Raw genomic sequence first — 57,671 nt, 5'->3', positions numbered from 1 at the left:
TCGATACGGTGTAGACATACCATTCTTTAAAGGGCTGAATATTATTCAGGCTGAGAATACTTTCGGCAAGTCAACGTGTATACAAAGTATTATTTATGCTTTGGGGCTGGAGGGGACTCTAGGGCCTTCTAGAAAGACTCCGTTAAAGTCTGCTTTAACGACCAGATTGAAAAAGGCAGATGGTAGCTATGCTTTGATTTCGGAAACAAAGATTTTCCTCGAAATTGAAAACTCGTCTGGTGCTGTGGTTACATTAGTTAGAAGTAGCATAGAAAGTAAAAACAGGTTAATTTCTGTTTCTCAAGGTGCGCCCGGCGATGTTGAGAACCTTCCTAGTAGCGCTTTGACAGATTATTTTGTACGAGATCCTGGGGCGGCTGTGAGAGACAGAGGATTTCATCAGTTTCTAGAGAAATTCTTAGGGGTAGACGAACCGCAGGTAATTAAGTATGACGGTTCTTTTTCAAACTTATACCTTGAATCAATTTTCGCCGTAAACTATGTAGAGCAAACGCGCGGGTGGGGCGGAATTTTGAATGTGCTCCCGACTTATTTGCAGATTAAAGAACTTTCCAGCAAAATCATTGAGTACAACTTAGATCTTGATATTCAAGAGAATAGCAAGAAGCGGCAACAGCTTTTGGTCAGGCAGTCCGATTTAGAGTCTGTTTGGACTGTTAATGTTGAAAGGCTTGTTTCGTTGGCGAAGCAAGTTCAAGCGTTTGTATCAGGTAATATTTCGGATGATATAAGTAAGCAGGCGGCAATAAACAGCGCATCTGATATTTATTTTCTTGACACCGATTCCAAAGAGGTTAGCCTCGGTCAATATGTTAAAAATCTGAAAACGGATTTAGAAAAAATTAGGTCTGAGTCAAAAGCTATTGAAATTGATAGTCAAAAAATTCCTGGACTTGAGCTTGAGCTAACGTTGCTGACAGAAAAGCTTACTGCGGAGGAGGCTGCGTTTTCTATTCTTATCTCAGATCTGGATGTCAGCGATGAGTACATAAAATCTATTGATAAAAGAACTGCCTCTGTTAGAGAGAGTTTGCGTAAATATAACGATGTTAAAAAACTTCAAGATTATGGCTCAGAAGAGAAGTTTAATTTTTTAGAGGGTATTTGCCCAACATGCAATCAGCCGGTTGAAGACTCTTTGCTACCTCATATGCATAACCAATCTGCACTCGGGGTAGATGACAATATAAAGTACCTGGAAAAGCAAAAAATTGTTTTTGACTCGATGAAAGAAGGTGAGTCTAAAAAGCTACTAACAAAAAAGTCACTAATTTCTCAGGCCCAGCATAAAATCAATGCAACTCGTGCGGAGATAAGATCTGTTAAAGAAAGTTTGACGGATGTCAAGGGGGCGCCCTCTCGTGTTCAGCTTAGAAAAGAGATTTTGCTAGAGGAAAGAATTTCTAGTGTAGAAAAGGCGGCAGCCTTGGAAACCGAGATCAAGCAGAAACTAGTTTCTGTAATGTTGGATTGGTCGACAATCACGGGAGCATTGAAAAAGCTACCTTGGGATGGGTTTAGTCGAAATGACAATATAAAGCTCAATGAGCTTCTTAATTTTTTCAAAGAAAATCTTAAAGATTTTGATTACAAAAGTACACCTATTGAAGATTTTGAAATATCTAAGCGCACGTACAAACCTGCTATCGATGAGGTGGATTTAGGTTCTGAGGCGTCCGCAAGTGATAATATTCGAGTTATATGGGCGTATATGTATACTTTGTTAGTTCTGGACTCTCGCTTGAATGGGTTATCCACAAATCACCTTGGGCTCTTGATGCTCGACGAACCACGCCAGCAAGAAACTAAAGAAGTTAATTTTAAGACTTTCATTGAAAAGGCGGCTCGAACATTTGAGTTGGATAAGCAGGTTATCATCGCGACGAGTGAAAAGTATGATGACCTGCTAAAGATGATTGACGGCTTAGAAGTTAATGTTGTTCGCTTTGAAAGCCCAGTAATATCTCGAATTGGTTTGTAATTATAACAGGCACCTGTAAAAAACAGACATCATGCTTGTGATGCACAAGCATGGCGCTACCCCTCCTCAGACAATGCGGCGGGGTTTACTTCCAATTCGGCAATGATGACTTGGGACATCAGTCGCTGCTTCCCGTTACTAGCGAAGACTACGTGACAGAACCTCCAACATCATATCGTAATCTTCCCTCCGTCTAACGATATGGAGTTTTTCTAACGCGGTTGGGTCGCACTTTAGTAGATTGCACTTACCTATTACATCTTCTGAAGCCAGCAAGAGGTTTGCGGAAATTTTGCTTTCCGAGTTTCTGATGTCTTGATCCGTAGGATAAGGCACTATAAGTGGCCGTCGATCCTTGATTGCTGCTCGGGATGCATGCAGGCTTCCGCCAACTAGGTCTGACTGGATCATCATTACGCCTTGGGAGAGTGCGGACTGAGTTTTATCCCGTATCACAAAATTCGTAGGTATTGGTTTAACATCAAACGCAAACTCTGACACTAACGCCCCACCACTAGATAGAATCGACGACGCTAAATCTTTATTTTGCGACGGTGAAACTGTGTGCAATCCATGGGCCATTACAGCGACTGTTTTTCCAAATGATTTTATCGCCTGCTTATGAGCAATACTATCGCAACCTAACGCCAGCCCACTTACAATCGCCCAGCCTTGCTGAACCATCCAGTGAGTCATGCGCTTTGTTATCTCCTCCCCATGAAGCGTAGGCTGCCTTGTACCTATTACAGCGACCGAAGGACTGTTTAAAAGCTCTACGTTCCCCTTGACATATAAAATCGCAACACGAACACCAGAAATCGCTAGTGCTCTAGGAAATTCAGAATCCAATAGGCTAATTATTTTAGTATCATTCTTGGAGGCCATATCTATTTGAAAGTCTGCATATCTACGAGCCTCATCAAACTGCTCGCTGGTGAACGATTTTTTACGCAGATCAGAGGCATACTCACATAGCTCAACGACCGTCTTCAATGGGTACGATGAAAGCGCCAGCACTTTTTCAATAGTGCTTGGGCCAACACCTTTTAATCCACTCAAGATCAAAGCATTGTAAGCGTCATCGCTCATCATTTTCAGTCCCTGGCCCCTGAAATTGTGTGTGCCAAGCTGATGCAAAAGACCTCTTCAGCGCCGTTCGCCCTGCTGTATTTGTCCATATAGTAAAGAGTAGCGCCAGTTGTTACCACATCATCGATCAGAAAAACCAATTTATTTTCAATCTCTGCATCGTCAGCAATCGACAGGCAATCACGCACATTTTCGTATCTTTGAACCATGGTCAAATGCTCTCCATGATGAGACTTTGCCTCAGGAGAAAATTCAAACATATCATCAATTACCTCCACCGTACTGTTCGACAGCGGAGACTCCTCAAGTATGGATTCTATTTGCTCTAAAAAGTTCTCCATCCGCGGAGGCCGATTTTTCTTAGAGGGTGCCGTGGTGATTACTATTTTATATTTTTTAAACAGGCTCTTTATGCCTCCCTTCTCCCTATGAGTTTTTATTTGCTCATTGACCGTATCACGAACACATTTAGCCCACTCAATGGGAAAATTATCAGTATTCTTAAATCTTACAATCTCATTGGTCAGCTTATGCCATTCCCGCCGAGGTTTTATAGACTTATGTTCTGTGAATAGTCGACCCAACGAGATAACTTGAAGTGGCCGCTTTGTTTCTTCCACAGCGCGTGGAGGAAAGTGACCCGCTCGGCAAACTCTTCCAAAGAACCCGTTATGCGCTTGAACTCCTTCGACCAAGCGCTCCAGAATAGGTAACTTTTGACCTATGTCCAAAATCGCTTCAACCAAAGTCTTCTGTTTGACAACCGACGCATCAGGGATTCGCTTTCTCGCCTCATAATGCGGAGAAGCGCCATGGAGCTCTGCTAACACTACCCGGACTCCTGCATGGTAAGCTGCCTCCACGTCTCCGAGGTCATCACCCACTATAACAATCGCTTCGCGATTCGTTACCTCACAAGCTTTCGCCGCCAAAATGATACCGTCAGGGGCTGGCTTGGTATTCTTAACATCCTCGAATGCAACGATTGATTCCCAGTCAACATCCGAATATACCTCACTCAATACTGTACAGGCGTAGCATCGAGGCGACTTGGTGAAAACCGCCAACTTCAAATTTGGAATAGCTCCTTTAAGTTCTTCAAAAAAATCTGAAGATAGTAGCCGCCTGTTTTTCTTGTTAATTTCAGCGATTAAGCGAGACTTATACTCCTGATCTTTATTTCCCAAATTGGAGGCACCGCGAAAGCCCTCCAAGTCGTCAGTCAGTGCCAACGTATTGTCCAGATCAAATATAACCAACTCAAACATCTCAAAATCCCTTTATCGAGTCAAAGGGCAAGACTGATGGGTAGCCGCCATTAATGTCAATATGACACTAGTCTTATTTCACGTACCTAACCGCTCAAGCCTTCACTATGGATAACTTGTTAAGCTGGATGGTGTAGCGCTTGCTAAGAATGTCACGTCGTGAAGAAAGCTAAAAAAATCCTGATTCGATTCCACCAAAAGCCATAACCAGCTGATTTATTTATAGTTACTAGTTGGGGTACGCCAAATTTTCCACCGAACTCCAGACCCGCAGAAAACCTAGCCCCGCTAACCGCTACCGTTCGTCTGGTGCCGCATCACGTTCCACCGAACGCTACAGAGTCCCACTCCCGTAATCATGCTCGCATTTTCACACATCCTGACTCGGCGGGCTTTTCACTTATACGTTGCGTACTCGCTAACTTAACCGCTCAGCCGCTTTGCGATAAACCTGCTCACGCTCGCGCTTATCGACCGCCACCACGAACACCATGACCTCCTGGTCGATCACTTGATAGACCAGCCGATAGCCGCTGCTGCGCAGCTTGATCTTGTAGCAGTCGGGAAAGGCGTGTAGACGGTTGGCTTCAATGCGCGGATTGACCAGAATCGTGGCCAGCTTCTTCTTGAGTTGCTGGCGCACGGTATCCCCCAATTTGTGCCACTCCTTTAACGCCCGCGCATCGAATTCAAGGCTCTAGGTCATCTAGCGAAACCTTAACCCGCTGGGGATTAGCCAGCCGCTCGCGAACCGTTGCGATCAAGGCTTCATCGTCCTCGGTCATCAGGACGGGCCTGAAGGGTAGCTGACCGCGCTCTGCTACGTATTGCAAGGCTTGGCGCATCAGCTCAGAAGGGGTGACGCCGAGCTTTTCCAGCTCGTGGTAAGCACGCGCTTTGAGGTCGTCGTCGATACGGACATTGATGGACGCCATGGGATGGCCCTCCCTGTAATGACATTGGTCTTTACAGTGAGGTAAAAACTTCATTTGAGCAAGCCTGAAAATGGCTGGTTTTTTTTCCCAACTCACAGGTTACGTGTGTCGCTCGCAACTCTACGTACCAAGCACAGCACATGCTCACAGCTTAATCGTCCCCGATTCGATTCCACTGAAAGCCATAACTAGCTGATTTATTTATAGTTACTAGTTGGGGTACGCCGAGTTTTCCAGCGAAATCCAGACCCGCAGAAAACCTAGCTTCGCCGAAAGCTACCGGTCGTCTGGTGCCGCACCATATAGAACAACGACTTAGGCTCACCACACGGCAACGCAAACCGCCGCAAAAAACCCTCCCATCAACTTTCTCGATTGCTCCCCCGCCCCCACCACGCTACTCTCCCTGCGTCGCTGCCAATTCAGCGATCGGGCCTGAGAACCCGGCAAGATGCAGGCGCACCAAGCGCCCCCAAAACCCGATTTGCAGGCGTTTTTTTTCGCCTCACAATTCGTGCAATGGCGGCTGTGCGTGGGAGACCTTCGGGTCTGCCGGGTTCCTGTATCTCCGGTTTCTCAGCCTGCGCACAGCTGCCACCCATTCGCCTGAGAACGAACGTGGTAGCGCTCACCCGATATGGGAGTTTTACCAATGACCGCTCCAAGTCCATCCGCACTAACCACCCTCGGCGTCACCCCCTTCTCCTTTCACTCCGACCACCCTCTGTTCCGCGTCAACAGCGGTGTTTCCCTGCATGAAGCCTTGCACCACGTTTCCGATCTGCTCCATGTCGCCCAGTTGCTCGCAGAAGACGCAGCAATGACGCGAGACACAGATCGTTATGCCTGGGCATCGCATTATCTGCAGGAGATGAGCAAGGCGGTGATCGATGATGTGGTGAAGGTACTGGAATCACCCTGCAACACCGAGCAATAACGCAGCAACAAAAAAGGCACTTGCCGCTCACCGACAAGTGCCTTTTTTATTCGCCAGCAACCGCGATCAACGCGACAACATAAACGTCTCGTACTCCAGATCCTCCAGCGCCGATGACAAGCGCGCCAGCCCCAGCAGTACACACACCAGCAACGACAGCGTAAACCCGTACCCGAAGAAGCTCGGGCCCAAGTGCATGCTGAGCAGTGTCAGGCCGGCGTTGAGGACGGCGAACAGGACGCACAGTTCCAGCACCACGCGGCGTTTGTCGAGGTAGAAGAACACGTTGAGCAGCGCCATAAAGACAACCTGGATGCTCACGCCGATCAGGTCGATGTAGAACAGTGGCAGGTAGTAACTGGAGATGCCCAGCCAGTCCAGCAGGCGTGGTGCGAAGAGGAACAGCAGCACCACGGTGAGGCCTTGGACTTTGCAGATTTCGAGCAGCCCCTGGCGGATGGACAGGGTCATTTCGGTCTTCAGCGAGCCGATGTGCTGCAGGGTTTCGCCGTCGCGGATGGCCCGGAACAGGCGGTCGTACCATTCGGCAAAGTCGGTTTCGATGCGCACCAGGAACACGGCCATGCCGGGGATGATCGCGAGGTAAGCGATGAAGATCGGCATGTCGTAGAGGATCGAGGCGCGCAGCGGGCCGATGACGGTGTTGGAGGTGGCCGGGTTGAACCAGAACATGATCTTGTCCACCCAGATGCCGAAGTTGTAGAAGAACCCGGTCACCAGCAGGCTGAGGAACACGTTGCGGCGATCGAGGAAGTCGAAGGCGATGAGTTTTTCAGCCCGGTATTCGCGCAGGATGTCGTAGAGGTACAGGAACAGCAGCGTGCTGTGCCCGATCAACAGCGCCAGCAGCAAGCCTGGCATCTCCAGGAAGCTCAGCAGGTAGGCGCTCGCAACCATCAGCGAGTAGCCCACCAGCATCACCAGCAGGATGCGGTTATATTTTTTCATCCCCGACAGGAAAATGATCACCAGCCACAGGTTGCACAGCACCACGAAGTTCGAGAGCACCAGCACGCGGTAGATCAGCGGCTGATCGAACAGCACCGCCAGCAGGATGATGCCGAGTACGCCGGCGCCCACGGTCACCATCAGTAATATGCCCAGCAGGTTGGGCAGGATTTGCTCGTAGTTGCGCTGGAACAGTTGGTCGGACACAAACCGGGTAAAGAACAGTTGCAGGCCGCCCGTCAGGATCAACGAGCTGGCCATCAGGTACGTCACCGTCACCAGAAACTGCCCGACCAGCGAGTTGGGCAACATCAAGCCCAGGCTGATGATGCCCACCAACATCACGCTGATGATCGACAGCACCCACGGCCCGGAGCTGATCAGCCCGGCATAGACGTAGGCATGCAGGGTGGCGGTGTAAGAGTCGCGCGAAAGGATCTTGCGCAGTTCAAAGCCAATACCGGCCATTTAGCTGTTCTCCATGGCTGCCTGGTACAGGTCGCGGTAGCGCTGCAACATCAAGGCTTCGGTGTAATAACGGTTGACCCGCGCCAGGCCGCTGGCCTGTGCGGCTTGCCAGCGTTCCGGACTGCGCAGCAGTTCTAGGATGGCGACGGAGGTGGCCTGTGGGTCGGCGATCGCGACCACCTTGCCCGCAATGCCAAGGTCACGGTCTTCGGCGCTGCCGCCTTCGATCAGTTCGCGGCACGAGCCTACGTCGCTGCTGACCACCGGCGTGCCGGCGGCCCAGGCTTCGAGGATCACCAGGGGTTGCGCCTCACTGATCGAGGTCAACACCATCAAGCCGAGCTGAGGCAGGATGTCCTGAATGCGCTGGAAGCCGAGGAAGTGCACCTTGCCTTCCAGGCCCAGGCTGGCCATCAGGCTGCGGCATTCGCTGACGTACTCCGGGTCTTCCTCTTCCGGCCCGACGATCCAGCCTTCAACCTCAGGCATGGCACTGATCACGCCGCGCATGGCCCGCAGGAAGGTTTTCACGTCCTTGATCGGCACCACACGCCCGATCAGGCCCACCCTCGGGGCAATGCCCGGCGCGCGTGTTTCAAGCACACGATTCCACTGCGCCAGGTCGATACCGTTGGCAATCAATTGCGTGCGCGCAGGCTCGGCGCCGTCCTTGATCTGGCGCTGACGGTTACCGTCATACAAGGCGATGATGTTGTCGGCGCTGTTGTAGGCCAATTGGCCGATCCGCTCGAAGTAGCGCACCCACAGCGTACGGATGTAACCCGAGCCGCCGTCGAGGCTGCGGTTCAGCGCCTGGCCGGAGGTCTCGGCGATCCACGAGGCCTGGGCCAGGTCGATCTTGCGTTCTTTGGTGTAAATGCCGTGCTCGCTGAGCAAGTAGGCGCAGTTCCAGCGCTGCTTGAGAATGCAGCCCAAAAGCCCGGCGTAACCGGTGGAAATCGAATGCAGCACGCGCGCGCGCGGCATTTTGCGCGAGGCTTCGGCCAGCATCAGCAAAGGCGACTGCAGCGAGCGCAGGGTCCAGAAATAATTGACAAAGGACGGGTCGGCGCAATGCAGGCGATAACCCTCGCTGAGCGTCTCCCAACTGGCGCGGCTGCGCAGGACGTCGTCGAGGGTCATGTCGCCGCTGGCGATGCAATCGAGCAGCTTCTCGCCCAGCTCACGTTCAGGTTGGTCCGGGTGATGCAAAAAGCGATACAGGTCGGCCAGGTGCTGCGGGTTGGCTTCGCGCGGTGTGCCGTGCAGATTCGTGGGATGGGTCGCGTCCTCGAGAAACATCTCTTCGATGTGCAGCACGTTGGCCGGCACTTCGTAACGGCGTTTCTCATACGCTGAGCGCTGGCCGCCGATGAACATCACCGAAAAGGTCAACTCCGGCAGGCCGAGGATCATCTGGTGAATCCAGCTCGAAACGCCGCCGCGCACGTAAGGCCAGGTGCCTTCGAGCAGCAGGCAGATGTCTGCAATCGGTGCCTCTTGCTTGTTACTCATTCCAGCTCCTCACCAACTCAGCGAACCGTGGCCGCTGGCGGGTTTTCTCGGGAAGGCTGGCGAGCAACCCGGGAATTTCGTGATAACGACCGGCCTCGAACGCCAGCTCTGCGCGAAACGGCAAGACCTGGGCCGAGCCCATGCCGTTTTCTTCCGCCAGGCGCAGCAGGACTTCGGCGCGCTCGTTCTCGCCGCGCTCCAGGGCGATACGGCCAGCCAGCAGGAACAGTTCACCGCCCTCGCCCGCTGCCAAGCCCTGCTCGGCATGCTCGCTGGCCTGATTGAGTACGTGCTCCAGCACGCTGCCTTGCGCCAGGCCGAGGTAGGCCAGTTCCCAGTACCAGCGCGCCAGCATGCTGTGGACCGGGCCTGCGGTGCGCGAACTGACATCCACCAGTTGCTCAAGGGCCATCTGGATATGCAGGTTGATATCGCTTTCCTGCTTGTCGAGCATCGAGTAGGCGAGCAAGCGAACGTCGTCGCTGGGATCTGCCAGCGCCAACTTGAGAATGGGCACCGCTTCCTTGCCGGGCATCCGTCGTGTGGCCAACAAGGCCGACAAACGCTGGTCCGGATCGGGCGCGTGACGCAGCACATCCTGTAAGCCGCCATCGGCGAACACCGGCTTGTGCAACTGCGCCTGCGCGCGGTACGGCAAGCTTGGAATACCAACGGCCTGCCAGGCTTGTTTGTCGCGCTTGCGCGGCAAGTACAGCGCCGGGAAGATCGCAGCCACCACACCCAGGGTGCCGATGACCGGCACAAAGAACGCCAGGCTGAAAATGAACAGCGGGCTCCAGGGCAACGGCTTGCGGTAGCGCGCCGGCAGCAACAGCCACACGGCCGCGCACAGCATCAGGCAGGCGAAGCCATGGCTGAAGGTGAAGACCAGCAGTTGGTGCGCTTGAGGCGCGTCGAGCCACAAACTTGCCCAACTGCCCGCCTCTAGCACCAAGGCTCCGCTAAACAGCCACTTGCTGATCATTCAAGCCACACTCGTTGTAAAGGAAGTTACGCAGCCCGTTGCGGTCACAGCCAGGCTCCAGGTTGAAAGGCATCACCCGTACGCCCAGGCTCTCGAAGTCGCTGTCGATACCAAAATGCTCATGCAACATCAGGCTGATACGGGCCAGGTAGCCCTCGGTGCCTTGCGGGCTGGTCAACGGCAACAACACCAACAGCAGCGCGTGGTCGCGGTTGTTGCGCACCGGCAAGTGCAGGTCCAGGCCGCGCTGGCTGCGCGCCATCAGGCGCGTCAGCTCGTCGTTGGGGCGTGTCATCTCAAACGCAAACAACCCGGCCGGCAAGGTGTGCTGCTCTATGTCCACCAGCGAGCGCTTGAGTTGCAACGTGAACTGCTGGGCGCCGGCGTCCGGCAGTTGCAGCACTTGCGGGTCGCGACGCAGCAGGTCGGCGATGTGGCCGGCCAGCAGCGACAACAGGCTCAAGGTGCGGTCCTGGAACGCAAAGAACGGCATCTGCCGAACCGCCAGGATGGCCAACAGGTTGCCTTCGGCGTCGATCAGCGGGATGCACGCTTGCAGCGACGAAAACTGCGAGGATTTGCCGGAATCAATCAATTCCTGGCGCACGCTGACCAGTTCACCGCGCTCAAGGCACAGCTTGATCAGGTCATCACCCACGTCCAACGGGCCCATCACACCGATCATCGCCAAGGCTTGAGGCAGTATGTTTTGTTCGCTGTCATCGACGCGGTACAACCCGGCCACGCGCAAGGCGCCGTACTGGCCGAGCATCGCTACGATGGGCTCAGCCAGCGCGATCAGGGCATCGCCTTCGACCGGCATGCCACGCAGCTTTTCCCGCAAGCCCAGCAAGGAACTGCGCAGGCTCTGGTCGCTGCCCGCCACACGCTGCTCGAGCAGGTCATGGGAGACCCGCAGAATCTGGTGGGCGCGGGTGAATTCGTCGAGACGGTACTGACGGTATTCGTTGGCCATCTGCAGACGCTCAAGGCGACGCACCCACAGGTCCCGCACTTCACCGACGAGCATCCCGCACACCAGCACGCCGACGATAAACGACGGATCAATCTGGGTATAACCTTCGTGCCCGCTGCTGCGCAGCGCAAACAGCGCCGCCACCACCAGAACCGCGCTGAACAAGCCGCGCACAAAGCCATAACGTACACCTAACAGCAGCGGTGCCAGGATCGGCCAGGGGAAACCGGCATGCATCTGCAACGGGTCTTCAGGCGTGAGCCAGAAGCCGAGGCCGATCGCCAGGCCCGTCACCAGTATCGTTTCCAGCCAAGACACCGGCCCGCTGGCGCGAGGCGCCAGGCTGTAATCCATGTGTGGAGAATTCATTGCGTTCACTCGAACCGAAGGGCGCCAACAAGTTTGTCGATGACTGTTTGAGCATTGCCCGCCAGGCTTTCACGGGACCAGCCGGCGCGGGCGCCACTTTTGCTCCACAGCACGCGGCCGCTGCTGGCTTCCAGCACGCGCAGGCTGATGCCCACCGCCGGTTCGCCGTCCAGGCCGTTCTTGTACTGCCACTCTTCCACGCTGCCCGCGACCACGTAATCGAGTTTCTGCTCACGGGCCCAATCGAGGGCACCGGCCAGACGCTCATTGTCGTCCATCAAGGCTTGTTCGCCCTGGGTGGTGACAGGGTAAACCCGTGGTTGCAGACCATGGCTGCTGAGCACACTGAGCAGGATCTGCTCGCTGCGCTCACCGGCTTGCGGGGTCTGCGAATAGTTGACCATCGGCACGATGCCCCACTGCGCATTGCGTGGCAGGTTCGGGCTGGTCTCACTGGTGAAGCTTGAGCAGCCGGCAACGAACAGGACTGTCAGCGCCAGGCTCAGGTTACGAATTACTTGCATAGGTTTTCTCCCGTAGAGATTCTGTAATCAGCGCCCGAAACGCACGCCGTAGCTCATGCCCAGTGTTCCGCCGGATTTGCCATCCCCGCCTTGTGGCGCAGATTGGTAACCGACGGTCAGGGCCAGTTCGTCGTCACCCAGCACTTCAAAGCCGATGCCGGTGTTCATGCCGTAGTTGAAGGTTTGGTCCGTCCACTGCCAGCCTGCCGTCACGTCCACCAGCCAGGTGTATTGGGGCTTGGTGCGCACCAGCGCGCCAGGGATGCCGCGACGCCAGGTGGTACCGACGTAGAGTTGGCCGTAGCGGCTTTGCAGCAGGTTGTCGGCGGTGACCGGGTCTACATCAAGAGGATCAGGCAGACCCGTATCGGCATCTATCGACTGAGGCGTAACCTTGACGGCGCCGCCGTTGCGGCTCGACAGATATTCCAGCTCCCGGTCCTTCACGCTGTTCTTCTGATAATCCGCACCGCCGCGCACCGTCCAGTTAGGCCCGGCGAATTCCAGCGTATGGTTAAGCTCAACCTTCAGCGCATGCCCGGTACCCAGCGAGTCGCCGGCACGGGTAGAGAACGAACGCTGCGCCACTTCCCAGCTCAACTGGTCCCGTGCGGTCAGGCCATGACGCCCGCCGACCCAGGCTCGGTCCTGCTGGCCGAAGGCGCGCATCAAGCCGCTGTCGTCACTCTTGCGATGCCAGTCCAGGCCGGTCTCGAGTTGGTGGCTGGAACCCAGCTGCCACAGGCGCGACAGGCCCAGGCCGTTGCGATCGTCGTCCTTGCGCTGGCTGGTGTCAGCGAACACCTTCCAGCTGCCGTTTTCCACCGAACGAATCAAGGTCAGGGCCGCGTTGCTTTCGTCACCGATCCTCGATGAGATGACGTCGTCGCCCTTGTAGTTGCCGTGCTCCATCTCGAGGTCGGCGTACCAGTTGTCACCCAGGTTGTGAGCGATTTCCAAGCGCGGCGCATCAAACGAGAGGCCACCGAAGTCTTGCTTCTGGTAGGACAGCAGCGCGCCTTGCGGAGTGCTTTCGTGGATCTCAACAGCTTGACGGCGCAGTTGCTCGCGCACCGACTCCGGCTGGTCGTCACCCAATGCGGTCAAGCTGACGTCCAGCGCTTCGTTGGTGCGACCCAGGCGGCTGAGTGCCTGCGCACGTTGCGCCGGGTTCAGGTCGCTGCTGGCCAACAGGGTTTCAACCTGGGCCTTGTTGCGACTGCGCAGCGCTTCCTGAATCTGCTCGTAACGGTCGACCTTGAGGCCTTGGCTACGCGCCCATTCCAGCCATTGGTCTTTCTGCGACTCCTGATTGGTCGCGTCCAGCCGTGCCAGCAAGCGCTCGAACCACATCTGCTTCATCGACGGCGAACCGTCTTTCCACTTCAACAGTTCCTGCTGCGCCTTGCGTGGCGAGTAGCTGCTGGACATCAGCCGCAACCAGATCGCGTAGCGCTGGGACGAAGGTTGCAGCCCTTCAGCCTCGGGGTTGCGCAGCAGTTTCAAGCGCAGCCGTTGTGCCGCATCCTGGTAGCCGGCGGTGTCGAGTGCATCGGCGTATGCCGCCTGCACCAGCCAGTCGTTCGGGGTGAGCTTGAGGTACATGCGGTACCAGGCCAAGGCGTCGGTATCACGATTCAACAACTGACTGGCGCTGGCAAATGGCAGCCAGAGCAGACGGTCCTGACGCGCATAGACGCGCCATTTGGCCAGCAATGGCTTGAGTTTCTCGGTGTTGCCCTGGTCGACATACATCCAGATCATGCGTTCGCGGAACAGGTTGTCGTTGGGATAACGCGACAGGCCCAGCAGGTACAAACGCTCGGCTTCGGCGCTGTCGCCCTGCTCAATCGCCAATGCACCCCGCACGGCCAGAACCTGGGCTTGCTCGTAGGCCTCTGGGTACTGTTTAGCGTCTTCGAGCAACGCGACCACTTGGTCCCACTCCTGCAATTCCTGGGCGAGCTGCAAGGCCTCGACCAAGCGTTGCGGGTCTTGGGCGCGTTTCCAACTGGCGACCATCAGGGCCAGGGCGCGCTGTGGGTCTGGGGTGCGATAAAGGGTGATGAGCTGGCTCTCGTCGCCGCTGATCAGCTTGCCGTTGATGGCCAGCAGGCGTTCCAACGAAACGCGCAGGTCTTCATCACGCTCCAGGTCCCACGCCAGGCTAGCGCGGGCGTGCCAATACTCAGGATCCTCGATCGAAGGGTCATCCACCTTCACGACGTCCCATGCCGCTTGCTCGTCAAACAGCTTCATCTCGGTGCCAACCCAGTCCACGCGCTCGGCCGAGGTCAGGGTGAAGCGTTTGGCGTAGTCGTTGTAAACCTTGCTTCTTGCGGCGAACTGCCCGGTGTTGTCCAGGTTTTGCAGCAAACGTGTCCACGCCAGGCGGTGCCCTGGGTATTTGCGCAGATAGGTGCGCAACCAGGCCTCGGCCTCGGCAGGCGTGCCACGCGATTCGTGGCCATAGATCAACGCGTCCAGCTCGATATCGGTGAGCGCGCGCTGTTGCATGATCTCGGCTAGCAGCGGGATCGAGCGGTCGAAATCGAACTGCTGGCTGGCCAGGCGCCAGGCGTGTTCGCGGGTTTGCGGGTCTTCTTTGAGCTTGAGCAAGCGAATCCAATAACCCAAGGCCGCTGCGTTATCACCGCGCCACTCCCCGAGCAACGCCATTTGATTGAGCAGCTCGGTGTCGTCCGGATAATCGACCGTCAATTGCTGACCGGTTTCCCAGGCGCCCGCCAGGTCATTAATGGCCAGACGCACGTGGAATTCTTTCAGCGCAATGTTCGGATTGTTCGGCTGCACTTCGCGCCACTGCTTGAGCACGCGTTGCGCCAGGTCAAATTGCTTGGTTGCCACGGCGACGTCGACGCCCTGCTCCAGCCATGCCACATCGGTCTGGGGGTTAGTCAGCTGGGGCAATTCGTCGGACAGCACCTGCGCAGCCTGTTTGTCGCGACCCGCCGACAGCAAGCTGTTGAACGCCAACTGCGCGTAATCACGACGCTCTGCCGGTAGCTGGGCGTCGCGCCTGAGCTGCAGGTAAATATCGGCAGCACGCTCAGGTTTTTCGCTGGCCATGTACCACTGAGCCGCCGATTTGAGCGCTTCGGCACGCTGTGCGGGATCGCGAGCGGCGATTTCTTCGTACACACCCGCCGCGAATTCAGGCGCCTGCAAGGTCAACGCCCGCGCCGCCAGGTTTTGCAACTGGGGCAATGGCAATTTGTGGTAATCGAAACTACCCAGGCGCTCGACGAGCGCTTGCTGCGCGATCAAGTCGTTGCTGCTGGTGGCGACCAGCGCGTCCAGTTCAAGACGATAGTAAGCCTGGATTTCAGGCTGTGGCTTGGGCCAGGCATCCAAGTGCTGGCGCGCTTTGGTGTAGTCACCGAGGCGAATCAACAAATCGACCAGTTGCAGACGCAGGTGATCGTCGTCCGGGTGAGCCGTCAGCAGCAGCTCGGCATAGTTGGCCGAGACAGCATCCGGCTGGCGACCGTCGGGCTGGAACACTTCTTCGCGCTGGAAGGTCGCCCACAACAGGCCACCTACGGCAACCGCCACCACCGCCAATGCCCAAGGGTTGAGCAGGCGGCTGTTTTTAGTTGCAGAGGAGCTGACCATTACTCACCTGCTTCATAGGTAATTGAAAAGTCCACAGGCCGGCCGAAGCCTTGCCCGCAAATCGTTGGCCATCCACTTCCACGCGGCAGGCAGTGGCCGAACGTACGGAGAAGGTCAGGTCGAATTGGCCGGCGAACGCAAAGCTCACGCGGCGCTCATCCAGGTAACGCCAGTCCAGCAGAGGCAAATTGGCCTCTTCCAGCGCCGGTCTCGGGTCTCGATCCGGGCGCAGCACCAGCAACGCCTTGTCGCTGCTCAGGGCCACGTAGCGCCCTTGCGGCAAATCGCGCACGCCGGCGATGCCTTGCGATTTCAACAGGTCCGGCCAGCCCATTTGCGCGTCCAGGCGCACGGTACGCAGTGCGTCCATCCCGCGAATCTGCCAGGCGCCATCCGCGGTGCGTGCCAGGCTCGCCTGATACAAACCGTGCAGACGGTCGAGGTAGTCGCTCATCCACAACGACATCGGCTGCTGCTCGCGCATGTAGCCATAGATCTCGTGCATGGCCTTGATCGACGCCTGCTTGGTGCTGGAATAGAAGTGGTAATAGAGGTGCAGGCCACGCAGACGGCGAGGGCTGTCGGTGAGCTGGAACGTCTCGATCAACTCGCGGAAACCGTAATACGGGCCCTTCCACAAGTTGGTGTACAAGTTCTCGTTGATGATCGGCGCGTAGTACTGCAAGCCGCCTGCGGTCGGGCGCAGCAGCGGGTTAAGGCCGGTCAGCGACGGATTGGCCTTGGTCATGATGGTTTCGGCACCGTTGACGTTTTTCAGGCCAGCGTCATACGCCAATTTGATGGTGCTCGCCGATGGCAGCGCATCACCTGGCCAGAACACTAATTTCACCGGCTTCTGCGGGGTGGTCAGGTTCTGGTTGATGTAGTCGCGCGAGCCAAAGATTTCGCGGCGAAAATCAATTTTGTCGTAGCCAGGCACCTTCATGTTCATGCCGTATTCCGGATTGAAGTTCTCGCGTTTCTTGGCTTTTTCCGGCTGCATGAAAAATGGGTGGCTGTAGGTATGCGTGGCAACTTCAACCTTAGGGTTGGCAAAGATCTCGCGTGCAATCGGCTCCAGCTCACGGGCCAGGAAGGGGAACGCGCCGCGGGGCGAAATCTCGGCTTCGATGATCGACACCGAAGTCAGAAACGGGTTGGGCTTGATGTAGTCGTCCAGCGTGTGGCGCCCGGCGTAAGGTGTGCCACGCACTTCGGCGCGGGAAGGGAAGCCATCGCCATCGATGTGCACGGTCGCAATGCGCCGGCCATTTTCGGTGGTGCTGTCCGGGCGCGGCTGGCTTGGCAGGTGCAGGCTGGCCTGGAGAAACGCAAAGGGATCGAGGATCCAACGGCTGCGCTCGTTGTTGGTTTCAAGCAGATAGGGCGCAAGTGCCAAGCCACCCCATTTGCCGACCACCACCGGCGTGAACACCTCACCGCCGGCCCCCTTCAACGACAACGCAGCTGTCGGGCCATTGGGCATCACGGAAACGGCGGTGAGGTCACGCGAGCGCGGCACCACCGGCGCTTCAAATGCGCCCACCAGGGCCTTGTCCTGATGAGTAACGGTCAGCACCTGCGTGGCGGGCGGCGCATCACGCTTGAGGCCAAGGCGCTTGAGCAGCAGCTTGTCTTCAACCGGCAACCCACTGAAAAACGCCACGGGCACCTGTTCGTCCAGGCGCGCATTGATGAAGCGCCTAAACGCAGCCGGGTCCTGCGGCGGGCCGCTGGTCATCCAGGTAACAACGCCGGCGTACAGGCCACTGAAGCTGTACAGCGGAAGGTTGCTGTCGGCCGGAAAATAATCGACGCGATAGCCCAGGTATTCCAGCAAGCCGCCGAGGTCGCTATGGCCGGCAGCATCTTCCAGCGCACCTTCGCGCGGGTCGAAAATCAGCGCGATTCGGCGTGGCTGAACCTCGATGCTGCTGATGCCCAGGGTATTGAGGTCAGGCGTGCTGATATACGGGATGTAGCCTTCTTCGCGCAGACGCTTTGCCAGTTTGCGCGCTTCTTCACGGCGCTCAGGCGGCAAGTAATCAATCGCTACCAGCGGGATGCCTTTGGCACGCAGCGGTTTCAAATGCGTTTCAAGCCATTCGCGGTCGGACTCCGAGACCGGGCGATAACGCTTGGCGGAGGCGTCCCAGCCCGCGTGAATCGACTCGACTGCCACGGCGGCGGCGACGCCATCCAGCTCAGGCAATACTTCGAAACCGCGATTGAAGAACAACTTCAATTTTGGCTGACGCTTGTGCATTTCACGCAGCAGGTTGGCCAGGCCCACGCGCTGAGTTTCACGCTGGGCTTGAGGCAGCAACTGGAAACTGTCGAGGGTGTCGAGAAATACACCGCCATAACCTTGGGCTTCCAAGGCTTTGGCGCGAGCAAATAAATGCTCACGCCAGGCTTGCGAAGTGAGGTCCATGACCTGGCTGTCCCAGGCATCGTTACGCACCGGGGACACCGCTTTGCTCAAGCCGGCTTTTTCGAGCGCCGCCTTATTGCCGTCGAATTCGCCCACGGACAAATAAGCAAAGGGTTCGCTGCCCAGCGTGCGCAAGGTTTTGACGTCGGCGGGCGTCATGTGGCCGGGCTCGACCACAGCCCAGTCAAACTGCGACAACTCCGCCAGGGGCGGCTGCTCGGCGTACCAGAAGGCCACGCTGGCCGGCTGCGGCGACGTCGCGGCCTGCGCAATAGACCCGCCAACGAACAACGCAAAAGCGGTCAGTAGCCGCTCAGCTATTGCGCGGACACGCGTCCTGCGAAAAACGATTTCCATAATGCACTCTTGAAATGATTGAAACTGAGACGGCGCTAAGGTCGAACAGGGTGACCGGCGGGTTACAAACTGCGAAGTAGCTGCGTTAAACCCTGGCCCACGGACGTCGGTTCCGAGAGCACGTAGCGTTGCAGCAAGCGCGTGTTGTCCGCGCGGGAATGACGAATATCGCCTTGGCGTTGCGCCTGGTGCGTCACCGTCAGCGCCGTACCGGTCGCACCACCCAGCTCGCTGATCAGGTCGTTCAAACTGGTCGCGCGGCTGAACCCGACATTGACCGCACCAGGGGCAGCCTCGCGGGCCTCCACGGCCTGCACGAGAATGCTCACCAGATCTTGCACGTAGACAAAATCGCGCGTCTGCCCACCGTCACCGAATACGGTAATCGGCTGCTTGGCGATTGCCCGCTGGCTGAAGATACTGATCACACCCGAGTACGGAGAGGACGGGTCCTGGCGTGGGCCAAAGATATTGAAGAAGCGAAAAATCACAGGCTCCAAGCCATGTTCGCGACGATAGAAGTCCAGGTAATACTCACTGGCCAGCTTGTCGCACGCGTAAGGCGTCAGGGGAGACTTGGGGGTGTCTTCTTCAATGGCCGTGCCTTCGCCATTGTTGCCATAGACTGCAGCGCTGGAAGCGAATACCACACGTTTGACACCCGCCTTCAACATGGCTTGGCACACATTGAGCGTGCCGACGAAATTGCTCTGGTGGGTAGCGACAGGATCATCCACCGACGCCTGCACCGATGCCACTGCTGCCAGGTGAACCACAGCATGACAGCCCAGCATGGCTTGCTCGACCACCGCGGTGTCTGCAACATCACCCACGACGACATCCAGATGCGGATTCCCGATAGGCAAATTGCTCGTCTTGCCGGTCGACAGATTATCCAGCACACGAATGCTGTAGCCCTTGCCCAGCAAGGCATCTACCAAATGCGAGCCAATAAAGCCTGCACCACCGGTAATCAAAACTCGCTTAACATCCATGGAGGTTCTTCCTGACGACTCAAGCGGAGATTTCATATAGGCAGTCCGCTAACGGTGGCACGATTAAGGCCCAGCACAGGCTGAAAAATACCTCAGCCCGCTTGGTGCAATGATGTCAGTTTAGTGGCTTGAAGCCATCAAAACGCCGCCGATCATGTTAGATCCGGGAGAAACTGTCAACATATCGTCTTTTATGCCGCCAGACGGTAGGTGACTTTAAATCATCGCCATTTAATTGACTCGTATCGGGTGTTTAAACGCGGTTAACGTCGATTGGATTAGGCGAAATTTTCGCCACTTATCTGTGATCCGTTGTTTCAGAAATCCCGCCTTGTCAGTGCTTTTTAAAAATTTTTTACAGCGCTCCTGAAAAGGGATCTGCGCAACATTTGTGGGCATAAAGCGTGTGCTGAGGCGCAAAAGGACTGCCGGGCGCACATAAAAAACCCCGAACGGGTCGGGGTTTTTTATCGCCTGGCATCAGGCGCGACCCCGGATCAATTAGAAAACGTTGATCGGGTAGTCGGCGAACAGACGGATTTCGTTACCGCCTACGTTGTACTGGTCAGCGTTGTTGGAAACGCGCAGCCACGAGGCGCGAGCACGCAGGCTCAGGTCTTTGGCTGGGCCGCTCTGGACCACGTACTTGAACTGGTTCCAGATTTCGCGCTCGGTGCCATCGCCACGGTTGGTGCCGTCGTCGATGTTGGTACCGCGCACGTAGGCCACGTTGTAGGTCAGGCCCGGTACGCCGAAGGTGGCGAAATCGATGCCGTAGCCAAGTTGCCACGAACGCTCGTCCTTGCCGTTGAAGTCAGACCAGTAGGAGTTGGCCAGCAGGATGGTGTTGCCACCGTCGCCGATGCCGCCAGCGTTGCGGTAGCCGCCATACAGGTAGCCGGTGTCGCCGGTGCTGCGCTGGTGAGCGACGGTGAAGCTGTGCGGGCCAACAGCCCACGTGGCGCCCAGGCTCCAGATTTTGTTGTCACGGGCGTCAGCATCTTTCTGGTTTTCCAGGGCGAAGCTGCGGTCCAGCTTGGTTTTGTAGCCGTTGAAGTCAAACGTCAGCGACTGCTTCTCTGGCAGGGCCAGCACGTAGTTGACGTTGACGTATTGCTTCTTCAGCACGTCCTGCATGTGGGAGGCATACAGCGCGGCCGACAGGCTTTCGGTGAATTTGTAGCTACCACCGATATAGTCGATGCTTTTCAGGCGACCGCTGTCGGTGCCTTCCATGCTCTTGCGCGCTTCTTTGGTGAAGTGACCCGCGTCCAGTTGCAGACCGGCGATCTCTTTGGAAACAATCGAAGTACCGGTGTAGGTTTCCGACAACAGACGGGAGTTGTCGTACTGCAGCACAGGCACAGCCGGGAACTGATCACCGTACTTGAGCACCGTGTTGGAAACGCGGAACTTCACGGCAGCGCCGCCCTTGGCCAGGTCATGGGGTGCCGAGCCAGGGTTGTTCGAGCCATCAGGGTTGGTAGTGCCATTGCCCTGTTTGAAGAAGTCGATGCCGCCCGCGCCAGCGCGACCTTGACCACCGTCCAGACGGATCGCGTACTGGCCGATCACGTCCACACCCACACCCACGGTACCTTGGGTGAAACCGGACTCGAACTTGCCGATGAAGCCTTGGCCCCATTCGGCTTTGTCTTGCTTGCCGTTTTTGTAGTCACGGCTGATGTAGGCGTTACGGGCGGCGATATTCAGGTGGCTGTCTTCAACAAAACCCTTGGATTGGTCCTGGTCGTTGGCCATTGCTGTCGATGCGCTCAAAATCCCCAGAGCGATCAGACTCATCCGTTGCTTCAACATTTTTTTGTATTCCTTGTTTCTGGTTGAGTACGCGCTATGACACCAGGCCCCGTGTCGCTTTTCTGGTGTCGACTGCTTCCGGAAAAAAGAAGGCCCGCGGACGACTTAACAGGCCGCGAGCCTTTTTTATTGGATGAGTCATGGCTATTAGCCAAGGCGTTGGGCGCAATCCTAGTCGCGCGTTGAACTATGTGTCAATTTCGTGAATCGTCTGTATTTAGGCGAAATAATTCTAAACAAGGGCCTATTGCTGTTCTGAAAACGACAAAAAATCCCCTTCAAATGCCTTTGAAACACATCTCGTAACATATTTCGAAGTCGATACGTTTGGTAATAGATAACGCGCGCAAATGCAAAGCATTACCATTAACGCGCAGTTTTCCTCCCACACAATTCGGATACATGCCTTCATGCCTGCCCTTCGCCTGACGCCCATCACCCTTGGGCTTTGCGTTCTGCTGTCTGCCGGTTTTGCCTGTGCGGCCACCACCTTGCCTGAAACCTCGATCAGTGCCGAAGCTGACGAAGACGACCCGCGGGTCAAGGAAACCAGCACGGCCACCCGCACCGCCACACCCGTGCGCTATGTGCCCCAGGCCATCGATTCAGTGAAGACCGAAAGCCTGCGCGCCTACGGCACCAATGACCTTGGCCAGGCGTTAAGCGGCATCCCGAACGTCAGCAGCGGCGCCGACACACGTTTCGACAGTTTGCGCATCCGCGGTTTCGACGCGAGCAATGACTTCTACCTTGATGGCATTCGTGACGACAGCCAATACATTCGCGACCTGCATAACATCGAGCGCATCGAAGTGCTCAAGGGGCCTGCGGCAGTACTTTACGGGCGAGGCGGTCAGGGAGGAATCGTCAACCGTGTGAGCAAGCTGCCTATTGCCGGACACACGTCGAGCATTGAGGCCCAAGGCGCCAGCAATGATTTGCGCAGCCTGTACGCCGACCTCAGCACCGACCCCACCGATAACATCAGCCTGCGCCTGAACATGGGTAACCAGGACAACAACAGCTTTCGCGACGGTGTGAGCGGCAACCGCCAGCTCTTCGCGCCGTCCTTGAGCTGGCAACTGACGCCAGACCTGAACTGGCTGGTGCAATACGAATACAGTCGCTACAACCGCACGCCCGACCGTGGCATTCCTGGAGCGAACGGGCGCCCGGCTGACGTGAGCCGAAGCACCACCTACGGCGACAGCCGGGACTACATCGACGACAAAACCCAGTCGCTGCGCTCCAAGCTGGCCTATGAGCTCAACGCCAACTGGCAACTGCGCCAGACCCTGGGTGTGTTCAAGCTCGACAGCGATTTCGACAATACCTACGTCACCGCCTATACCCCGTCGACCAACCGTGTCACGCGCCAGCGCTGGCAGCAGGACCTGACCACTCTCAACATCTTCAACAACGTCGAGCTGGAAGGCGGCTTCAGCACCTTCGGCCTGGAGCACCGCTTGCTCACCGGCCTTGAACTGGGCAGCCAGCGCCGCGACCCGAAGCTGTATACCGCCACTGCCGTCGCACAAGGCGGCCGCGTCGTGCCGCCCCTGGATCTCAACCAGCCCAATCGCAACCTCAGCCACACCGGGCGGATGAGCCTGCAAAGCAACAACCACACCGAAGTCGACAGTCGCGCCATCTATGTACAGGATCAACTGCGCCTGAATGACCAGTGGCAAATCCTGGCCGGCCTGCGTTACGACCGCTTCGAGGTAGACACCAAGAGCAAGCTGCTCAACACCCAGCAGGCCGTCAAAAGCCACAGCACCAGCCCGCGTTTTGGCCTGGTGTGGACGCCGCTTGAACATCACTCGTTCTATGCCTCATGGAGCAAGACGTTCTCCCCAGCGGGCGGCGGCTTGATCGGCATCACCCCGAACGCCGCCGGCAGCGTCAACGACCTGAGCCCTGAGCTGACCAAGCAGAAGGAAATCGGGGTCAAGAGCGACTGGCTCGACGACCGCCTGAGCACCACCCTCGCCGTGTACGAACTGGAACTCTACAACCGCCGCACCAGCGACCCGCTGGACCGCACCATCACCCTGCTCAGCGGCTTGCAGCGCTCACGCGGCGTGGAGCTGACCGCCACCGGAAAAATCGTCGGAAACTGGTATGTACGCGGTGGTGTGGGCTTGCAGAATGCCACGGTCGAGAAGGACAACAACGGCTTTGAAGGCAAGCGCGTCAGCGATGTGGCCAAGCGTAATGGCAGCCTGTTCATTACCTGGAAACCGGAGATGGGCTGGTACGCGGAAACCGGCCTGACGCTGGTCGGCGACCGTTATGCCGACAGCCTCAACACCGTGGTGTTACCGGGTTATGGCCGCTGGGATGCGTTGGCGGGGTTCCGTCAGAAGGCGTGGGATGTAAGGGCGGCGCTGAACAACATCGCGGATAAAACCTACTACGCGTCGGCGACCAGTGTGGCGCAGATCCAGCCAGGGGAGCCGCGCAGTCTCATCGTGACCGGCACCTATAGCTTTTGAGGAAAACGCGGTCAGTGAGGGAGCTGGCTTGCCTGCTCCCACAGTTGATTTCGGTGGTGCTTTAGCTACTCAACACGTCACAAAACGCATGCACTTCGTCCTCACTGAACAACCCCGCCGGGTAGCGTTCACGCATCACACTGTGCAAGTCAGGCTGTTGCCTGATCTGTCGCGAACCGTTTTCCTTCAACCAGAGCGCCAGCGCATGGATCGCGTCACCATTGACCCGCAAGGGGTGAAACGTGCGCGTGTACATCGGGTTAATATCGGCGTTCATTTCTGCGCTCTCTCCTACTGCGTGAGCGGCTAACTTACTCAAGGTTTATGACAGAACTGCGCAGTCATCGCCCTGGGCCACTGTGACAACAGCGATACAAGAGCTATGCCAATGTCTCGTGTTTATAGGTATGCCGACACAAAAAAGCCCGCAACCTTGCAGGGCTGCGGGCTTGCTGTTGGCGCTGAAACCGGGGAGCACCCGGCTAGCGCCATGACACTGTTACAAGTGCACTCAGTTTTTGTGCGGGGCTGGCTGTTGTTGGGTCAGGCAATGGATATTACCGCCACCCAGTAACAGTTCGCGGCCCGGCACCATCACCACTTCGTGCTGCGCGAACAGGTCCTGCAGGATTGTCTTGGCCACGCTGTCCAGCGGGTCATCGAAGCTCGGCGCAATGATGCCGCCATTGACGATCAAAAAGTTGACGTAGGAACCGGCCAACCGCACGGTCGGATTACGCTCCTGGGTCCCGTCAACCGGATCGACACCGGCGCATTCTTCCTCCGTCGCGTAAAGCGGTCCTGGGATCGGCATTTTATGCACTGTGAACGAGCGACCCTGGGCATCGGTGCTGCTTTGCAGCACGTCCATGGCGGCATGGCAGCGTGCGTAGTTCGGGTCTTGCGGGTCATCGGTCCAGGCCAGCAGCACTTCGCCAGGGCGCACGTAGCAGCAGAAGTTATCCACATGGCCGTCGGTCTCGTCGTTGAACAGGCCGTCTGGTAACCAGATAATTTTATCCACAGCCAGGTTGGCACTCAGCACCGCTTCAATCTCGGCACGGCCCAAGTGCGGGTTGCGATTGCGGTTGAGCAGGCATTCTTCGGTAGTGATCAGGGTGCCTTCGCCGTCAACATGGATCGAACCGCCCTCCAGCACAAAGCCTTCGGTGCGATAGCGCGGGGCCCGTTCGATCTCGAGGATCTTGCCGCCGACCTGCGAATCGCGGTTCCACGGCGAATACAGGCCGCCATCAAAACCGCCCCAGGCGTTGAAGTCCCAGTTCACACCGCGCACTTCGCCGCTGTTGTTGATCACGAAGGTCGGCCCGGTGTCGCGCACCCAGGCGTCATCGCTGGACATCTCCACCACCCGGATATTCGGCACATCCAGGCGCGCGCGGGCATTTTCGTACTGGCCGGCGGAAACCGCTACGGTCACCGGCTCAAACCGTGCGATGGCCTTGGCCACCGCCACGTGAGCGGCCTGCGCTGGCTTAGCGCCCAGGCGCCAGTTGTCCGGGCGCTCTGGCCAGATCATCCAGGTTTGAGTCTGTGGCGCCCATTCGGCAGGCATGTGGAAGCCATCGGCGCGGGGGGTGCTGTGCAGGGTGGTCATGGCGATCAGGACTCCGAATGGGGGTAAAGGCCGACTTTATAACGGATATAAATCGGCTTTAAAAGCAACATAAGATCATAGTAGATGAACATGACAGAAAATAGCCGATAAAAATCGATTATTGCGCGTGTTCCTCCAGCACCTTCGACAGCATGTCGACAAAGAAATCCACGCTGCGTTTGGACGTGACCATCGGCGGCTTGATCTTGAGAATGTTCAAATAATCACCCGTGGGCTGCATGAAGATCCCCAGCTCCCGCAGGCGGTCGCATAGCAAGGCGGTCTCCTCAGTGGCCGGATCCAGGGTGCGCCGGTCGCGCACCAATTCCAGGCCGAGATAAAAACCGGAGCCATGGACAGCGCCCACTAATGGATGACGATCGATCAATTCTTCCAGCCGCGCCTTGAAATGCCCACCGACCACCTGGGCGTTTTCCCACAGCTTTTCTTCCTCCATCACATCCAATACGGCCATGCCGATCCGGCAACTCACCGGGCTCCCCCCGGACGATGAGAAGAAGTACCCCTCAGCCTCCAGCGCCTCGGCGATTTCGCGACGGGTGATCACCGCCCCCAACGGCTGGCCGTTCCCCATTCCCTTGGCCATGGTGATGATATCGGGCACCACGCCCTGCTCTTCAAAGCCCCAGAAAAAATGCCCCATACGGCCGTAACCCACTTGCACTTCATCGGCGATGCACACGCCGCCCCTGGCGCGGACAAGTGCATACACCTGCTGCAAATAGCCCGGCGGCAGGGAGATGCCGCCGGCGTTACCGTACACCGGCTCGCAGATGAACCCTGCCAGTTGGCGTTTGCTCGCGGCGATTTTCGCCAGGTTGTGTTCCACGCTTCGTACGTAATCAGGCGCACTGTCCTGCCCGCGGAACTCACCTCGATAAGTATTGGGTGCGGTCACCGGGTGCACCCAGTCCGGGCGACTGCTCAGCGCCTGGGGGTTGTCGGCAATCGAGGTGGACACCGCATCTGCCGCCACCGACCAGCCGTGGTAAGCCTCGAGCACGCTGAGCATGTCGCGGCCGCCGCTGTAGGCCCAGGCCAGGCGGATCGCCAGGTCATTGGCCTCGGTGCCGCTGTTGACCAGGAACACGCGGTCCATGCCTTGCGGCGCCAGCGCCAGCAAGCGCTCGGAGAACTCGGCAATCGCCGCGTAGTGAAAACGTGAGTTGGTATTGAGCAGCGACCACTGGCGCGCCGCCACTGCCGCCATGCGCGGGTGGCCATGGCCCAGCACTGCCACGTTGTTGAGCATGTCGAGGTACGAACGGCCCTGCATGTCGATGAGGTGGTTGCGCCAGCCGCGTTCGATGCGCGGTGGGTCTACGTAATAGTGCTTTTGCGAACGGGCGAAACTGGCGTCGCGGCGAGCGAGCAGGGCCTCAGGGTCCAACTCGGGCTCTGCGTCGCACGCCAGCCCCAGCAGTGCCGCCGGCGAGGGGCACAGCGCCTGCCACGCCTGCGCCCGGGACGGCGTGCAGAACAGCGGCGCCGGAAAGCCAACACGGCACAGTTGCACGGTCAGCGGGCCTTCGACCTCACCGATCACCTGGCCCTTGAGTACGGCGGTGCCAGGCTGCAACAGCGCGTTGGCACCCCACAACCGCACATTGGCTTCGCTGCAGTGCACACGCAGTTCGCCATTCACGCCAGGGCGGACGATGCCCGCAAACGGCGCCTCGATAGAGGTGCCCTTGGGCACGTGCAGCTCGACGTGCAACGCGAACGTCTCAGGTTCATAAGCGCTGTCGGGCTGCGTGCGCGACAAGCGGTACTGCCCGTATCGACTGGCGGCCAAGCCGTGCACTGCGGCTGCATCCTGCAACAAGCGCTGGTCAATTCCCGCCTGTTCCCAGTTGCCTGCCTCGAAATGCGGGCTGAGCACGCCCAGGTCGATCAACGCAAACTCACGTCCTACCAGGCCCGGTAGCAAGGGCGCGAAGCCTTGGCCGGCAATCGGCGCCAACGCCTGCCCGACACAATCCAGGATCGCCGCCTCCATCAACTCAAACGGCACTGACGTCGCCACGTGGAAAATTTCCCACTCATGTTCGGCGTTTTTCAGCAGGTAGCTGTTATCTGGATCCAGGCGTTGCTGCTGCTCGCTGCTCAACACCAGCACCGCCGCCCGCGCAACGATCAGCGGCCACAGCGCCTGCAATTCTTCGTGTTGCAACGGTGTCACCGCATGACAGGCCTGGATCGCAGGCAAGATGGCAAAGGGATCGCCCTCGGAATGGTGCAGCAACGCGGCGCAGGTCACTGACAGATCGGCGATGCGCCAGGTGTGCACCAGATCGCCGAAATCGATAACGCCCTGAAGTTGCCAGTGACGTTGCGCATCACGCTGCCACACGACGTTGTCATCGGTGATATCCATGTGCACCGCTTGCCACGGTAGATGATCAGCCAGGGGACGGAGGTGGTCTTCGACCTGCCCGACCACATGCTCCAGTGCTTCGCGGTGGGGCAGGTTTTCCAGGGTTGCCAGCAGATGAGCGATCAGCTCCGGGGCATGGCGCGGGTCCCATTGCAGGGTACGTTCCAGGCCCGGGTGTTCGAACGAGGCCAGCACTTGGCTCATCCGCCCACACAGATCACCGAAACGTGCAATGACCTCACGGCCCAAGTGAGGCTGATGGGTCAACGGCTGGCCATCGATATAGCCCAGCACCCGCACGTGCAGGGTTTGGCTGTCGAGGGTCAGGGTCAGCAATTCTTCACCGCTCACGGCTTTGATGACCTTGGGCACGTGCACATCGGCTTGGGCCTGTAGAGCATTGAGCGCCGCGTGCTGGGCCTGCAGCTCAACGGCAGCGTAGTCACCGCGGCAGATTTTCAGAACAAACCGGCCGCGCGGGCTGTCGACTCTGTAGTTGAGGTCCTGCTGGCTCCCCAACGAGTACAGGGAGCCCGTCAGGCCGTAATGCTCCTCGAGCAGCCGAGCCGCCTGATCGGGGCCAACTTGCGGGCAGGGTAGACTGGCGCGATGGATCAGGGTGGCGAGCAACATGGAGGGAAGCCTCGGTTTTTTAGGGGTGTATATCGCCATTGTTCAGGGGGTTAGGCAACCCCCGAAGCATACAGACCTGCCCAGCGTCACGACTCAGGCTATGCTCGCTAATCGTCCGTCTAAGGAAAAGGGGCCCCGACATGCGCATTCTCATTACCGGTGGCGCCGGTTTCATCGGTTCTGCTTTGGTACGTCACTTGATTCAGCACACCGAGCACGAAGTGCTCAACCTGGACAAGCTCACCTACGCTGGCAACCTAGAATCGTTGACCCATATTGCGTCAAACAGCCGCTATGAATTCGTCCAGGCCGATATCAACGTCCAGGCGACAGTCAGCGCTGTGCTGGCACGCTTCGAGCCCCAGGCGATCATGCACCTGGCAGCCGAATCCCATGTTGACCGGTCAATTGATGGTCCGTCGGACTTTATCCAGACCAATATCGTCGGCACCTACAGCCTGCTGGAAGCCGCTCGTGGTTACTGGCAGACGCTCAGCGGTCCGGCAAGAAGCGCGTTCCGATTCCATCATATTTCGACCGACGAAGTGTACGGCGACCTGCATGGTGTAAACGACCTGTTCACCGAGACCACGCCCTATGCGCCCAGTTCGCCGTACTCTGCGAGCAAAGCGGCGTCCGACCATCTGGTCCGCGCCTGGCAGCGTACGTACGGCTTGCCGGTGCTGCTAACCAACTGTTCAAACAATTACGGGCCATTCCATTTCCCCGAAAAACTCATCCCGCTGGTGATCCTCAACGCGCTCGCAGGTAAGCCGTTGCCGGTCTATGGTGATGGTTTGCAGGTGCGCGACTGGCTGTTTGTCGAAGACCACGCCCGGGCATTGCTCAAAGTGGTAACTGAGGGCGTGGTGGGCGAGACCTACAATATTGGCGGCCACAACGAACAAAAGAACATCGACGTGGTGCGCAACATCTGCGCCTTATTGGAAGAGCTGGCACCGCAGCACGCAGCTGGGGTGCAGCAATACACCGACCTGATCACCTTCGTAAAAGACCGGCCTGGCCATGACCTACGCTATGCCATCGACGCCAGCAAGATCGAACGTGAGCTGGGCTGGTTACCCGAGGAAACATTTGAGACTGGTCTACGCAAAACCGTGCAGTGGTACCTGGATAACCTGGAATGGTGCCGCAGGGTCCAGGACGGTAGTTACCAGGGCCAACGATTGGGCAACACCGACATGAGGGATCTGATCACATGAAAGGAATTATATTGGCCGGCGGCTCCGGCACACGTCTTCACCCCATCACTTTGGGCGTGTCCAAGCAATTGTTGCCGGTGTATGACAAACCGATGATCTACTACCCGATTTCGGTGCTGATGCTGGCGGGCATCAAGGAGATTCTAGTGATTTCCACCCCAGCGGACCTACCGCAATACCGCAACCTTATGGGTGACGGTAGCCAATTCGGGGTGACATTCAGCTACGCCGAGCAGCCCTCGCCGGACGGCCTGGCGCAGGCCTTTCTGATTGGCGAGCAGTTCATTGGCAGCGATCCGGTGTGTCTGATTCTCGGCGATAACATTTTCCACGGCCAAAGCTTCAGTGCACAGTTGCACGCAGCGGTAAAACGCGGCAAAGGCGCCACGGTGTTTGGCTACTGGGTCAAAGACCCGGAACGCTTCGGAGTGATCGACTTTGACAGCGAAGGCCGCGCCCTGTCCATCGAAGAAAAACCGGCAGTGCCCAAATCCAGCTACGCCGTCACCGGTCTGTATTTTTACGACAACGATGTGATCAATATCGCCAAAGCGGTGAAGCCTTCCGCCCGTGGCGAATTGGAAATCACCGACGTCAACAACGCCTACTTACAGCGGGGTGACCTGCACGTTGAACGCTTCGGCCGTGGCTTCGCCTGGCTCGACACCGGCACCCACGACAGCCTGCTGGACGCCTCACAATACGTGCAGACCATTGAGCGCCGCCAGGGACTCAAAGTGGCATGCCTTGAAGAAATAGCCTATGGCAACGGTTGGATCGATCGCGACCACCTGCTCGAGCGCGCCAAATGCTTTGGCAAGACCGGTTACGGCCAATACCTCTACTCGCTGGCTGGAGGCAACCAGTGAACATCATTGCAACCTCACTGCCCGGCGTACTGATCATCGAACCCAAAGTGTTCGGTGATGAACGCGGCTATTTCTACGAGAGCTTCAACGCACGGGCGTTTGAAGAGGCGACCGGGCTCAAGCGCAATTTTGTGCAGGACAACCACTCGCGCTCGCAAAAAGGTGTGTTGCGTGGTCTGCATTACCAACTCGAACGTACCCAGGGAAAACTGGTGCGCGTCACGGCCGGTGAAGTGTTGGACGTAGCAGTGGATATCCGCCGCAGCTCGCCGAACTTTGGCCAGTGGGTGAGCGTGCGGTTGTCGGCGCAGAACCATCGCCAACTGTGGGTGCCGGAGGGTTTCGCGCATGGTTTTGTGGTGTTGAGCGATCATGCCGAGTTTCTGTACAAGACCACGGACTACTACCAGCCCAGCGCTGAACGCAGCATGCTGTGGAATGATCCAACGCTGGCCATCAACTGGGAGCTGACCGAGGCGCCGCAGCTGTCCGCCAAGGATCAAAATGGCAAAAGCCTGAAAGATGCCGATCTATTCCCATGAAAATCCTGATCACCGGCCAACACGGCCAAGTCTCCCGCGAACTGCAACTTCGGCTCCAGGACCTCGGCGATCTCATCGTTCTCGGCCGCGACCACCTCGACCTGGCCAACCCAGACCAGATCCGCCAGCAGGTCCGCGCCCATCGCCCTGACCTGATCATCAACGCCGCCGCCCACACGGCTGTCGATCAAGCTGAAAGCGAGCCAGACGTGGCGTTTGCGATCAACGCCATCGCCCCCGGCGTTCTCGCGCAGGAAGCCAAAACCCTGGGCATCCCGTTGATCCACTACTCCACCGACTACGTGTTCGACGGCAGCAAACCCGCCCCCTACACCGAAGCCGACACGCCGAACCCGCTGGGGGTCTATGGCCAGAGCAAACTGGCGGGCGAGCAGGCGATTACGGCCGTTGGCGGCAAATACTTGATCCTGCGCACCAGCTGGGTCTACTCCAGCCACGGCAAGAACTTCCTGCTGACCATGCAGCGCCTGTTACAGGAAAAGCCGCAGATGCGCATCGTCGCCGACCAAATCGGCGCGCCAACCTGGGCCGGCAGCATCGCCCACAGCACGCGTAGGTTGATCGAGCGCTGGCAGGCGGGCGAGCCGGGTGAATGGGGTGTCTATCACTTGACTGCCAGAGGCGAAACGTCGTGGTTCGGGTTTGCCGAGGCGATTGGCGAGCATCTGCGCAAGCAAGGCAACGCCTGCGCTGAACTGGAGCCGATCCCTGCCAGCGCCTACCCGACGCCAGCCAGGCGCCCATTGAACTCGCGTCTCGATTGCAGTCGCCTGCAGCAGCAATGGCACGTCAGCCAACCGCCGTGGCAAGACGCATTGCGCGAGTGTCTTGCAGAGCAGCACTAGGCATAATGCGCCTGTACCCACAGGCGCACGAACCCCATGACTCCACCCCTCCCGCGTAGACCTCGCTGGCGCAGCCTCGCCCTGTTGGCGTTGTGCCTGGCACCGCTGCTGTGGCCGCTGGAGCGCCTGGCCGAGCGTTATTACCGCAGTGAGTTGGCCGGCCAGAATCGCCAAACCCTTGACCTGTACGTGGCCAACCTGCTGGGCACCCTGCACCGCTACGAAGTACTGCCACAAATTCTTGGCGACCTGCCGGCCTTGCGCACCGCACTTGGCGCACCCCAGGTCAGCACCAACCTGGTCAACGCCAACCTGCTGCTCAAGGACGTCGCCGCCCAGGCCGGGGTGGAGGTGATGTACCTGATGGACGCCACCGGCAAGACCCTCGCCGCCTCCAATTGGGATAAGCAAGACAGCTTTGTCGGGCGCAATTTCTCGTTCCGCCCCTACTTCAGCGAAGCCATGGCCGGGCGCCTGGGGCGTTTTTTCGGGTTGGGCACCACGTCGGCCAAGCGCGGCTACTTCTTCGCCGCCGCCGTGCGCGATGGCGATAAAATCACCGGTGTGCTGGTGGTCAAGGTCGACCTGGACCACACCGAAAGCCTGTGGGGCAACACCCCGGAACAACTGCTGGTCACCGACCATAACGGCGTGGTGATTCTCACGTCGCGACCACAGTGGCGATTCCGCGCCACCCGACCGCTGACGGCTGAAGAGCGCCAGGCCATCATCGCCATCCAGCCCTACCCCACACGCGATCCACAGCCTCTGAGCCTGAGCAGCACCGCCTGGCTTCGCCAATCCACAGCCCTCGCCGAGACCGGCTGGAACGTGGAAATCCTCGCGCCACGTTCGTTGATCAACCGCCCGGTACGCACAGTCGTTGCCGTGGGCGGCGCCACGCTGTTGGTGTTGATGCTGTTACTGGGCTTGATGATGCAACGTCGCCGCCATTACCTGGAACGCATCGCCTTTGAAGCCAAGGCCCGGCGCGAGCTGGAAGCGCGGGTGGTCGAACGGACCAGTGACCTTGAAGGCCTCAACCGGCGCCTGAAACAGGAAGTGCTGGAGCGCGAGCACGCTCAGCAGGAGCTGGTGCGTGCCCAGGACGACCTGGTGCAGGCCGGCAAACTGTCGGCGCTGGGCACCATGTCGGCGAGCATCAGCCACGAACTCAACCAGCCTCTGGCAGCGATTCGCAGCTATGCGGAAAATGCCGAAATCTTGCTCGACCACGAGCGCACCAGCGACGCGCGCGGCAACCTCAAGCTGATCAGCGAACTGACCGGGCGCATGGCCTCGATCATCGCCCACTTGCGCGCCTTTGCCCGTCGCGACCGGCATGCGCCCGAAAGCGTGGCCCTGCAACCGGCATTGGACGATGCGCTGGCCTTGCTGGCCAAGCGGCGTCGGTCAATGGAGGTGGAGCTGATCCGCGATTTGCCGGAGGCAACATTGTGGGTACAGGCCGGTGAAACCCGATTACGCCAGGTGCTCGGCAACCTGCTGGCCAATGCCCTCGACGCCCTCACCGAAAAAGGCCCGCCGCGCAAACTCTGGCTGAGTGCCGAAACCACCGAACAGGGCGTCAACCTTTACATTCGCGACAACGGCCCAGGCTTTTGCATGGAGGCCCTGGGCCGCGCCAGCGAGCCGTTCTACACCACCAAGACCCGCACCCAGGGCCTGGGGTTGGGGCTGGCGATCTGTGAAACCCTGATGCGCGCCTTTGGCGGTGAACTGCTGTTTGCCAACCACAAGGAAGGCGGCGCGCTGTTAACCTTGAAATTGCGTGCCGGCTCGCCGGGCGTCAGTCTGCAACCGTCCGAGGACCGCAGTGTATGAGTATCGATAACCAGATTCAGGTGGTGTTGATCGACGACGATCCACACCTGCGTCAGGCCCTGTGCCAGACCCTGGACCTGGCCGGGCTGAAAGTCCTGACCCTGGGCGAAGCCACCGGCCTTACCGCGCGCCTGTCGCGGGATTGGCCGGGCGTGGTGGTCAGCGACATCCGCATGCCCGGCATGGACGGCCTGGAGTTGCTCGCCGAACTGCACGGCCAGGACCCGGACCTGCCGGTGCTGCTGATCACCGGCCACGGCGATGTGCCGCTGGCGGTGCAAGCCATGCGCGCCGGGGCGTATGACTTCCTCGAAAAACCCTTCGCCAGCGATGCCCTGCTCGACAGCGTGCGCCGCGCCCTGGCCTTGCGCCGCCTGGTGCTGGACAACCGCAGTCTGCGCCTGGCCCTCAGCGACCGCCAGCAATTAAGCACACGCCTGGTGGGGCACTCGCCACAAATGCTGCGCCTGCGCGAACAGATCGGTGCACTGGCGGCGACCAGAGCCGATGTGCTGATCCTCGGCGAAACCGGCGCCGGCAAAGAAGTGGTGGCGCGCGCGCTGCATGACCTGTCGAGCCGCCGCAGCGGTCCGTTTGTGGCAATCAACGCAGGCGCTTTGGCCGAGTCCGTGGTGGAAAGCGAACTGTTCGGCCATGAACCCGGCGCGTTTACCGGCGCGCAGAAACGCCGGATCGGTAAATTCGAATTTGCCAACGGCGGTACTTTATTCCTCGATGAAATCGAAAGCATGAGCCTGGATGTACAGGTCAAACTCTTGCGCCTGTTGCAAGAGCGTGTAGTCGAGCGCCTGGGCGGCAATCAGCTGATACCGCTGGATATCCGCATCATCGCCGCGACCAAGGAAGACCTGCGCCAGTCCGCCGACCAGGGCCGTTTCCGTGCCGACTTGTATTACCGCCTCAACGTCGCGCCGCTGCGTATTCCACCGCTGCGTGAGCGCGGTGAAGATGCGCTGATGCTGTTCCAACATTTTGCCGATGAAGCCAGCAGCCGCCACGGCCTGCCGCTGCACGAGCTGCAACCGGGCCAGCGCGCGCTGCTGCTGCGTCATAGCTGGCCGGGCAACGTGCGCGAGCTACAAAACGCTGCCGAACGCTTCGCGCTTGGCCTGGAACTGGCGCTGGATAACACACCGGACAATCCATCAGCCGGTGCCCTGACCTCCACGCCCGGCGGCCTCAGCGAGCAAGTCGAGCAGTTCGAAAAAAGCCTGATTGCCGCCGAACTGACCCGCCCGCACAGCTCCATGCGAAGCCTGGCCGAAGCCTTGGGCGTACCGCGCAAAACCTTGCACGACAAACTGCGCAAGCACGGCCTGAACTTCGCCAACCAAAGTGGCGACGACGAATGAACGCCCCCACCTGCCAAGAGGCCCCCATGAGCCGCGACAGCCGTTACCTGGAATCCATCCTTCACCACGACATCCCCCTCACGCGGGAAATGGGCCTCAAAGTGCTCGATTGGCAGCACGGGCAGTTGGAACTGCACCTGCCCTTGCAAGCCAATATCAACCATAAGAGCACGATGTTCGGCGGCAGCCTGTATTGCGGCGCAGTCCTGGCGGGCTGGGGCTGGCTGCACTTGCAGCTGCGCGAAGAAGGGATTGAAGACGGACATATCGTGATTCAGGAGGGGCAGATCAGTTATCCGCTGCCGGTTACGCGGGATGCGACGGTGGTGTGCCAGGCGCCGGAGGAGAAAGTGTGGAAACGCTTTGTGGCGACGTATAAGCGTTATGGTCGTGCGCGGTTGGCGTTGGAGACGTGGGTTGTGAATGAGGGCAGTGAGCAGCGGGCAGTGGCCTTTACCGGGCAGTACGTCTTGCACCGCTAGCCGCCATCACGCAAAACCACATGTGGGAGCAAGCCCGCTCCCACAGTTTGATCTACTGTAGCCTCATGACCGGGCCAGGGTCAGCAACCGCTCACGCCACGCCGCTTTTGCCGGCAAGGCCAAGAAGAATGGATTCAATAATGATTCCCGCGCCGGATAACTGAACGGCGCGCCGCTCAACTCCAGCACCTCGCCTCCCGCACCTTCCAGCACGCCTTGGGCTGCTGCCGTGTCCCATTGGGAAGTGGGTGCCAAACGCGGATAACAATCGGCGCTGCCTTCGGCCAACAGGCAAAACTTCAACGAACTGCCGATATTCGCCAGTTTCAGCTCACCCAAGCTTTCGCTCAAACCGTCCAGCAAACGTTCCTGCTCAGGACTTGTATGGCGACGGCTGGCGACCACAGTAAATGACTCACCCGCCGCCGGCGCGGCGCGCACCTGAATCTGTTTGGGCGCTTCATTGACGTCCGAACGCCAAGCGCCCAGGCCCGCGCCACCGAAGTAACAACGCCCGTTGGTGGGCATCGACACCACGCCAAACACCACGCGGCCTCGTTCAATCAGGGCGATATTGACGGTGAACTCTTCGGTGCCGGCGATAAACTCCTTGGTACCGTCCAACGGGTCAACCAACCACCAGCGCTGCCAGCCGGCACGCACGCTCTGGTCGATGTCGGCGTCTTCCTCGGACAGCACCGGAATGCTCGGGTCCAGCGCGGTCAGGCCTGCCAGAATCAGATGGTGCGCGGCCAGGTCCGCCGCCGTCACCGGCGAATCGTCGGCCTTGGAAGTCACCGCCACATCAGCGCGCCAGTACGGCATTATCACTTCACCCGCCTGGCGTGCCAGTTCGATCACAGGGGCAATAAACGCGTGGCCTAAAAACAGTTCGCTCATGCAGTAAACGCTCCACGCTGGGTCAACAGGTCTCGTACCAGGTACAGCGCGGCCAGGGCGCGGCCTTCGCTGAATTGTTCGTTTTGCGCAAGCATCGACAGCTCGCGCAGGTTCACCCGGTCCACACGCATCGGCTCAGGTTCATCGCCTTCAAGGCGTTCTTCGTAGAGGTCGGTGGCCAGCACCACCTGGATTTTCTGACTCATGTAACCGGGCGACAACGACAACTCGGTAATGTGTTCCAACTGCCGCGCGCCGTAGCCGGCTTCCTCCTTGAGTTCGCGATCGGCTGCCGCCAGCACATCTTCACCGGGTTCGATCAGGCCCTTGGGCAAGGACAGCTCATACTCGTCGGTGCCACCGCAATACTCTTCAATCAGCAATGCATGATCCTCATCGATCATCGCCACGATCATCACCGCACCGTAGCCGGCACCGCGGCCCACAAGGCGTTCGTAGGTTCGTTCAACGCCATTGGAAAAGCGCAATTGCACTTCCTCCACGCGGAACAAACGGCTACTGGCGACTATTTCGCGGGCGAGGACGGTGGGTTTCTGGCGCATAAGCGGCTCCTTGGCGTGATCGGGTTACTATACCGTGGCTTTTCCGATTGTCTGTGTCGGATATCTTTACTTACATGAGAACGCCCCATGCCCTCTTTGCCCTGGCACGCCATCGACACCGTCCTGCTGGACATGGACGGTACCCTGCTCGACCTGCATTACGACAACCACTTCTGGATGGAGCACCTGCCCCAGCGTTACGCCGAGTTGCACGGCGTAAGCCGTGCCATGGCCGAGATGGAGTTGCAGCCCCTGTTCGAGCATAACGCCGGACAGTTGCAATGGTATTGCCTGGATTTCTGGAGCGCGGAGCTGAAGATCCCGGTGCGCGAACTCAAGCTGGAGACTGCCCACTTGATCGCCCTGCGCCCGGATGCCGACACGTTCCTGGCGGCAATCAAAATGGCCGGCAAGCGTGTGATCCTGATCACCAACGCGCATCGTGATTCACTGTCATTGAAGCTGGAACGCATTGAACTGGCGCCGTATTTCGAACGGTTGATCAGCTCCCACGACTACGGTTTCGCCAAGGAAAACCCGCAATTCTGGGATGCCCTGCAAGCCGACATCAACTTCGACCCCGCCCGCAGCCTGTTTATCGATGACACGTTGCCGATCCTGCGCAGCGCCCAGGCGTTTGGCGTGGGGCATTTGCTGGCGGTGAAAGAGCCGGACAGTAAGAAAGGGCCCAAGGACACCGCTGAATTCGCAGCGGTTGGTGATTACCGAGATCTCATTGCCGGACTCTAACCCAATGTGGGAGCGGGCTTGCTCGCGAAGGCAGTGTGTCAGTCAATATATTGGGTGACTGATCCACCGCTTTCGCGAGCAAGCCCGCTCCCACATTCAGGCCTTCGTATTACTTGGGAATACGCAGCGTCTGGCCTGGATAGATCTTGTCCGGATGGGACAACAGCGGCTTGTTCGCCTCGAAAATCTTGTTATACAAATTGGCGTTACCGTACACCGAGAGAGAAATAGCACTCAGCGTGTCGCCCTTTTTCACTACGACAAAAGTGGCAGCCTCGACAGCCGGCCCCGTGACAGTGATCTGGTCATCCACACTGGCCACACCGGCAATATTGCCCAGCGCCAGCAGAATCTTCTCTTTCTCTTCCTGGGTGGCGACTTCACCGGTCACCGTCACCTTGTCGCCCTCTACCGTGGTCTGCACGTTCGGATTACCCAGACCCACTTTGGACACGTGGTCCTTCAACTGCTCACTGGCGTTTGCATTACCCGGCGTCAACAGGTCCACAATCTTTTCGCCAGCTTCCTTGATAAAGCTAAAAATGCTCATAGTGCGCTCTCCTTGGTTTTTGATTTCCAGATGCCCAAGACTAGACCAGTCCTGTGGATTTGGGTTCCAGCCCGGCCCAAGACCCAAACGCGCTAGAATCCCACCGCCATTGGAATATGCCCTGGAGCGAAGATGGACATCAAACAGCTGAAATTCCTCATCGCCCTCGACGAAACCCGTCACTTCGGCCAGGCGGCGGCGCGCTGCCACATCACCCAACCGACTCTGTCGATGCGCCTGCGCAACCTTGAAGAAGAGCTTGATCTATCGTTGGTCAACCGTGGCCAGCGCTTCGAAGGTTTTACCGCCCCCGGTGAACGGGTGCTGGCCTGGGCTCGCACGGTGCTGGCGGCATATGACGGTTTGCAGGCCGAAGCGGCAGCTTGTCGCGGTAACCTGGTGGGTACGTTGCGCCTGGGCGTAGTGCCGTTGTCGAGCTTCGATCCCTTGGCGTTGATGCAGCAACTGCATAGAGAACATCCGAGCCTGCGCTTCGAGCTGTCGGCGCTCAGCTCCGAACAGATCCTTGAACAATTGGCGAGCAATCGGCTGGACCTGGGCGTGTCTTACCTCGAACGCCTGGACAACGAACGCTTCGACTCGCTGGCGTTGGGCGAAACCCGTATGGGCCTGCTTTACGACCAGCGCTTCTTTAGTTTTGGTGACACGCCGTTGAGCTGGGAAGCGCTGATCGAGCTGCCGCTGGGCATGCTGACCAGTGGCATGCACTTTCGCCAATCCATTGACCACAACTTCCACAGCCGTGGGCTCAACCCGCAACCCTTGCTGCAGACCGATGCCGTCCATCAGTTGTTACAAGCTGTGCACGGCGGCCTCTGCTGCGCGGTGATGCCGCTGGATGGGGGGTTGGATGCGCTCACCGAACATCTGCGCCTGCAGCCGATCGAAGACGCTCATACACTGGCCCGCCTGGGGTTCATCATGCGCCGCAGCGCGCCGCGTTCAGCGTTGGCGGAGGCGTGTTTCGCGCTGTATCAGAAATCGCAAATCTAATCTTGATCGACGTCATCTATCGATAGATCAGTACTGGCAATTAGACGTGACGCTTTGTCGCGCCTAGTCTGAGCACTGATCAATCCGTCGGTGGTACTGCCCCATGAACGCCAAGCGTCCAGTCTGCGCGGCGCCCGCTGTTGAAACGCCCGCGCCCGCCGCCAGCCAGAGCTACCAGTTTTGCAACCTCGAACACACAGAAGTCGCCAGTACTGCATTGGCGGAAGAAGTGGCGTTGGCGATTGCCTACAACGACATCAGCCAGGCGGTCATGCTGGTAACGCCCACCGACCTGGAAGACTTCATCGTCGGCTTCAGCCTAGGAAGCGGCATTATCACCGACGTTAGCGACATATATGATCTTAAACTCAGCGGTTCGGGCTCGACCCAATACGCTCAGGTGCAGATCTCCAGCCGTGCCTTCTGGAACCTCAAGCAGCAGCGCCGCCAGTTGGCCGGCACCAGCGGCTGTGGCCTGTGCGGCGTGGAGGCGGTGGAGCAAGCCTTGCCAGACCTGCAAGTGCTGCGCGGCGCACCCTTGCCGCCTGCCGAATGGCTCGACGGCCTGCGCCAGCGCATCAGCGCGTTCCAGCCCTTGGGCCAATACAGTGGCGCGGTGCATGCGGCGGTATTTATGAACGGCCAGGGAGAATTGCTGCTGGGCCGCGAAGACATCGGCCGGCATAACGCCCTGGACAAGTTGATTGGCGCACTCATCCGTCAAAAGATCCCGACTGACAGCGGCTTGGCGATTGTCACCAGCCGTTGCAGCCTCGAATTGATACAGAAAGTCCTGCGCGCGGGCATCCAGACCCTGGTAAGCCTGTCGTCACCCACCGGCCTGGCCCTGCAATGGGCGCGCCGGCACAACCTCAATCTCATCCACCTGCCGCAGAAAAGCGCGCCGCGGGTCTACAGCCCTGCGATGGAGTACCAGCCATGAGCAATCATCACCAAGCCGACCAAACCCCAACCCCACGCTACAAGCCCTATAAAGGCCCGGCTGGCGGCTGGGGCGCACTGATCAGCGTGGCCCAGGCGTGGCTGACCAGCGACAACGCGCTGAAAAACCTGCGCATGATGCTCAAGACCAACCAGAACGGCGGTTTCGACTGCCCGGGCTGCGCCTGGGGCGACTCGCCGGAAAGCGGCATGGTCAAGTTCTGCGAAAACGGCGCCAAGGCGGTGAACTGGGAAGCCACCAAACGTCGCGTGGATGCTGCGTTCTTCGCCAAGCACAGCGTCAGCGCCTTGATTGAACAGAGCGACTATTGGCTGGAATACCAGGGCCGCCTGACCGAGCCGATGCGCTACGACGCCGAAACCGATCGCTACCTGCCCATCAGTTGGGAAGCGGCCTTCGACTTGGTCGGCAAACACCTCAACGCCCTCCCTAGCCCGGACATGGCCGAGTTTTACACCTCGGGCCGCGCCAGCAATGAAGCGGCGTACCTGTACCAGCTGTTTGTGCGCGCCTACGGCACCAACAACTTTCCGGATTGCTCGAACATGTGCCACGAAGCCAGCGGCGTGGCCCTGGCGCAGAGCGTGGGCGTGGGCAAAGGCACCGTGACCTTTGATGACTTCGAACATGCCGACGCGATTTTTGTCTGGGGCCAGAACCCCGGCACCAACCACCCGCGCATGCTCGAACCGCTGCGCGAAGCGGTTAAACGCGGCGCCCAGGTGGTGTGCATCAACCCGCTGAAAGAGCGCGGCCTGGAACGCTTCCAACACCCGCAACACCCGCTGGAAATGCTCACCAACGGCGACAAACCGACTAATACCGCGTACTTCCGCCCGGCGCTGGGTGGTGACATGGCAATTTTGCGCGGCATGGCCAAGTTCCTGCTGCTGTGGGAACGCCAGGCCCAGGCCGAAGGCAAGGAAGCGGTGTTCGACCACAACTTCCTCAACGAACACACCGCTAATGTGCTGGATTACCTGGGCAAGATCGACGACACCTCTTGGGAAGAAATCGTCGAGCAGTCCGGCCTGACCCTGGTCGAGATTGAGCAAGCGGCGCGCATGTACGCCAAAGGCAAGAACGTGATCATGTGCTGGGCGATGGGCATCACCCAGCACCGCCACTCGGTGCCGACCATCCAGGAAATCGCCAACCTGATGCTGCTGCGCGGCAACATTGGCCGCCCTGGCGCCGGCCTGTGCCCGGTGCGTGGGCACAGTAACGTGCAAGGCGACCGCACCATGGGCATCAACGAACGCCCACCGGTGGCGTTTCTCGATTCCCTGGAGCGACGTTTCCAGTTCCAGGTGCCGCGTGACAACGGCCACAACGTGGTCGAGGCGATTCACGCCATGCTCGAAGGCCGCTCCAAGGTGTTTATCGGCCTGGGCGGCAACTTCGCCCAAGCGACGCCGGACAGCCCACGCACCTTCGAAGCCTTGCGCAATTGCGACCTGACCGTACAGATCAGCACCAAGCTCAACCGCAGCCATCTGATGCACGGCAAAGACGCGCTGATCCTGCCGTGCCTGGGCCGTACCGACATTGATATCCAGGCCGATGGCCCGCAAGCGGTAACGGTAGAGGACTCGTTCAGCATGGTGCACGGTTCCAACGGCCAACTGCAGCCGCTGTCGAAGCTGATGAAATCGGAGCCGGCAATCCTCGCGGGCATTGCGGCCGCCACCTTGGGTAGCAAACCCGTGGATTGGAATTGGCTTGTGGCGGACTACGGGCGTATCCGCGACCTGATCGCCGACACCATTCCTGGCTTCAAGGACTTCAACGAGAAGATCAAAAATCCGGGCGGTTTCTACTTGGGTAATTCCGCAGGTGCGCGCCGCTGGAACACGCCGTCGGGCCGCGCCAACTTCCGCCCGAACATCCTGCCCAAAGACCTGATCCATGAACGCACCCACGCCACCGGCCGCGTGCCGGACCTGATCATGCAGTCGATGCGCTCCCACGATCAGTACAACACCACTATTTACGGCCTGGACGACCGTTATCGCGGGGTCAAGGGCCAGCGTGACGTACTGTTCGTCAACGAAGCCGACATCATCCGCCTGGGCTTCAAACCTGGGCAGAAGGCCGACATCGTGTCGCTGTGGGAAGACGGGCGTGAGCGCCGCGTGAAAGGCTTTACCTTGTTGGCGTTTGATATTCCGGCGGGGCAGGCTGCGGCTTATTACCCGGAAGTTAATCCACTGGTGCCGCTGGAAAGCACCGGGGATGGCAGCCATACGCCGACGTCGAAGTTCGTGGCGATCCGCTTGGAAGCGGCAAGTGACAATGGCTTGATCATGGCCCGCTCGGCGTAAATGCCATGAATTCCGGGCAAAAAAAGGCCGCTTTTGCATAAAAGCGGCCATTCCCAAGTAGCAAAAGACTCACTAATTTGACTTAAGTTCCCCAGCTAAAACAGTAACTTAGCGAATTGTGTACAACTCGTGTTACTGGTCGGATTTCTATTGTCACAATGTCGACACAGCCTCAGGATCGCGCCGTCATCCTCTTGAGGTCTCTCTATGAAGTTCTCCTCGATTCTCTTGTTGTCCCTTGGCCTGGTCAGTGGCGCAGCCATGGCCGGTGGCACCACCGAAGCCGGTGTGGGCGGCGCATTGGGCGGGGTACTCGGTTCGGTTGTCGGCCAGTCGATTGGCGGCAACACGGGCTCGGCCATCGGCGCAGCCCTGGGCGGCGCGGGCGGCAGTGCGGTCGGTGCCGACAAACGCAGCCGTGGCGAAGCCGCCATCGGTGGCGCCTTGGGTGCAGCGGGCGGCAACGTGGTTGGCCGTAGCATGGGCGGCAACACCGGCAGCCTGATCGGCGCAGCCGCCGGCGGCGGTGCGGGTGGTGCACTGGGTAACTACATGGGTAACAAGAGCGATGACGACGACCGTCGTTCGCGTAGCCGTGATAAGCGTCGGTATGACCGCGACGATCACCGTGGACGCGGGCATGCCTATGGGCATCGCAAGAACAAGCATCACTACCGTCACCGGTAAGCTCTAAAGAACACCGCATCCACTGTGGGAGCGGGCTTGCTCGCGAATGCGGAGTGTCAGCCAACGCATTTTAAGCTGACCCACCGCTTTCGCGAGCAAGCCCGCTGACACATTTGGCTCCGTGGTGTTAGTGGGATTGGGCTAGACCAACAACCGCTGCAACGCCTCGCGCAGCGAACCCGGAATCGTCACCGGCCGGTTCGACCCTCGATCTACAAACACATGCACAAAGCGCCCCGCCGCACAGGCCTCTTCCTCGCCTGCCTTGAACACCGCCAATTCGTACTGCACTGAGCTATTACCCAACTTGCCCACCCGCAGACCGATTTCGATGCGCTCCGGAAAGGCGATCGACGCAAAATAATCACACGCCGAACTCACCACAAACCCCACTACTTCACCGTCATGAATATCCAGGCCACCTTGTTCGATCAGGTAGGTATTCACCGCTGTGTCGAAGAAGCTGTAGTAAGTCACGTTGTTTACATGGCCATACACATCGTTGTCGTGCCAGCGCGTGATGATGGGCTGGAAGTGAGCGTAGTCTGCACGTTGTGGCACTGAGTCAGGCATCGGTAAGTCTCGCGAAGGTGGGTTTACAGGTCATTCAAATGGGCCTGCGCCCACTCGCGTACTTCAGCGTAAGGGTAGTCTTCCAACGCAGCGAAACCTGGAATACCCCGCGCCTTCAACTTGGTAAACAACGGCACACTGATCCCGCCGAGGAACCGTGTCAGTCGTTCCGCGCCCGGTAGTTCCCCGGTGTGCTCATGATGCCTGTGGATAAAATCACCGCACAGCCCCATGAAGTTTTTATCCACAAGCGGCGGCAAGCCTGGCGGTGGCGGCAGGTGCGCAACGTGGCCGTGGCACACGGAGCAATGCCCACAACGCTGCGGTGCATTTTCATCGCCAAAGTACTGCGCCAGGCGCTGCCCCAGACAGCGCTCGGTGGCGAACAGATCGAGCATCGCATGAATGCGTGCGACCTCGCCCACCTCATGCTGCTTGAAGCCTGTGTATAACTCCGCGCTCAGCACCTGCGGATCAAAATCGGTATCCAGCAGGCTGTAGACCTCCGTCATCTGCTTGCTTTCCAGCTCGATCAGGCCCTGCTCCTGGAAGTAATCCAGCGCCTTCACCACCCGGCTGCGTTCGGCATTGTGCTGTTGATAAAGCGCGTCGAAATCCACCGTCGCCCAGGTTTTCGCTCGTTTACATACCTGGATGATCGCCGCCACGAACTGCTGCCGCTCGCCGGAGAATCGCGCCAGCAAAGCCTCTGGCTCGATCAGGTACTTGAAGCGGTACTCGGCATAAAACGCGTAGCGCGGCGCAATCACGCCCTTGAGCTCCAGCTGCACCAGCAGGGTCTTCAACGGCAGTTCGCGGATATTGCTGTGGTCCGACAAAGACCTGAGCAAAAACTCCCACTGCCCATCGCCCCGCGCGGCCTGCAACTCTTCCAACACCCGACGGATACCGTCCTGCTCCGGCGTATCGCCGTACACGAAGTTTTCCAGCACGTTGAGGCTGTCACGGTTGGCCAACACCAGGCAGTCAGACGGCTGCCCATCACGCCCCGCGCGACCGATTTCCTGACTGTAGTTCTCGATGGACTTGGGCAGGTCGAAGTGCACCACGTTGCGGATGTCACTCTTGTCGATGCCCATGCCAAACGCGATGGTGGCGACGATGCAATTGGAGCGCCCGCCCATGAAGCGGCGCTGGATGCCCTCGCGCTTATCGTGGGGCAGACCAGCGTGATACGCCTCGGCCTGGATACCGTTGCGGTTCAAGTGCTCGGCAATCTGCTCGGCGGTTTTCTGCAGTGTGACGTAGACGATGCTGGGTTGATTGGCGCGCTCACTCATCCACTGGACCAAACGACGACGCTTGTCCGCACCGCTGACGGGTTCCACCAACAGATTGAGGTTGGGCCGGTAGAAGCCCGTGGTGACCACATCGTCCGGCGCAATGGCGAACTTCGCCTGCATGTCGGCAATCACCTTGGGCGTCGCTGTAGCTGTCAGCAACAGCGCTTGTGGGATATTGAACTGGCGCTGGTAGTCCGGCAGCTTCAGATAATCCGGCCGGAAGTTGTGGCCCCACTCGGAAATACAGTGCGCCTCGTCCACCACCAGCAGCGAGATTTGCACGCTTTGCAGGAAGTTACGGAAGCGCTCGTTCTTCAAGCGCTCCACCGAAACCATCAGGATTTTCAACTCACCCGAGCGCGCACGGGCCATCACGTCATTGGCCTCATCGCGGCTCTGGGCCGAATCGATACTGCCTGCCGAAATACCGTGACGCTGCAAAAAGCCAAGCTGGTCCTGCATCAACGCCAACAGCGGCGACACCACCAGCGTCAGGTGCGGCAGCAACACCGCCGACAGCTGGTAACACAGGGACTTGCCCGACCCGGTAGGAAAAATTGCCGCTGCAGAACGACCGGCCAGTACGGCGTTGACCGTTTGCTCCTGGCCCAAACGAAACTGTGGATAACCAAAGACCTGCTGGAGGGTGTCGTGCATAGGCTGTCACTCCATTGACCGCTGAGTTGGCTTAAAAACATAGCCTGGGAATCTCAGCGAATCGAGAAAGGTCGCAAGGAAAAAAGAGACAGGATGATACACAGGGTGCGGCGATGGCCTTGGGCCAAATCAGACAGATTCGATAGCGATTGTAGGAACACCTCAAACCAAATGTGGGAGCGCTTTCTGTTAAATCACTTTCAAGCTACAAATGCCGGAAACTGCTGTAAGAAACCTCTAGCCCTCGCGCTGTACTTTTCCCAAACTGCTTCAAACAGTCGCTCGCCCCTCTGTAGATGTTACCCACCGCTGACGGAAAATAGCGTCCTCTCAACCGTTTCGGCTAAGACCCGTGAATATGGAAAGGACTCAACCCATAGTTCACTGCGGCGTCATCTTGACGGTGATTCGCCTTGTCCTCTTGGCTGCCAATCGCCAGGGTGGCTAATACAATGACCGACTACCTCGACTGGATCAGCCTGACCCTACTCTTTGCCGTTGCCGCCTTAGTTGAAAAAACACTCAAGCGTCCTGCCCTTAGAAAATGGTGTGGGCTGATCCTTGTGGTAATCGGTCCTACACTTCTATTCTGCGCGACCTCTTGGATAAGGGCGTCACAGATCGAGAGCCTGCTTGTCATTGCTTTTGTTACGGGCGTTGCTTTGCTGATCCGCCAAACTAAATACCGACACCCACACAACCATCCCCCTCACCCACTCCTGCGTGCCCCCACCATGAACCTGGCCCCTGACCTCCCCGAAGACCCCGTGATGCAGCAACTCCTGCAACTGCTGCACGAAGAAATCGGCCTGCCGAAACACAAGACGATCCGCCTGCAAACCTCACTCAACTTCGACCTGGGCTGTGACGGCAGTGAGGCCAAGCAACTTATGGAAGCACTGGAGCAGGAATTCGCGCTCGACCTCGGCGACTACGACACTTATCGTTACTTCAACCCACCGGTGTTTGATGTGTTTCTCAAGCGCCGGGCCAAAGGGCGAGGCGAGAAGGTGCCGTTGACCATCGGCATGCTCTACCTGGCTATCAAGACCCATAGCTGGGATACGCAGACGCTGGAGAATCTGAGCTGAGCGAATACAGATTTCGAACACACTGAAAGTCAAATGTGGGAGCGGGCTTGCTCGCGAAAGCGGAGGGTCAGTCGCCGAATATGTTGACTGATACATCGCTTTCGCGAGCAAGCCCGCTCCCACACTGGATCTGCACTAATCTGCTCAACCGCGCACTGAACAACAAGGACTTTACATGGACGTAATAATGGGCCTGCTGGCCGCCGTGCTCTGGGGTGGTACGGACTTTCTCGTGGGCCTCAACGCCAGAGCCGTGGGCGTTAAACGCGCGGTCTATTTCGGCCAAGCGCTCGGTTTCCTGATCATGACGCTGCTGCTGGTCATCTTCCCCACCTTCTTGTCCAAATCTCTCGATGCGCCGCTGAGCGTCTGGCTGCTGGGCATCGCTGCTGCACTGCTTACCGTCTCCGGCGCCCTTGCGCTGTCCAAGGCTTTTGCCCTGGGTAAAGCGGCCATCGTCGCGCCACTGGTGACGTCCTACGGCGTGGTCACCACATTGCTGTCCTGGGCCAGCGGTGAGCACATCAGCCTGATCCAGCTGGGCTGCATCGCCCTGTGCGTGATCGGCGTGATCCTCTCCAGCATCCACAAGGACAACGGTGTACCCCACAACAACCCACGCCTGTCCATTGCCTACGCCATGCTTGCCGCGTTGCTGTACGGCACCAGTTTCTGGCTGCAAGGCCGGTACACCTTACCGGCGCTGGGGCCGGTCTCGATGTTGTGGCTGGGTTACCTGGTAGGCCTGTGCGTGCTGGTGGTGATGGTGCTGAAGATCAAGGACGGCCTGAAGATCCCGCCACTGAAAAACTGCGCGACCTTGACCGGGGCTAGCCTGATGAACCTCGGTGGGTTCTCGGCGTTTTCGTGGGGGGCGATGGCGGGGTCGGTTTCGGTGGTGACGGTGATCAGTACGTTGTCGGGCGGGATTGCGGCGATGTTGGGGTTTGTGTTTTTCAAGGAGCGGTTGTCGGCGGTGCAGGTGCTGGGGGTTGTGCTGGTACTGGTCGGCGCAGTGGTTCTGCACATCGCCGATTAAACTCTCGCACACAAAAAAGCCGCCTACGAGAGGCGGCTTTTTCACACCGATCGAATCTTACAACTTAGGACCCGCAGCCTTGATCGCATCGCTCACTTCAAACTTCTTGAAGTTCTCGATGAACAACGCAGCCAGCGCCTTCGCCGCGTCATCATAAGCAGCCTTGTCAGCCCAGGTGTTACGTGGGTTCAACAGGCCAGTCTCAACGCCCGGTACGGCCAATGGCACGTCGAGGTTGATGGTGTCCAGGTGTTCGGTTTCAGCACCGATCAACGCGCCGCTCTGGATCGCTGCGATGACGCCGCGAGTAGTCGGGATGTTGAAGCGGTTGCCGACGCCGTAGCCGCCGCCGGTCCAGCCGGTGTTGACCAGGTAGACCTTGGAGCCGAAGCCGCGGATGCGTTTGATCAGCAACTCAGCATATTCGCCGGCCGGACGCGGGAAGAACGGCGCGCCGAAGCACGTGGAGAAGGTCGACTTGATGCCGCTGCCGGAACCCATTTCGGTCGAGCCCACCAGTGCGGTGTAGCCGGACAGGAAGTGGTAGGCCGCTTGTTCTTCGCTGAGGATCGACACGGGTGGCAGCACGCCAGTCAGGTCGCAGGTCAGGAAGATCACCGCGTTTGGCTCGCCGCCCAGGTTCTTCTCGGAACGCTTGGCAACGTGCTCCAGCGGGTAAGCGGCGCGGCTGTTCTGGGTCAGGCTGACGTTGGTGTAGTCGGCGTGCCTGGCATCGTCGATAACCACGTTTTCCAACACAGCGCCATGCTTGATGGCTTTCCAGATGACTGGCTCGTTCTTCTCGGAGAGGTCGATGCACTTGGCATAGCAACCGCCTTCGATGTTGAACACCACGCCTTCGCCCCAGCCGTGTTCGTCGTCACCGATCAGGTAACGGCTTTCGTCGGCCGACAGGGTGGTTTTACCGGTGCCCGACAGGCCGAAGAACAAGGTCACGTCGCCTGCTTCGCCAATGTTGGCGGCGCAGTGCATCGGCAGTACGTCGCAAGCCGGCAGCAGGAAGTTCTGTACCGAGAACATGGCTTTCTTCATTTCACCGGCGTAACGCATACCGGCGATCAGCACTTTCTTCTGGGCGAAGTTGAGGATCACGCAACCGTCGGAGTTAGTGCCGTCACGCTCAGGCACGCATTCAAAGTTGGCCACGTTGAGCACCTGCCACTCGTCACGACCGGCCGGGTTGTACTGGGCCGGGTTGATGAACAGGCAACGACCGAACAGGTTCTGCCAGGCAGTCTGGGTGGTCATCTTCACGGCCAGGTAGTGGTCTTCGGAAGCACCTACATGGACGTGGGAAACGAAATGTTCTTGCGCGTTGTTGAATGCCTCGACACGAGCCCACAGGGCATCGAACTTGTCGGCCGGGAACTTGCGGTTGATCGGGCCCCAGGCAATGGCGTCCTGGGTGGAAGGCTCTTCAACGATGAAACGGTCGACCGGCGAACGACCGGTACGGTGACCCGTTTCTACGACCAGTGCGCCAGTATCGGCAAGCACGCCTTCACCGCGCTGCAGGGCTTCTTTAACCAGATCATCAACACTCAGATCGGTGTATACGGCGTTGTTGGCTTGCGTCATGAGGTTCCCCGTCGGCCTATGGCCGAGTGCTCCAAACGTTTTGTAGTAGAAAGTTGCGCACTACTACCGCGAAAAAAGTGGGCCGGATTATGCCAGAAAAGCCCAAAAAAAGTAGGGCCCTCCCGTCAGAACAGCGCTAAACCGGCAATTGTCAGGTGATTCACCTGTGCTTAAACGTTTTAGTGGCGGGTGTTGGAAGGGGTATCGATGCCTGCGCCGGCGAACAATTGGGCGACATCGGCCGCATCGAACAGGTAGCGCTGGTTGCAGAACTGGCAGTCGATCTCGATGTTGCCGCCGTGCTCGACCACCAGATCCTGGGCATCTTCCAGGCCCAGGCTGACCAAGGCATTGGCTGAGCGTTCACGGGAGCAGCTGCAACGGAAGCGCAGGCCCTGTGCGTCAAACAAGCGCACGGCCTCTTCGTGGTACAGGCGATGCAGGATGGTTTCGTTGTCCAAGCCCAGCAGCTCTTCAGCCGTCAGCGTACCGGCAAGGGCGGTCAGCTTGCGCCAGCTATCGGTGCGCTCATCGTCGTCCTTGATGCGGTCAGCCGGCAACTGTTGCAACAACAGGCCGCGAGCACGCTTGCCGTCGGCGTTGAGCCAGAACTTGGTGCCGACTTGCTGGGACATCACGAAGTAGTTGGTGAAGCAGTCCGACAGGGTTTCGCCGTCGAGGTCGACGATGCCTTGGTAGCGTTGGCCTTCGGTTGGGTCGACGGTGATCGCCAGCACGCCGTTGGCCATCAGGTCGGACAAAGTGGCGTCCGGGGCAATCTGGTCGGCGTCGTAACGGGCCAGGCCACGGATTTCGCGTTCGCTGGAACACTCGATCATCAGCATCGGGACCGGACCTTCAGACCGCGCCTGCAAAATAAGCAGACCGTCGAATTTCATCGTGCCCACCAGCAGCGAGGCGGCCGCCATCAACTCGCCGAGCAGTTGCGCAACCGGCTCCGGATAAGGGTGCTTGGCAAGGACTTCAGCATAGCTGCGCTCCAGCGAGACCAGTTCGCCGCGGGCATCGTTCTCGTCGAAGATGAAGCGTTGGGTGAAGTCGGTATCCGGTAGATCAGTCATAGGTCTGGGTATCTGAATTGATGACAAATTGATTACAAAGTTTATAGAATTAAACGCTTTAGCACCGTTTTGGTGCTGTTTTCTAGAGCCGTGGGGGACAGTTTATGAACAATCCGAGTTTGTTCCAAGCCAAGTGGAGCCTCGGGGGGTGGGCCTGGTGCAATCTACTCGCGATCGGGCTGCTGTGTTTTTGGCTGTGGCCCACGGGCCAGATGCTGTGTGTGGTTTTCGACGAGTGGCTGTTTCATCTGCTCAATGAACCGCTCGCGAGCAACTCCACATGGCTGCACGTGTGGGCCGTGGCCAGTTTGCGACCGTTCGACGCAGTGGTCGGCGTGATTCTGCTGCTGCTGTTGATTCGCGGTGATTGGGTATTCAAGGCCGTGCAGGTGCGCCAGGCACTGTTCGGTTTTGTCGGAATTCTGCTGCTGTTGCTGTTTATACGCATGCTGTTTTCCAAATTCGCGGCACACATGGGCTGGCAACACAGTAGCCCGTCGATGGTCATCAGCGGGGCGATCCGGATGAGCGACTATTTCCCTGGGCTGGAAAAGACGTGGGAACTGAAGGACCGTTCGAGCCAGAGTTTCCCGGGGGATCACGCTTCGGTGCTGTTGATCTGGGGGATGTTCATGACGGTGTTCGCCAAGCGCACCGGCCAGGTGCTGGTGATTTGGGGCCTGGCACTGTTGTTCATGATGCCGCGCCTGGTGGCGGGGGCGCACTGGGGGCAGGACGACTACATCGGTGGTGTGTTGCTGGCACTGTTGGCGCTGGGGTGGGGGTATTACACACCGTTTGCGGCGAAGGTGTCGGGTGGGTTGTTGCGGGTGACGGCACCCGTCTTCCGGCTGTTTCAACGAGTGCCACTGATTAGTCGGCTAAGCGTCATACGCTTGTAGTGAGCAGGCTTGCCCCGCGCAGGGTCAGTCATCATTGCCACTGCCGCGAAACTTGAACAAGTCGCGGCGCTGCTTCTTGCTCGGCTTGCCATCGGTGGTCATGCCGATACCGCCGGCCTTTCGCATCGCCGCCGCATTTTCACGCTTAGCAATACTGGCTTCGGTCTCGGTGTACAGCGCCTGCGCTTCAGGCGCCCCACGGCGCACGATGGAAAGCGCCTGGACCACGACCGTTTTTTCATCAAACCCGGTACGAATCTGAAATTCATCCCCGACGCGCGGTTCCTTGCCTGGCTTGCAGCGCTCGCCACGATGATGCACCTTGCCACTCTCGATGGCAGCCTTCGCCAGGGCACGGGTTTTATAGAAGCGCGCAGCCCACAGCCACTTGTCCAGACGGACTTTTTCTTCCTCTTCCTGCTTTTGAGCCACTTGAATTCCTCGCTCTGAAAAATGTCGCAACTTTAACGTTGAAACCCTTCGACGCATAAACCCTAAGGCTCACCTAAGATACGCCAGGTAGCACTCTGTTTTCGCGAGGATACGCTGTGACCGACTTTCCCACTTCACTCACCTCGCCTGACCAGCGCTGCGTGGGCTGCCAGCAAAGCGAACCCTTGGGGTTCGATTTTGCGTTCGCCTATCAGCCTATCGTAGACCTTCGGGACCATTCGATCTTCGCCCACGAAGCCCTGGTCCGTGGTACGCAAGGCGAAGGGGCGCTGTCTGTGCTGGACCAGGTCGACGAAAGCAACCGCTACCGTTTCGACCAACGCTGCCGAACCCAAGCGATCGCCGGGGCGGCGGCCCTGGGTATGCAAACCCATCTCTCTATCAACTTTATGCCTAACGCCGTGTACCGCCCGGAGTTGTGTATCCGCAGCACCCTGGAGGCAGCCCGCGCGCATGATTTTCCGCTGGACCGGCTGATTTTCGAGACAATCGAAAGCGAGCACGTAGATAACAATCGCCATTTGACGAATATTCTGCGTGAATACCGCGAATTCGGCTTCAAGACCGCCATCGACGATTTCGGTGCGGGTTATTCAGGGCTGAGTTTGCTGGCCGATTTTCAACCTGACTTGATCAAACTCGACATGTCGCTGATTCGCGATGTCGATCAGGATCGTGTCCGACAGATCATCGTCCGGGGGATTGTCACAATCTGTGAGCAGTTAGGGGTTAGTGTCATCGCCGAAGGCATCGAAAGTGCTGGTGAGCGTAACTTCCTTTCCGACTGCGGAATATTCCTGATGCAGGGTTATTGGTTCGCCAAGCCTGCATTCAAAGCCCTGGCTGAGATTTCACCCCAGGCCTGGGCAAATCGATCGGTTACCCATATTGAAGACATTTGACCATTTGACCGTTGTGGGTCTGCGTGAGTGGGTGGCACTTCCCGACCTGGGAGTGGCAGGCCTGCGCGCGAAGATCGACACCGGTGCCAGTACCTCCAGCCTGCACGCCACCGATATCGAGCCTTTTGAGCGCGACGGCGAGAAATGGGTGCGCTTCACCGCGCATCTGGGCAGCATTGTGCAACTGCGCCACCGCCGCTGCGAGGCGCTGCTGGTGACGATGAAAACCATCAAAAGCTCCAACGGCCACGCGCAGGTGCGCTACGTAATCAGCACAACCCTCGCGCTGGGTGATCGGGTATGGCGGGTGGAATTCACCCTCGCGTGCCGCAAGGCCATGCGTTATCGCCTGTTACTGGGTTCCAAGGCGCTGATTGACGGCCAATTGGTGGTCAATCCAGGCGTCAAGTACGTTCAAGACAAGCCGGTGTTCCCGGTCTCTACTATTTCTGCCCCAGGTGCTGCATGAAGATTGCTGTGCTGTCGCGAAACCCGCGTCTGTATTCCACCCGCCGCCTGGTTGAGGCCGGCACTGAACGTGGCCACGAAATGGTGGTGATCGACACGTTGCGTGCCTATATGAACATTGCCAGCCATAAGCCGCAGATCCATTACCGGGGTAAACCGCTGGAGGGGTTTGATGCAGTGATCCCTCGCATCGGAGCTTCGGTGACGTTTTATGGCTGCGCGGTATTGCGCCAGTTTGAAATGATGGGGGTATCGCCCCTCAACGAATCGGTCGCCATTGCCCGCTCTCGGGACAAGTTGCGCTCGCTGCAGCTGCTTTCACGCCGGGGCATCGGCCTGCCAGTGACCGGTTTTGCCCACTCTCCCGACGACATTCCCGACCTGATCGAGATGGTCAATGGCGCGCCGCTGGTGATCAAGGTACTGGAAGGCACCCAGGGCATAGGTGTGGTGCTGTGTGAAACCGCGACGGCAGCGGAATCCGTGATCGAGGCATTCATGGGCCTCAAGCAGAACATCATGGTGCAGGAATACATCAAGGAAGCCGGCGGCGCCGATATCCGCTGCTTCGTGGTGGGCGACAAGGTGATTGCGGCGATGAAGCGTCAGGCCAAGCCGGGAGAGTTCCGCTCCAATTTGCACCGCGGTGGTAGTGCCAGCCTGATCAAGATCACCCCCGAGGAACGCATGACCGCGCTGCGGGCGGCGAAGGTGATGGGTTTGAGCGTGGCGGGTGTAGATATCTTGCGCTCCAACCATGGACCACTGGTGATGGAGGTGAATTCATCGCCGGGGCTGGAAGGGATCGAGACCACCACGGGCAAGGATGTGGCAGGGATCATCATTCAGCATTTGGAGAAGAGTGGCGGGGCGAATATGACTCGGACCAAGGGTAAAGGGTAAGAGCAGCGACAAGCTTCAAGCTAAAAGCTGCAAGAGAAGACAGATGCTTTTGCTCTTTCTTGCAGCTGATAGCTTGAAGCTTGTCGCCGCTCCTATACCGCATCTCTTGGCAACATCAGCCCGAGCGGCAAACGCACTCGCGCCTCTAACCCTCCCTCTTCGCGGTTACGCAACTCAACATTGCCGCCATGCATCGAGGCAATCCGCCGCACAATTGCCAACCCCAGACCAGTACCCTTACCACCCCGAGCACGGTCGCCGCGGGTGAAAGGGTTGAAGATACCCTCCAGCTCGTCCGGGTCGATGCCCGCGCCCCGGTCCATGACGCTCAGCACCACATAAGGCGCAGCACTGTCGCCGGATACATACGCGGCCACTTCCACATCGGAACCGGCGTGATGCAAAGCGTTACCGATCAGGTTGTTCAACAGGCGCTTCATCGAGACCCGCCGTAACGCAAAAGGCTGGATCGGCTCAAGGCGCATGCGCACTTGCTCACCGTTCTGGTTGTAGGGCGCGACCACCTCACGCACCAGGTCAGTCAGGTCGACCTCTTCCACCACCTCATCCCGGCCATCGCGGATGAACGCGAGGAACTGGTCGAGAATAGCGTCCATGTCCTCAATGTCACGGACCATGTCATCGGTCAGATCGCTATGGCTGCCCATCAACTCCAGAGACAGGCGCAGCCGCGTCAAGGGTGTGCGCAAGTCGTGGGAAACTCCCGCCAGCATCAACTCGCGTTCGCGCCCGGCCTGCTCGACGTCTTCCGCCATCTGGTTGAACGCGCCGTACACCTCAGTCATCTCGCTGGGCGTATCGCTGACCGGCAGGCGCACGCTGCGCCCCTGGCCCAATTGACGGGCAGCAAACACCAGACGTTTGAGTGGTTGGTTGAGCTGCCGGACAAAGATCCACGCCGAAGCCGTTGAAAGCAGCCCGATCGCCAGGAACCAGCCCAGCACGTTCCAGATCTTCTGCCCACGCAGCGGATGCGGGTACAGCGGCACTTTCAGCCAATCCTCACCCAGGCTTGGCGCGCGCACCCACAACGCCGGCGATACATGCATGCGCAGCCGCACCTCAGTGTCTTCACCGAGTTCAGCCTGCATCTGGCGCTGGTAAATTTCACTGTAGGGCCAATGTTGCTCACCCTCAGGCACCCCCGCGCCCGCGACACGGACCAGCGTGGCGGCCTTGGCAATTTTCTCGCGGTTCTCGGGGTCAGCCGCCCAATAGGCGCGCAGCGTCAAGGCGACACCGTGGCTGTATTGTCGATCCACCAGCACGTCCTCGTTCATCAACAGATAAACAAGCGTGAGTGCTTTGGAAAACAGAACGACGATCAGCACCAGCCAAAGGGTGCGGGAGAAGAAGCTTTGGGGGAACCACAGCGGGGTTTTCATAGAAGACAGCTAGATACCTTGCAGAAACGAGCGGCGCTCGCAGAATTGCAGACGCCGGACCTCCCGTCGACCCTCATGGAATCAAACGCTGGGAGGCCCGCCCTGCAAATCATCGGTCAACTGGTTTTATTGCCATCCGGCACAAACACATAACCCACACCCCAGACCGTCTGGATATACCTAGGCTTGGAGGGGTCCGGCTCGATCATCCGGCGCAGACGGGAAATCTGCACGTCAATGGAGCGCTCCAGGGCGTCCCATTCCCGGCCACGGGCCAGGTTCATCAGTTTGTCGCGGGTCAGCGGCTGGCGAGCGTTCATCACCAGGGCCTTAAGCACGGCGAATTCGCCAGTGGTCAGCATGTGCACTTCATCGCCACGCTTGAGCTCACGGGTCGCCAGCGACAGTTCGTAGTCGCCAAAAGTGACGCTTTCGTCTTCGCTGCCGGGCGCGCCCGGTACCGGGGCTGCCTGGCGACGCAACACCGCCTTCACCCGCGCCATCAGCTCATCCGGGTTGAACGGCTTGGCCAAATAGTCATCCGCGCCCAGCTCCAGGCCCTTGATGCGGCTCAGCTCATCGCCCTTGGCGGTAAGCATGATGATTGGAATCTGGTTGTTCGCGCCGCGCAGGCGTTTGCAGGCGGTGAGGCCGTCTTCGCCGGGCAGCATCAGGTCGAGTACGACGAGGTTGAACACTTCACGCCCCAACAGACGGTCCATCTGCTCAGTGTTCGGCACCGCGCGGGCGCGGTAGCCCTTGGAGTTGAAGAAACGCTCCAGCAGGCTGCTCAGCCCCGGATCGTCGTCAACGATGAGAATTTTCTCGCCTTCAGCAGTTTGTGCAGTGCTGCTCATTAGATGCTCCTCTTATCTCGGCGCGCATTATGGCCTAGCTGCCGTTATACGCACCGTGTGCATTGTTAGCAGATTTTTCCTCTACTGCCAGCGAACCCGCGCCCTACAACCGTTGGCGCAATCCCCCCCAAGGGCAGAACGCTGGTTATAATGCGGCGCCGTCGTGCAGGGCAACGTCAGATAGTTACCGTTTGATGCCGAGGCTTTTTTCACCGCTTGTCGTGATTTTTTCGATTTCGAGGGTCAATAGGCTGCCTCTTGACCCAGGCAGCGGCGCCAGTCGGGCCGCTCAACCAGCCTCCCAACGCCTTGTTTTCCGGGCTTGCGAGCTGCTTTTAAGAATTTCAGGTGGTTTTATGGACAGCATCAACAGCCGCATCGCCGAGGAACTCGGTGTACGCCCACAACAGGTCGAAGCGGCCGTCGCTCTACTGGATGAAGGCTCCACGGTGCCCTTCATCGCCCGTTACCGTAAAGAAGTGACCGGCAGCCTCGACGACATCCAACTGCGTCACCTGGAAGAGCGCCTGCGCTACCTGCGAGAACTCGACGAACGGCGCATCAGCATCCTCGCCAGCATCGAGGAACAAGGCAAGTTGACCCCGCAACTTGAGCGAGACATCAAGCTCGCCGACACCAAGACCCGCCTCGAAGACCTTTACCTGCCCTACAAGCAAAAGCGCCGCACCAAGGGCCAGATCGCCCTGGAAGCGGGCCTGGGCGAGCTGGCCGACGGGTTGTTCAACGACCCGTCGCTGCCCCCGGAAACCGAAGCCGTACGCTTCATCGACGCCGAAAAGGGCGTCGCCGATGTCAAGGCCGCCCTCGAAGGCGCCAAGTACATCCTCATGGAGCGCTTCGCCGAAGACGCCAGCCTGCTGGAAAAACTGCGTACCTACCTTAAGCAGGAAGCCATCCTCAGTGCCCGCGTCATCGCCGGCAAGGAGGAAGAAGGCGCCAAGTTCCGCGATTACTTCGAACACGACGAGCCGCTCAAGAGCATGCCGTCCCACCGTGCACTCGCCATTTTCCGTGGCCGCAACGAAGGCATTCTCAGCT

48 protein-coding genes (2 of these 48 cut by a window edge) are annotated in these 57,671 nt (G+C 58.6%); 22 read left to right on the top strand and 26 right to left on the bottom strand.

Going from position 1 to position 57,671, the window contains the following annotated elements:
- Positions 1-2,002 carry the 3' portion of a hypothetical protein gene (locus tag AACY52_RS09250; RefSeq protein ID WP_339560436.1) on the top strand. It extends 53 nt beyond the left edge of the window, so only the last 2,002 of its 2,055 coding nucleotides appear in the window; its start codon lies beyond the left edge, outside the window; it ends in the stop codon at positions 2,000-2,002.
- 138 nt (positions 2,003-2,140) lie between these two features.
- Here the strand turns inward: AACY52_RS09250 and AACY52_RS09245 are convergent, their stop codons facing one another.
- The 4 genes from AACY52_RS09245 to AACY52_RS09230 all read right to left on the bottom strand — a co-directional run bounded on the left by AACY52_RS09245 (position 2,141) and on the right by AACY52_RS09230 (position 5,294).
- Positions 2,141-3,094 carry a DNA-processing protein DprA gene (locus AACY52_RS09245; protein WP_339560435.1) on the bottom strand — a complete coding sequence of 318 codons (954 nt, stop codon included), beginning with the start codon at positions 3,092-3,094 and terminating at the stop codon, positions 2,141-2,143.
- 2 nt (positions 3,095-3,096) lie between these two features.
- On the bottom strand, positions 3,097-4,359 hold the full coding sequence (locus tag AACY52_RS09240; RefSeq protein ID WP_323154306.1) for an HAD hydrolase-like protein: 1,263 nt from the start codon (positions 4,357-4,359) through the stop codon (positions 3,097-3,099).
- 418 nt (positions 4,360-4,777) lie between these two features.
- A complete protein-coding gene (locus AACY52_RS09235; RefSeq protein WP_339494244.1) occupies positions 4,778-5,014 on the bottom strand; it encodes a type II toxin-antitoxin system RelE/ParE family toxin in 237 nt (78 codons plus the stop codon).
- 34 nt (positions 5,015-5,048) lie between these two features.
- On the bottom strand, positions 5,049-5,294 hold the full coding sequence (locus AACY52_RS09230; RefSeq protein ID WP_339494241.1) for a type II toxin-antitoxin system RelB/DinJ family antitoxin: 246 nt from the start codon (positions 5,292-5,294) through the stop codon (positions 5,049-5,051).
- A 652-nt stretch (positions 5,295-5,946) separates the two neighbouring features.
- Here AACY52_RS09230 and AACY52_RS09225 point away from each other — a divergent pair.
- Positions 5,947-6,231 (top strand): DUF3077 domain-containing protein, encoded by a 285-nt coding sequence (locus AACY52_RS09225; RefSeq protein ID WP_339421214.1) that lies wholly within the window; start codon positions 5,947-5,949, stop codon positions 6,229-6,231.
- A 66-nt stretch (positions 6,232-6,297) separates the two neighbouring features.
- Here AACY52_RS09225 and pelG read toward each other — a convergent pair whose 3' ends face one another.
- The 9 genes from pelG to AACY52_RS09180 form a co-directional block, all read right to left on the bottom strand.
- On the bottom strand, positions 6,298-7,668 hold the full coding sequence (gene pelG / locus AACY52_RS09220; RefSeq protein WP_339421212.1) for an exopolysaccharide Pel transporter PelG: 1,371 nt from the start codon (positions 7,666-7,668) through the stop codon (positions 6,298-6,300).
- Entirely contained in the window at positions 7,669-9,183 is a 1,515-nt protein-coding gene (gene pelF / locus AACY52_RS09215; protein ID WP_339421210.1) for a GT4 family glycosyltransferase PelF, read from the bottom strand.
- Entirely contained in the window at positions 9,176-10,168 is a 993-nt protein-coding gene (locus AACY52_RS09210) for a HEAT repeat domain-containing protein (protein WP_339456724.1), read from the bottom strand. The genes pelF and AACY52_RS09210 overlap by 8 nt, the downstream gene beginning before the upstream one ends.
- Entirely contained in the window at positions 10,146-11,513 is a 1,368-nt protein-coding gene (locus tag AACY52_RS09205) for a PelD GGDEF domain-containing protein (RefSeq protein ID WP_339421206.1), read from the bottom strand. The genes AACY52_RS09210 and AACY52_RS09205 overlap by 23 nt, the downstream gene beginning before the upstream one ends.
- A gap of 5 nt (positions 11,514-11,518) precedes the next feature.
- Positions 11,519-12,037: a hypothetical protein gene (locus AACY52_RS09200; protein WP_049710551.1), complete on the bottom strand. Its 519-nt coding sequence runs from the start codon at positions 12,035-12,037 to the stop codon at positions 11,519-11,521.
- A gap of 27 nt (positions 12,038-12,064) precedes the next feature.
- Complete coding sequence (locus AACY52_RS09195) at positions 12,065-15,673, bottom strand: tetratricopeptide repeat protein (protein ID WP_339560434.1); 3,609 nt, start codon at positions 15,671-15,673, stop codon at positions 12,065-12,067.
- The gene (locus AACY52_RS09190; RefSeq protein ID WP_339421199.1) at positions 15,651-18,464 is read right to left on the bottom strand and encodes a bifunctional glycoside hydrolase 114/ polysaccharide deacetylase family protein; all 2,814 of its coding nucleotides are present in this window, start codon (positions 18,462-18,464) and stop codon (positions 15,651-15,653) included. The genes AACY52_RS09195 and AACY52_RS09190 overlap by 23 nt, the downstream gene beginning before the upstream one ends.
- A gap of 62 nt (positions 18,465-18,526) precedes the next feature.
- Entirely contained in the window at positions 18,527-19,459 is a 933-nt protein-coding gene (locus AACY52_RS09185) for an NAD-dependent epimerase/dehydratase family protein (RefSeq protein ID WP_339427341.1), read from the bottom strand.
- 501 nt (positions 19,460-19,960) lie between these two features.
- A complete protein-coding gene (locus AACY52_RS09180) occupies positions 19,961-21,277 on the bottom strand; it encodes an OprD family porin (RefSeq protein WP_339456718.1) in 1,317 nt (438 codons plus the stop codon).
- A gap of 410 nt (positions 21,278-21,687) precedes the next feature.
- On the opposite strand from AACY52_RS09180, the gene AACY52_RS09175 reads away from it, so the two are divergent.
- A complete protein-coding gene (locus tag AACY52_RS09175) occupies positions 21,688-23,775 on the top strand; it encodes a TonB-dependent siderophore receptor (RefSeq protein WP_339427343.1) in 2,088 nt (695 codons plus the stop codon).
- A 61-nt stretch (positions 23,776-23,836) separates the two neighbouring features.
- Here AACY52_RS09175 and AACY52_RS09170 read toward each other — a convergent pair whose 3' ends face one another.
- From AACY52_RS09170 to AACY52_RS09160, 3 genes are all read right to left on the bottom strand, one after another.
- Positions 23,837-24,052, bottom strand: coding sequence for a hypothetical protein (locus AACY52_RS09170; RefSeq protein ID WP_339427344.1), 216 nt, complete (start codon positions 24,050-24,052; stop codon positions 23,837-23,839).
- 234 nt (positions 24,053-24,286) lie between these two features.
- Positions 24,287-25,393 (bottom strand): agmatine deiminase, encoded by a 1,107-nt coding sequence (gene aguA / locus AACY52_RS09165; RefSeq protein ID WP_339427345.1) that lies wholly within the window; start codon positions 25,391-25,393, stop codon positions 24,287-24,289.
- Positions 25,394-25,511: 118 nt separating this feature from the next.
- Entirely contained in the window at positions 25,512-28,424 is a 2,913-nt protein-coding gene (locus AACY52_RS09160; RefSeq protein WP_339435727.1) for an aminotransferase, read from the bottom strand.
- A 140-nt stretch (positions 28,425-28,564) separates the two neighbouring features.
- Between AACY52_RS09160 and rfbB the strand changes: the two genes are divergently transcribed.
- Genes rfbB through AACY52_RS09125 form a run of 7 tightly spaced genes read left to right on the top strand, consistent with a single transcriptional unit; the run spans position 28,565 to position 35,624 of the window.
- Positions 28,565-29,647, top strand: a complete 1,083-nt coding sequence (rfbB, locus tag AACY52_RS09155) for a dTDP-glucose 4,6-dehydratase (RefSeq protein ID WP_339560433.1) — start codon at positions 28,565-28,567, stop codon at positions 29,645-29,647.
- The gene (gene rfbA, locus AACY52_RS09150) at positions 29,644-30,516 is read left to right on the top strand and encodes a glucose-1-phosphate thymidylyltransferase RfbA (RefSeq protein ID WP_339560432.1); all 873 of its coding nucleotides are present in this window, start codon (positions 29,644-29,646) and stop codon (positions 30,514-30,516) included. Before rfbB ends, rfbA begins: the two co-directional genes overlap by 4 nt.
- Positions 30,513-31,058 (top strand): dTDP-4-dehydrorhamnose 3,5-epimerase, encoded by a 546-nt coding sequence (rfbC, locus tag AACY52_RS09145; protein WP_339560431.1) that lies wholly within the window; start codon positions 30,513-30,515, stop codon positions 31,056-31,058. The genes rfbA and rfbC overlap by 4 nt, the downstream gene beginning before the upstream one ends.
- Entirely contained in the window at positions 31,055-31,924 is an 870-nt protein-coding gene (rfbD, locus tag AACY52_RS09140) for a dTDP-4-dehydrorhamnose reductase (protein WP_339419959.1), read from the top strand. The genes rfbC and rfbD overlap by 4 nt, the downstream gene beginning before the upstream one ends.
- A gap of 36 nt (positions 31,925-31,960) precedes the next feature.
- Entirely contained in the window at positions 31,961-33,769 is a 1,809-nt protein-coding gene (locus AACY52_RS09135; RefSeq protein WP_339419957.1) for an ATP-binding protein, read from the top strand.
- Positions 33,766-35,142, top strand: coding sequence for a sigma-54 dependent transcriptional regulator (locus tag AACY52_RS09130; protein WP_339419955.1), 1,377 nt, complete (start codon positions 33,766-33,768; stop codon positions 35,140-35,142). The genes AACY52_RS09135 and AACY52_RS09130 overlap by 4 nt, the downstream gene beginning before the upstream one ends.
- Positions 35,143-35,168: 26 nt before the next feature.
- Positions 35,169-35,624 carry a YiiD C-terminal domain-containing protein gene (locus tag AACY52_RS09125; protein ID WP_339438755.1) on the top strand — a complete coding sequence of 152 codons (456 nt, stop codon included), beginning with the start codon at positions 35,169-35,171 and terminating at the stop codon, positions 35,622-35,624.
- Positions 35,625-35,687: 63 nt separating this feature from the next.
- On the opposite strand, the gene cysQ is transcribed toward AACY52_RS09125, so the two are convergent.
- Positions 35,688-36,524 (bottom strand): 3'(2'),5'-bisphosphate nucleotidase CysQ, encoded by an 837-nt coding sequence (gene cysQ, locus AACY52_RS09120; protein WP_339419951.1) that lies wholly within the window; start codon positions 36,522-36,524, stop codon positions 35,688-35,690.
- Positions 36,521-37,087: an ADP compounds hydrolase NudE gene (gene nudE / locus AACY52_RS09115; protein ID WP_065875823.1), complete on the bottom strand. Its 567-nt coding sequence runs from the start codon at positions 37,085-37,087 to the stop codon at positions 36,521-36,523. The genes cysQ and nudE overlap by 4 nt, the downstream gene beginning before the upstream one ends.
- A gap of 87 nt (positions 37,088-37,174) precedes the next feature.
- Here nudE and yrfG point away from each other — a divergent pair, with 87 nt between their 5' ends.
- A complete protein-coding gene (gene yrfG / locus AACY52_RS09110) occupies positions 37,175-37,837 on the top strand; it encodes a GMP/IMP nucleotidase (RefSeq protein ID WP_339427349.1) in 663 nt (220 codons plus the stop codon).
- Between the two features lie 109 nt (positions 37,838-37,946).
- Here yrfG and lysM read toward each other — a convergent pair whose 3' ends face one another.
- A complete protein-coding gene (gene lysM, locus AACY52_RS09105; protein WP_339419946.1) occupies positions 37,947-38,387 on the bottom strand; it encodes a peptidoglycan-binding protein LysM in 441 nt (146 codons plus the stop codon).
- A 132-nt stretch (positions 38,388-38,519) separates the two neighbouring features.
- On the opposite strand from lysM, the gene AACY52_RS09100 reads away from it, so the two are divergent.
- The 4 genes from AACY52_RS09100 to AACY52_RS09085 all read left to right on the top strand — a co-directional run bounded on the left by AACY52_RS09100 (position 38,520) and on the right by AACY52_RS09085 (position 43,376).
- Positions 38,520-39,401: a LysR family transcriptional regulator gene (locus tag AACY52_RS09100; RefSeq protein WP_339419944.1), complete on the top strand. Its 882-nt coding sequence runs from the start codon at positions 38,520-38,522 to the stop codon at positions 39,399-39,401.
- 103 nt (positions 39,402-39,504) lie between these two features.
- Positions 39,505-40,344: a formate dehydrogenase accessory sulfurtransferase FdhD gene (gene fdhD / locus AACY52_RS09095; protein WP_339506944.1), complete on the top strand. Its 840-nt coding sequence runs from the start codon at positions 39,505-39,507 to the stop codon at positions 40,342-40,344.
- Positions 40,341-42,689 (top strand): FdhF/YdeP family oxidoreductase, encoded by a 2,349-nt coding sequence (locus AACY52_RS09090; protein WP_339419940.1) that lies wholly within the window; start codon positions 40,341-40,343, stop codon positions 42,687-42,689. Before fdhD ends, AACY52_RS09090 begins: the two co-directional genes overlap by 4 nt.
- A 207-nt stretch (positions 42,690-42,896) precedes the next feature.
- Entirely contained in the window at positions 42,897-43,376 is a 480-nt protein-coding gene (locus AACY52_RS09085) for a YMGG-like glycine zipper-containing protein (RefSeq protein WP_339419938.1), read from the top strand.
- A gap of 141 nt (positions 43,377-43,517) precedes the next feature.
- Here AACY52_RS09085 and AACY52_RS09080 read toward each other — a convergent pair whose 3' ends face one another.
- A complete protein-coding gene (locus AACY52_RS09080; RefSeq protein ID WP_339427353.1) occupies positions 43,518-43,949 on the bottom strand; it encodes a thioesterase family protein in 432 nt (143 codons plus the stop codon).
- Positions 43,950-43,972: 23 nt separating this feature from the next.
- On the bottom strand, positions 43,973-45,910 hold the full coding sequence (locus AACY52_RS09075) for a RecQ family ATP-dependent DNA helicase (RefSeq protein ID WP_339427354.1): 1,938 nt from the start codon (positions 45,908-45,910) through the stop codon (positions 43,973-43,975).
- A gap of 452 nt (positions 45,911-46,362) precedes the next feature.
- Between AACY52_RS09075 and AACY52_RS09070 the strand changes: the two genes are divergently transcribed.
- Together AACY52_RS09070 and AACY52_RS09065 are read left to right on the top strand one after the other, a co-directional pair.
- Entirely contained in the window at positions 46,363-47,001 is a 639-nt protein-coding gene (locus AACY52_RS09070) for a DUF1493 family protein (RefSeq protein WP_339427355.1), read from the top strand.
- 175 nt (positions 47,002-47,176) lie between these two features.
- On the top strand, positions 47,177-48,040 hold the full coding sequence (locus tag AACY52_RS09065; RefSeq protein ID WP_339419933.1) for a DMT family transporter: 864 nt from the start codon (positions 47,177-47,179) through the stop codon (positions 48,038-48,040).
- Positions 48,041-48,097: 57 nt separating this feature from the next.
- Here AACY52_RS09065 and AACY52_RS09060 read toward each other — a convergent pair whose 3' ends face one another.
- Together AACY52_RS09060 and hslO are read right to left on the bottom strand one after the other, a co-directional pair.
- Positions 48,098-49,639 (bottom strand): phosphoenolpyruvate carboxykinase, encoded by a 1,542-nt coding sequence (locus AACY52_RS09060; RefSeq protein WP_339419932.1) that lies wholly within the window; start codon positions 49,637-49,639, stop codon positions 48,098-48,100.
- Positions 49,640-49,818: 179 nt separating this feature from the next.
- Complete coding sequence (gene hslO / locus AACY52_RS09055) at positions 49,819-50,721, bottom strand: Hsp33 family molecular chaperone HslO (protein WP_339419930.1); 903 nt, start codon at positions 50,719-50,721, stop codon at positions 49,819-49,821.
- Between the two features lie 104 nt (positions 50,722-50,825).
- Here hslO and AACY52_RS09050 point away from each other — a divergent pair, with 104 nt between their 5' ends.
- On the top strand, positions 50,826-51,623 hold the full coding sequence (locus AACY52_RS09050) for a phosphatase PAP2 family protein (protein WP_339419928.1): 798 nt from the start codon (positions 50,826-50,828) through the stop codon (positions 51,621-51,623).
- 24 nt (positions 51,624-51,647) lie between these two features.
- Here AACY52_RS09050 and AACY52_RS09045 read toward each other — a convergent pair whose 3' ends face one another.
- Positions 51,648-52,055 carry an RNA-binding S4 domain-containing protein gene (locus AACY52_RS09045; protein WP_065875839.1) on the bottom strand — a complete coding sequence of 136 codons (408 nt, stop codon included), beginning with the start codon at positions 52,053-52,055 and terminating at the stop codon, positions 51,648-51,650.
- 116 nt (positions 52,056-52,171) lie between these two features.
- Between AACY52_RS09045 and AACY52_RS09040 the strand changes: the two genes are divergently transcribed.
- From AACY52_RS09040 to rimK, 3 genes are read left to right on the top strand one after another with little or no spacing between them, the layout of a single operon-like run.
- Entirely contained in the window at positions 52,172-52,978 is an 807-nt protein-coding gene (locus tag AACY52_RS09040) for an EAL domain-containing protein (RefSeq protein WP_339419927.1), read from the top strand.
- Between the two features lie 4 nt (positions 52,979-52,982).
- A complete protein-coding gene (locus AACY52_RS09035) occupies positions 52,983-53,447 on the top strand; it encodes an ATP-dependent zinc protease (RefSeq protein WP_370467827.1) in 465 nt (154 codons plus the stop codon).
- Complete coding sequence (rimK, locus tag AACY52_RS09030; RefSeq protein WP_049710586.1) at positions 53,444-54,349, top strand: 30S ribosomal protein S6--L-glutamate ligase; 906 nt, start codon at positions 53,444-53,446, stop codon at positions 54,347-54,349. Before AACY52_RS09035 ends, rimK begins: the two co-directional genes overlap by 4 nt.
- Positions 54,350-54,441: 92 nt before the next feature.
- Here rimK and AACY52_RS09025 read toward each other — a convergent pair whose 3' ends face one another.
- Entirely contained in the window at positions 54,442-55,755 is a 1,314-nt protein-coding gene (locus AACY52_RS09025) for an ATP-binding protein (protein WP_339419926.1), read from the bottom strand.
- A 116-nt stretch (positions 55,756-55,871) separates the two neighbouring features.
- Positions 55,872-56,612, bottom strand: coding sequence for a two-component system response regulator OmpR (gene ompR, locus AACY52_RS09020; RefSeq protein ID WP_010214095.1), 741 nt, complete (start codon positions 56,610-56,612; stop codon positions 55,872-55,874).
- A 356-nt stretch (positions 56,613-56,968) separates the two neighbouring features.
- Between ompR and AACY52_RS09015 the strand changes: the two genes are divergently transcribed.
- Positions 56,969-57,671, top strand: partial view of a Tex family protein gene (locus AACY52_RS09015; RefSeq protein WP_339419925.1) — the start only. Its footprint extends 1,622 nt past the window's final position; only the first 703 of its 2,325 coding nucleotides appear in the window; it begins with the start codon at positions 56,969-56,971; its stop codon lies off the right edge, out of view.

The organism is Pseudomonas sp. EA_65y_Pfl1_P113, assembly GCF_963970525.1.
Lineage (GTDB): Bacteria > Pseudomonadota > Gammaproteobacteria > Pseudomonadales > Pseudomonadaceae > Aquipseudomonas > Aquipseudomonas tritici.
Note: the sequence above shows the minus strand (reverse complement) of the source record. Positions and strands in the feature narration are given on the sequence as shown.

Bases quoted from the DNA above. Each gene is read 5' to 3' on its own strand.
- AACY52_RS09245 (WP_339560435.1), bottom strand. From the start codon at position 3,094: ATGATGAGCGATGACGCTTACAATGCTTTGATCTTGAGTGGATTAAAA.
- yrfG (WP_339427349.1), top strand. From the start codon at position 37,175: ATGCCCTCTTTGCCCTGGCACGCCATCGACACCGTCCTGCTGGACATG.
- lysM (WP_339419946.1), bottom strand. From the start codon at position 38,387: ATGAGCATTTTTAGCTTTATCAAGGAAGCTGGCGAAAAGATTGTGGAC.
- nudE (WP_065875823.1), bottom strand. From the start codon at position 37,087: ATGCGCCAGAAACCCACCGTCCTCGCCCGCGAAATAGTCGCCAGTAGC.
- fdhD (WP_339506944.1), top strand. From the start codon at position 39,505: ATGAACGCCAAGCGTCCAGTCTGCGCGGCGCCCGCTGTTGAAACGCCC.
- AACY52_RS09225 (WP_339421214.1), top strand. From the start codon at position 5,947: ATGACCGCTCCAAGTCCATCCGCACTAACCACCCTCGGCGTCACCCCC.
- AACY52_RS09175 (WP_339427343.1), top strand. From the start codon at position 21,688: ATGCCTGCCCTTCGCCTGACGCCCATCACCCTTGGGCTTTGCGTTCTG.
- AACY52_RS09075 (WP_339427354.1), bottom strand. From the start codon at position 45,910: ATGCACGACACCCTCCAGCAGGTCTTTGGTTATCCACAGTTTCGTTTG.
- rfbD (WP_339419959.1), top strand. From the start codon at position 31,055: ATGAAAATCCTGATCACCGGCCAACACGGCCAAGTCTCCCGCGAACTG.
- pelG (WP_339421212.1), bottom strand. From the start codon at position 7,668: ATGGCCGGTATTGGCTTTGAACTGCGCAAGATCCTTTCGCGCGACTCT.
- cysQ (WP_339419951.1), bottom strand. From the start codon at position 36,524: ATGAGCGAACTGTTTTTAGGCCACGCGTTTATTGCCCCTGTGATCGAA.
- AACY52_RS09240 (WP_323154306.1), bottom strand. From the start codon at position 4,359: ATGTTTGAGTTGGTTATATTTGATCTGGACAATACGTTGGCACTGACT.
- AACY52_RS09135 (WP_339419957.1), top strand. From the start codon at position 31,961: ATGACTCCACCCCTCCCGCGTAGACCTCGCTGGCGCAGCCTCGCCCTG.
- AACY52_RS09195 (WP_339560434.1), bottom strand. From the start codon at position 15,673: ATGGTCAGCTCCTCTGCAACTAAAAACAGCCGCCTGCTCAACCCTTGG.
- aguA (WP_339427345.1), bottom strand. From the start codon at position 25,393: ATGACCACCCTGCACAGCACCCCCCGCGCCGATGGCTTCCACATGCCT.
- AACY52_RS09065 (WP_339419933.1), top strand. From the start codon at position 47,177: ATGGACGTAATAATGGGCCTGCTGGCCGCCGTGCTCTGGGGTGGTACG.
- AACY52_RS09180 (WP_339456718.1), bottom strand. From the start codon at position 21,277: ATGTTGAAGCAACGGATGAGTCTGATCGCTCTGGGGATTTTGAGCGCA.
- AACY52_RS09190 (WP_339421199.1), bottom strand. From the start codon at position 18,464: ATGGAAATCGTTTTTCGCAGGACGCGTGTCCGCGCAATAGCTGAGCGG.
- AACY52_RS09125 (WP_339438755.1), top strand. From the start codon at position 35,169: ATGAGCCGCGACAGCCGTTACCTGGAATCCATCCTTCACCACGACATC.
- AACY52_RS09025 (WP_339419926.1), bottom strand. From the start codon at position 55,755: ATGAAAACCCCGCTGTGGTTCCCCCAAAGCTTCTTCTCCCGCACCCTT.
- pelF (WP_339421210.1), bottom strand. From the start codon at position 9,183: ATGAGTAACAAGCAAGAGGCACCGATTGCAGACATCTGCCTGCTGCTC.
- AACY52_RS09080 (WP_339427353.1), bottom strand. From the start codon at position 43,949: ATGCCTGACTCAGTGCCACAACGTGCAGACTACGCTCACTTCCAGCCC.
- AACY52_RS09210 (WP_339456724.1), bottom strand. From the start codon at position 10,168: ATGATCAGCAAGTGGCTGTTTAGCGGAGCCTTGGTGCTAGAGGCGGGC.
- rfbA (WP_339560432.1), top strand. From the start codon at position 29,644: ATGAAAGGAATTATATTGGCCGGCGGCTCCGGCACACGTCTTCACCCC.
- AACY52_RS09230 (WP_339494241.1), bottom strand. From the start codon at position 5,294: ATGGCGTCCATCAATGTCCGTATCGACGACGACCTCAAAGCGCGTGCT.
- AACY52_RS09185 (WP_339427341.1), bottom strand. From the start codon at position 19,459: ATGGATGTTAAGCGAGTTTTGATTACCGGTGGTGCAGGCTTTATTGGC.
- ompR (WP_010214095.1), bottom strand. From the start codon at position 56,612: ATGAGCAGCACTGCACAAACTGCTGAAGGCGAGAAAATTCTCATCGTT.
- AACY52_RS09085 (WP_339419938.1), top strand. From the start codon at position 42,897: ATGAAGTTCTCCTCGATTCTCTTGTTGTCCCTTGGCCTGGTCAGTGGC.
- AACY52_RS09130 (WP_339419955.1), top strand. From the start codon at position 33,766: ATGAGTATCGATAACCAGATTCAGGTGGTGTTGATCGACGACGATCCA.
- AACY52_RS09090 (WP_339419940.1), top strand. From the start codon at position 40,341: ATGAGCAATCATCACCAAGCCGACCAAACCCCAACCCCACGCTACAAG.
- rimK (WP_049710586.1), top strand. From the start codon at position 53,444: ATGAAGATTGCTGTGCTGTCGCGAAACCCGCGTCTGTATTCCACCCGC.
- AACY52_RS09070 (WP_339427355.1), top strand. From the start codon at position 46,363: ATGACCGACTACCTCGACTGGATCAGCCTGACCCTACTCTTTGCCGTT.
- AACY52_RS09200 (WP_049710551.1), bottom strand. From the start codon at position 12,037: ATGCAAGTAATTCGTAACCTGAGCCTGGCGCTGACAGTCCTGTTCGTT.
- AACY52_RS09100 (WP_339419944.1), top strand. From the start codon at position 38,520: ATGGACATCAAACAGCTGAAATTCCTCATCGCCCTCGACGAAACCCGT.
- AACY52_RS09050 (WP_339419928.1), top strand. From the start codon at position 50,826: ATGAACAATCCGAGTTTGTTCCAAGCCAAGTGGAGCCTCGGGGGGTGG.
- hslO (WP_339419930.1), bottom strand. From the start codon at position 50,721: ATGACTGATCTACCGGATACCGACTTCACCCAACGCTTCATCTTCGAC.
- AACY52_RS09205 (WP_339421206.1), bottom strand. From the start codon at position 11,513: ATGAATTCTCCACACATGGATTACAGCCTGGCGCCTCGCGCCAGCGGG.
- AACY52_RS09170 (WP_339427344.1), bottom strand. From the start codon at position 24,052: ATGAACGCCGATATTAACCCGATGTACACGCGCACGTTTCACCCCTTG.
- AACY52_RS09060 (WP_339419932.1), bottom strand. From the start codon at position 49,639: ATGACGCAAGCCAACAACGCCGTATACACCGATCTGAGTGTTGATGAT.
- AACY52_RS09160 (WP_339435727.1), bottom strand. From the start codon at position 28,424: ATGTTGCTCGCCACCCTGATCCATCGCGCCAGTCTACCCTGCCCGCAA.
- rfbB (WP_339560433.1), top strand. From the start codon at position 28,565: ATGCGCATTCTCATTACCGGTGGCGCCGGTTTCATCGGTTCTGCTTTG.